This is a genomic window from Nocardia sp. NBC_00565, from assembly GCF_036345915.1.
Taxonomy (GTDB): domain Bacteria; phylum Actinomycetota; class Actinomycetes; order Mycobacteriales; family Mycobacteriaceae; genus Nocardia.
Map to the genome: position 1 here is coordinate 5,853,148 of NZ_CP107785.1, position 57,671 is coordinate 5,910,818.

The 57,671-nt window shown below is 66.3% G+C and carries 56 protein-coding genes and 2 pseudogenes (2 of these 58 only partly in view); 32 read left to right on the forward strand and 26 right to left on the reverse strand.

Annotated elements, in window-relative coordinates; translation table 11 throughout:
* The 6 genes from OG874_RS27090 to OG874_RS27115 form a co-directional block, all read left to right on the forward strand.
* Nucleotides 1–620 carry the 3' portion of a FadR/GntR family transcriptional regulator gene (locus tag OG874_RS27090; RefSeq protein ID WP_330249943.1) on the forward strand. 52 nt of this gene lie to the left of the window's left edge, so 620 of the gene's 672 nt are visible here — the last part of the coding sequence; its start codon lies beyond the left edge, outside the window; the stop codon is at nt 618–620.
* A 198-nt stretch (nt 621–818) separates the two neighbouring features.
* Nucleotides 819–2,303: an MFS transporter gene (locus OG874_RS27095; RefSeq protein WP_330249944.1), complete on the forward strand. Its 1,485-nt coding sequence runs from the start codon at nt 819–821 to the stop codon at nt 2,301–2,303.
* A gap of 448 nt (nt 2,304–2,751) precedes the next feature.
* Complete coding sequence (locus OG874_RS27100; protein ID WP_330249945.1) at nt 2,752–4,626, forward strand: SCO2524 family protein; 1,875 nt, start codon at nt 2,752–2,754, stop codon at nt 4,624–4,626.
* A gap of 9 nt (nt 4,627–4,635) precedes the next feature.
* A complete protein-coding gene (locus OG874_RS27105) occupies nt 4,636–5,550 on the forward strand; it encodes an SCO2523 family variant P-loop protein (protein ID WP_330249946.1) in 915 nt (304 codons plus the stop codon).
* Nucleotides 5,551–6,558: an SCO2522 family protein gene (locus OG874_RS27110; RefSeq protein ID WP_330249947.1), complete on the forward strand. Its 1,008-nt coding sequence runs from the start codon at nt 5,551–5,553 to the stop codon at nt 6,556–6,558.
* A 1-nt stretch (nt 6,559) separates the two neighbouring features.
* On the forward strand, nt 6,560–7,546 hold the full coding sequence (locus OG874_RS27115; protein WP_330249948.1) for an SCO2521 family protein: 987 nt from the start codon (nt 6,560–6,562) through the stop codon (nt 7,544–7,546).
* Between the two features lie 120 nt (nt 7,547–7,666).
* Here OG874_RS27115 and OG874_RS27120 read toward each other — a convergent pair whose 3' ends face one another.
* Nucleotides 7,667–8,191, reverse strand: coding sequence for a GNAT family N-acetyltransferase (locus tag OG874_RS27120; RefSeq protein WP_330249949.1), 525 nt, complete (start codon nt 8,189–8,191; stop codon nt 7,667–7,669).
* A 386-nt stretch (nt 8,192–8,577) separates the two neighbouring features.
* On the opposite strand from OG874_RS27120, the gene OG874_RS27125 reads away from it, so the two are divergent.
* On the forward strand, nt 8,578–9,435 hold the full coding sequence (locus tag OG874_RS27125; RefSeq protein ID WP_330249950.1) for a hypothetical protein: 858 nt from the start codon (nt 8,578–8,580) through the stop codon (nt 9,433–9,435).
* A 5-nt stretch (nt 9,436–9,440) separates the two neighbouring features.
* Here OG874_RS27125 and OG874_RS27130 read toward each other — a convergent pair whose 3' ends face one another.
* The 5 genes from OG874_RS27130 to OG874_RS27150 form a co-directional block, all read right to left on the reverse strand.
* Nucleotides 9,441–9,629 carry a hypothetical protein gene (locus OG874_RS27130; protein ID WP_330249951.1) on the reverse strand — a complete coding sequence of 63 codons (189 nt, stop codon included), beginning with the start codon at nt 9,627–9,629 and terminating at the stop codon, nt 9,441–9,443.
* Nucleotides 9,630–9,633: 4 nt separating this feature from the next.
* Nucleotides 9,634–11,487: an SCO2524 family protein gene (locus tag OG874_RS27135; protein WP_330249952.1), complete on the reverse strand. Its 1,854-nt coding sequence runs from the start codon at nt 11,485–11,487 to the stop codon at nt 9,634–9,636.
* A gap of 303 nt (nt 11,488–11,790) precedes the next feature.
* Nucleotides 11,791–12,642, reverse strand: a complete 852-nt coding sequence (locus OG874_RS27140; RefSeq protein WP_330249953.1) for a TIGR02569 family protein — start codon at nt 12,640–12,642, stop codon at nt 11,791–11,793.
* Between the two features lie 54 nt (nt 12,643–12,696).
* A complete protein-coding gene (gene moeZ, locus OG874_RS27145; protein ID WP_330249954.1) occupies nt 12,697–13,881 on the reverse strand; it encodes an adenylyltransferase/sulfurtransferase MoeZ in 1,185 nt (394 codons plus the stop codon).
* 142 nt (nt 13,882–14,023) lie between these two features.
* The gene (locus OG874_RS27150; protein WP_442943116.1) at nt 14,024–15,055 is read right to left on the reverse strand and encodes a DUF3152 domain-containing protein; all 1,032 of its coding nucleotides are present in this window, start codon (nt 15,053–15,055) and stop codon (nt 14,024–14,026) included.
* A gap of 304 nt (nt 15,056–15,359) precedes the next feature.
* Between OG874_RS27150 and OG874_RS27155 the strand changes: the two genes are divergently transcribed.
* A complete protein-coding gene (locus tag OG874_RS27155) occupies nt 15,360–16,025 on the forward strand; it encodes a TetR/AcrR family transcriptional regulator (RefSeq protein ID WP_330249955.1) in 666 nt (221 codons plus the stop codon).
* 72 nt (nt 16,026–16,097) lie between these two features.
* On the opposite strand, the gene OG874_RS27160 is transcribed toward OG874_RS27155, so the two are convergent.
* Nucleotides 16,098–16,325, reverse strand: coding sequence for a DUF3107 domain-containing protein (locus tag OG874_RS27160; protein ID WP_330249956.1), 228 nt, complete (start codon nt 16,323–16,325; stop codon nt 16,098–16,100).
* Nucleotides 16,326–16,426: 101 nt separating this feature from the next.
* A complete protein-coding gene (locus tag OG874_RS27165) occupies nt 16,427–16,975 on the reverse strand; it encodes a YceI family protein (RefSeq protein ID WP_330249957.1) in 549 nt (182 codons plus the stop codon).
* Nucleotides 16,976–17,077: 102 nt separating this feature from the next.
* Here OG874_RS27165 and OG874_RS27170 point away from each other — a divergent pair, with 102 nt between their 5' ends.
* Nucleotides 17,078–17,908 carry a helix-turn-helix transcriptional regulator gene (locus tag OG874_RS27170; protein WP_330249958.1) on the forward strand — a complete coding sequence of 277 codons (831 nt, stop codon included), beginning with the start codon at nt 17,078–17,080 and terminating at the stop codon, nt 17,906–17,908.
* Here OG874_RS27170 and OG874_RS27175 read toward each other — a convergent pair whose 3' ends face one another.
* From OG874_RS27175 to OG874_RS27185, 3 genes are all read right to left on the reverse strand, one after another.
* Nucleotides 17,909–18,601: a ferritin-like fold-containing protein gene (locus OG874_RS27175; protein WP_330249959.1), complete on the reverse strand. Its 693-nt coding sequence runs from the start codon at nt 18,599–18,601 to the stop codon at nt 17,909–17,911. It abuts the gene before it with no gap.
* 85 nt (nt 18,602–18,686) lie between these two features.
* Nucleotides 18,687–19,742, reverse strand: coding sequence for an alpha/beta hydrolase (locus OG874_RS27180; RefSeq protein WP_330249960.1), 1,056 nt, complete (start codon nt 19,740–19,742; stop codon nt 18,687–18,689).
* 23 nt (nt 19,743–19,765) lie between these two features.
* A complete protein-coding gene (locus OG874_RS27185) occupies nt 19,766–20,098 on the reverse strand; it encodes a helix-turn-helix domain-containing protein (protein ID WP_330249961.1) in 333 nt (110 codons plus the stop codon).
* A 563-nt stretch (nt 20,099–20,661) separates the two neighbouring features.
* Between OG874_RS27185 and OG874_RS27190 the strand changes: the two genes are divergently transcribed.
* The 5 genes from OG874_RS27190 (at nt 20,662) to OG874_RS27210 (ending at nt 25,684) form a co-directional block, all read left to right on the forward strand.
* On the forward strand, nt 20,662–22,371 hold the full coding sequence (locus tag OG874_RS27190) for a DEAD/DEAH box helicase (RefSeq protein WP_330257430.1): 1,710 nt from the start codon (nt 20,662–20,664) through the stop codon (nt 22,369–22,371).
* Between the two features lie 388 nt (nt 22,372–22,759).
* Nucleotides 22,760–23,986: an Rv3212 family protein gene (locus tag OG874_RS27195; protein ID WP_330249962.1), complete on the forward strand. Its 1,227-nt coding sequence runs from the start codon at nt 22,760–22,762 to the stop codon at nt 23,984–23,986.
* A 162-nt stretch (nt 23,987–24,148) separates the two neighbouring features.
* Nucleotides 24,149–24,760, forward strand: coding sequence for an acid phosphatase (locus OG874_RS27200; protein WP_330249963.1), 612 nt, complete (start codon nt 24,149–24,151; stop codon nt 24,758–24,760).
* The gene (locus OG874_RS27205; protein ID WP_330249964.1) at nt 24,757–25,248 is read left to right on the forward strand and encodes a GNAT family N-acetyltransferase; all 492 of its coding nucleotides are present in this window, start codon (nt 24,757–24,759) and stop codon (nt 25,246–25,248) included. The genes OG874_RS27200 and OG874_RS27205 overlap by 4 nt, the downstream gene beginning before the upstream one ends.
* A gap of 7 nt (nt 25,249–25,255) precedes the next feature.
* A complete protein-coding gene (locus tag OG874_RS27210) occupies nt 25,256–25,684 on the forward strand; it encodes an endonuclease V (RefSeq protein ID WP_330249965.1) in 429 nt (142 codons plus the stop codon).
* A gap of 9 nt (nt 25,685–25,693) precedes the next feature.
* On the opposite strand, the gene OG874_RS27215 is transcribed toward OG874_RS27210, so the two are convergent.
* A complete protein-coding gene (locus OG874_RS27215) occupies nt 25,694–26,134 on the reverse strand; it encodes a hypothetical protein (protein WP_330249966.1) in 441 nt (146 codons plus the stop codon).
* A 66-nt stretch (nt 26,135–26,200) separates the two neighbouring features.
* Here OG874_RS27215 and OG874_RS27220 point away from each other — a divergent pair, with 66 nt between their 5' ends.
* Complete coding sequence (locus tag OG874_RS27220) at nt 26,201–27,145, forward strand: diacylglycerol/lipid kinase family protein (RefSeq protein ID WP_330249967.1); 945 nt, start codon at nt 26,201–26,203, stop codon at nt 27,143–27,145.
* A gap of 250 nt (nt 27,146–27,395) precedes the next feature.
* Complete coding sequence (locus OG874_RS27225; protein WP_011211115.1) at nt 27,396–27,650, forward strand: WhiB family transcriptional regulator; 255 nt, start codon at nt 27,396–27,398, stop codon at nt 27,648–27,650.
* A 172-nt stretch (nt 27,651–27,822) separates the two neighbouring features.
* Here OG874_RS27225 and OG874_RS27230 read toward each other — a convergent pair whose 3' ends face one another.
* Both OG874_RS27230 and OG874_RS27235 read right to left on the reverse strand, forming a co-directional pair.
* Nucleotides 27,823–29,337: a sensor histidine kinase gene (locus OG874_RS27230; RefSeq protein ID WP_330249968.1), complete on the reverse strand. Its 1,515-nt coding sequence runs from the start codon at nt 29,335–29,337 to the stop codon at nt 27,823–27,825.
* Nucleotides 29,338–29,360: 23 nt separating this feature from the next.
* Nucleotides 29,361–29,576, reverse strand: coding sequence for a biotin/lipoyl-binding carrier protein (locus OG874_RS27235; RefSeq protein WP_330249969.1), 216 nt, complete (start codon nt 29,574–29,576; stop codon nt 29,361–29,363).
* 91 nt (nt 29,577–29,667) lie between these two features.
* Here OG874_RS27235 and OG874_RS44885 point away from each other — a divergent pair, with 91 nt between their 5' ends.
* Complete coding sequence (locus OG874_RS44885) at nt 29,668–29,742, forward strand: 50S ribosomal protein bL37 (protein WP_022597109.1); 75 nt, start codon at nt 29,668–29,670, stop codon at nt 29,740–29,742.
* Between the two features lie 162 nt (nt 29,743–29,904).
* Here the strand turns inward: OG874_RS44885 and rsrA are convergent, their stop codons facing one another.
* The gene (gene rsrA / locus OG874_RS27240; RefSeq protein WP_330249970.1) at nt 29,905–30,186 is read right to left on the reverse strand and encodes a mycothiol system anti-sigma-R factor; all 282 of its coding nucleotides are present in this window, start codon (nt 30,184–30,186) and stop codon (nt 29,905–29,907) included.
* 73 nt (nt 30,187–30,259) lie between these two features.
* Nucleotides 30,260–31,027, reverse strand: coding sequence for a sigma-70 family RNA polymerase sigma factor (locus OG874_RS27245; RefSeq protein WP_442943429.1), 768 nt, complete (start codon nt 31,025–31,027; stop codon nt 30,260–30,262).
* A 141-nt stretch (nt 31,028–31,168) separates the two neighbouring features.
* Between OG874_RS27245 and ybaK the strand changes: the two genes are divergently transcribed.
* Entirely contained in the window at nt 31,169–31,663 is a 495-nt protein-coding gene (gene ybaK, locus OG874_RS27250; RefSeq protein WP_330249971.1) for a Cys-tRNA(Pro) deacylase, read from the forward strand.
* Nucleotides 31,664–31,747: 84 nt separating this feature from the next.
* Nucleotides 31,748–32,104, forward strand: coding sequence for a hypothetical protein (locus OG874_RS27255; protein WP_330249972.1), 357 nt, complete (start codon nt 31,748–31,750; stop codon nt 32,102–32,104).
* Nucleotides 32,105–32,128: 24 nt separating this feature from the next.
* On the opposite strand, the gene OG874_RS27260 is transcribed toward OG874_RS27255, so the two are convergent.
* Nucleotides 32,129–32,926, reverse strand: a complete 798-nt coding sequence (locus OG874_RS27260; RefSeq protein WP_330249973.1) for an SOS response-associated peptidase — start codon at nt 32,924–32,926, stop codon at nt 32,129–32,131.
* Nucleotides 32,927–33,110: 184 nt separating this feature from the next.
* On the opposite strand from OG874_RS27260, the gene OG874_RS27265 reads away from it, so the two are divergent.
* From OG874_RS27265 to OG874_RS44890, 4 genes and pseudogenes are all read left to right on the forward strand, one after another.
* Entirely contained in the window at nt 33,111–34,610 is a 1,500-nt protein-coding gene (locus tag OG874_RS27265; RefSeq protein WP_442943430.1) for an aldehyde dehydrogenase family protein, read from the forward strand.
* A 106-nt stretch (nt 34,611–34,716) separates the two neighbouring features.
* On the forward strand, nt 34,717–36,027 hold the full coding sequence (gene aroA / locus OG874_RS27270) for a 3-phosphoshikimate 1-carboxyvinyltransferase (RefSeq protein WP_330249975.1): 1,311 nt from the start codon (nt 34,717–34,719) through the stop codon (nt 36,025–36,027).
* The gene (gene rsgA, locus OG874_RS27275) at nt 36,024–37,010 is read left to right on the forward strand and encodes a ribosome small subunit-dependent GTPase A (RefSeq protein ID WP_330257432.1); all 987 of its coding nucleotides are present in this window, start codon (nt 36,024–36,026) and stop codon (nt 37,008–37,010) included. The genes aroA and rsgA overlap by 4 nt, the downstream gene beginning before the upstream one ends.
* Nucleotides 37,011–37,062: 52 nt before the next feature.
* A pseudogene (locus OG874_RS44890) lies at nt 37,063–37,185 on the forward strand (type II toxin-antitoxin system RelE family toxin); the annotation flags it as partial.
* A gap of 69 nt (nt 37,186–37,254) precedes the next feature.
* On the opposite strand, the gene secA reads toward OG874_RS44890, so the two are convergent.
* Nucleotides 37,255–40,080: a preprotein translocase subunit SecA gene (gene secA, locus OG874_RS27280; RefSeq protein ID WP_330249976.1), complete on the reverse strand. Its 2,826-nt coding sequence runs from the start codon at nt 40,078–40,080 to the stop codon at nt 37,255–37,257.
* Nucleotides 40,081–40,697: 617 nt separating this feature from the next.
* On the opposite strand from secA, the gene OG874_RS27285 reads away from it, so the two are divergent.
* The 6 genes from OG874_RS27285 (at nt 40,698) to bluB (ending at nt 47,658) form a co-directional block, all read left to right on the forward strand.
* Entirely contained in the window at nt 40,698–42,110 is a 1,413-nt protein-coding gene (locus OG874_RS27285) for a WS/DGAT/MGAT family O-acyltransferase (RefSeq protein ID WP_330249977.1), read from the forward strand.
* A 40-nt stretch (nt 42,111–42,150) separates the two neighbouring features.
* Nucleotides 42,151–42,696: a DUF6912 family protein gene (locus tag OG874_RS27290; protein ID WP_330257433.1), complete on the forward strand. Its 546-nt coding sequence runs from the start codon at nt 42,151–42,153 to the stop codon at nt 42,694–42,696.
* 98 nt (nt 42,697–42,794) lie between these two features.
* Nucleotides 42,795–43,952 (forward strand): ferredoxin reductase, encoded by a 1,158-nt coding sequence (locus OG874_RS27295; RefSeq protein WP_330249978.1) that lies wholly within the window; start codon nt 42,795–42,797, stop codon nt 43,950–43,952.
* Between the two features lie 79 nt (nt 43,953–44,031).
* Nucleotides 44,032–45,444 (forward strand): fatty acid desaturase family protein, encoded by a 1,413-nt coding sequence (locus OG874_RS27300; RefSeq protein WP_330249979.1) that lies wholly within the window; start codon nt 44,032–44,034, stop codon nt 45,442–45,444.
* Nucleotides 45,445–45,543: 99 nt separating this feature from the next.
* The gene (locus OG874_RS27305; RefSeq protein ID WP_330249980.1) at nt 45,544–46,791 is read left to right on the forward strand and encodes a fatty acid desaturase family protein; all 1,248 of its coding nucleotides are present in this window, start codon (nt 45,544–45,546) and stop codon (nt 46,789–46,791) included.
* A gap of 231 nt (nt 46,792–47,022) precedes the next feature.
* The gene (gene bluB, locus OG874_RS27310) at nt 47,023–47,658 is read left to right on the forward strand and encodes a 5,6-dimethylbenzimidazole synthase (protein ID WP_330257434.1); all 636 of its coding nucleotides are present in this window, start codon (nt 47,023–47,025) and stop codon (nt 47,656–47,658) included.
* A 40-nt stretch (nt 47,659–47,698) separates the two neighbouring features.
* Here bluB and OG874_RS27315 read toward each other — a convergent pair.
* Nucleotides 47,699–47,953 (reverse strand): annotated as a pseudogene (locus OG874_RS27315) (hypothetical protein); the annotation flags it as partial.
* Between the two features lie 407 nt (nt 47,954–48,360).
* Here OG874_RS27315 and OG874_RS27320 point away from each other — a divergent pair.
* Genes OG874_RS27320 through OG874_RS27330 form a run of 3 tightly spaced genes read left to right on the forward strand, consistent with a single transcriptional unit; the run spans nt 48,361 to nt 50,129 of the window.
* Complete coding sequence (locus OG874_RS27320; RefSeq protein WP_330249981.1) at nt 48,361–49,077, forward strand: helix-turn-helix domain-containing protein; 717 nt, start codon at nt 48,361–48,363, stop codon at nt 49,075–49,077.
* A gap of 11 nt (nt 49,078–49,088) precedes the next feature.
* Complete coding sequence (locus OG874_RS27325) at nt 49,089–49,541, forward strand: hypothetical protein (protein WP_330249982.1); 453 nt, start codon at nt 49,089–49,091, stop codon at nt 49,539–49,541.
* A 60-nt stretch (nt 49,542–49,601) separates the two neighbouring features.
* The gene (locus OG874_RS27330) at nt 49,602–50,129 is read left to right on the forward strand and encodes a hypothetical protein (protein ID WP_330249983.1); all 528 of its coding nucleotides are present in this window, start codon (nt 49,602–49,604) and stop codon (nt 50,127–50,129) included.
* Nucleotides 50,130–50,298: 169 nt separating this feature from the next.
* On the opposite strand, the gene hpf is transcribed toward OG874_RS27330, so the two are convergent.
* From hpf to ahcY, 7 genes are all read right to left on the reverse strand, one after another.
* Nucleotides 50,299–51,006: a ribosome hibernation-promoting factor, HPF/YfiA family gene (gene hpf, locus OG874_RS27335; RefSeq protein ID WP_442943431.1), complete on the reverse strand. Its 708-nt coding sequence runs from the start codon at nt 51,004–51,006 to the stop codon at nt 50,299–50,301.
* A 248-nt stretch (nt 51,007–51,254) separates the two neighbouring features.
* Nucleotides 51,255–51,899, reverse strand: coding sequence for a ComF family protein (locus OG874_RS27340; RefSeq protein WP_330249984.1), 645 nt, complete (start codon nt 51,897–51,899; stop codon nt 51,255–51,257).
* A 70-nt stretch (nt 51,900–51,969) separates the two neighbouring features.
* Nucleotides 51,970–53,787: an MtrAB system accessory lipoprotein LpqB gene (gene lpqB / locus OG874_RS27345; RefSeq protein ID WP_330249985.1), complete on the reverse strand. Its 1,818-nt coding sequence runs from the start codon at nt 53,785–53,787 to the stop codon at nt 51,970–51,972.
* Nucleotides 53,788–53,789: 2 nt separating this feature from the next.
* On the reverse strand, nt 53,790–55,700 hold the full coding sequence (gene mtrB / locus OG874_RS27350; RefSeq protein ID WP_330257436.1) for an MtrAB system histidine kinase MtrB: 1,911 nt from the start codon (nt 55,698–55,700) through the stop codon (nt 53,790–53,792).
* A 187-nt stretch (nt 55,701–55,887) separates the two neighbouring features.
* On the reverse strand, nt 55,888–56,565 hold the full coding sequence (gene mtrA, locus OG874_RS27355) for an MtrAB system response regulator MtrA (RefSeq protein WP_433200345.1): 678 nt from the start codon (nt 56,563–56,565) through the stop codon (nt 55,888–55,890).
* A 78-nt stretch (nt 56,566–56,643) separates the two neighbouring features.
* Nucleotides 56,644–57,291 (reverse strand): dTMP kinase, encoded by a 648-nt coding sequence (locus OG874_RS27360; protein ID WP_330249986.1) that lies wholly within the window; start codon nt 57,289–57,291, stop codon nt 56,644–56,646.
* Between the two features lie 109 nt (nt 57,292–57,400).
* Nucleotides 57,401–57,671, reverse strand: the end of a protein-coding gene (gene ahcY, locus OG874_RS27365; protein WP_330249987.1) for an adenosylhomocysteinase. The gene runs 1,214 nt beyond the window's last position; only the last 271 of its 1,485 coding nucleotides appear in the window; the start codon falls outside the window, past its right edge; the stop codon is at nt 57,401–57,403.

The following is a 57,671-nucleotide window of genomic DNA, read 5'->3' on the forward strand; positions in this document are numbered from 1 at the left end:
GTGCCGAAATTCGTTCAGGCCGTTGGCCGATCGGCTCGCGCATCCCCACCGAACCGGAGCTCACCGAGCTGACCGGAACCGGTCGAAATACGGTTCGCGAGGCAGTCCAAGCCCTCGTCCACGCCGGGATGCTGGAACGTCGCCAAGGCTCGGGTACCTATGTCATCGCCGCCTCGGAGGTCGGCGGCACCCTCGCGAAGTACTTCGCCGACGCGGAGGAACGCGATGTGCTCGAGCTCCGAATGGCGTTGGACGCCACCGCCGCCGGACTCGCCGCGCGCCGCCGCGACGAGAGCGATATCGCGAACCTGCGCCGGCTGCTCGAGCAACGCAGTCAGCAGCCGTGGGACCAATCCAATATCGCGGCCATCGAGGCCGACGTCGAACTGCATCGCGCCATCGTGGTGGCCAGCCACAATGCGGTGTACCTCGAGTTCTACGATTCCCTGCTGCCCGCCATCGAGCAGGTGATCCGCGCACGGACCGCGAAGTCCGACGACGCCTACGACGCCGAGCACAACGAAATGGTGCAGGCCGTCATCGATGGCGACTCGGACCGGGCATCACAAGCCGCGCGATGCTTCCTCAGTTCGCTGATCGCGGAATATCCTGACAGATAGCGGAGTTACAGCCTCCGATTGTTCCGACCGGCCGCCGAGCCGAGCGCCAGGTAACCAACAGGTCACCAACCCTCGCCCGGCCGTGTGAGTCGGATTTGCCGGGAACGTCACGGAGCGCCATTCACTCGCAACAACCGACTTCTACCTTTGTCTCGACCGCAGCTCGGCAACCCACCGAGCCAGATCGAGAGGAAGCCGATGACTGCCGTAGCAGCTGCCACCGGCCAGCAGTCGGAACCCACAGCATTCGAGCATCGCAAGCGCGGACGCTGGTTGGATCATTGGGAGCCGGACAACACCGAATTCTGGGAATCCGGCGGCAAATTCACCGCCCGCAAGAATCTGATCTTCTCCGTCTTCGCCGAGAATCTCGGCTTCAGCATCTGGGTCATCTGGGGCACCGTGGTGACCAGCATGGGCCTGGCGGGTTTCGACTTTCTCGCCGGACTCGGCAAGGGCAACCCCACCGCGGTGAGCAACGCCCTGCTGCTGACCTCGACCCCGACCCTCGTCGGTGCCGCACTGCGCATTCCGTACACCTTCGCCATCCCGAAGTTCGGCGGGCGCGCCTTCACCGTGTTCAGCGCGGCGATGCTGCTCATCCCGACGCTGGGCCTGGCGTACTTCGTCAACCAGCCGGGCACGCCCATGTGGGTATTCATGGTCCTGGCCGCCCTCGCCGGTTTCGGCGGCGGTAACTTCTCGTCCTCGATGGCCAACATCTCGTTCTTCTTCCCGGAAGGGAAAAAGGGCGCGGCCCTCGGCATCAACGCCGCGGGTGGCAACCTCGGCGTCGCGCAGACCCAACTGGTGCTGCCGCTGCTGATCACCCTCGGCACCCACATCATGGCCAAGGATGCGGCGGGCTACCGCTTCGGCATCACCCTGTCGGTGCTGGTCTGGGTGCCGTTCATCCTGGTCGCGTGCTTCGGCGCGCTGCGGTACATGGACAGCATCAGCTCGGCCAAGGCCGACGGCAAGTCCTACAAACTGGCGCTGACCAATAAGCACACCTGGGTGATGTCGTTCCTCTACATCGGCACCTTCGGCTCGTTCATCGGGTTCTCCTTCGCCTTCCCGACCCTGATCAAGGCCAACTTCCCCGATCTGGCCAAGATCGGCTGGATCACCACGCTCGGCAACCTCGCCTTCCTCGGCGCGCTGGTCGGTTCGTTCAGCCGTCCGTTCGGCGGCTGGGTCTCCGATAAGGTCGGCGGCGCCAAGATCACGGTGTACGTCTTCGGCGGTATGGCGATCGCCTGCGTGCTGATCATGGCCGGACTGCAGGCCAAGAGCTTCCCGCTGTACCTGATCGCCTTCCTGCTGCTGTTCGTGCTGACCGGCATCGGCAACGGCTCGACCTACCGGATGATTCCGTCGATCTTCAACGCCGAAGCCAAGAAGTACGCCGCCGAGCACGGCCTCGACATCACCGACGCCGCCGCATCGGCCCGACGCCAAGCCGGCGCCGCGATCGGTGTCATCGGTGCGATCGGCGCCTCCGGCGGCTACCTGCTCCAGCAGGCACTTCGCTTGTCCAACATCAACTTCCACAGCATGAACCCCGCATTCTGGGGGTACTGCGGCGCTTTCCTCGTGATGGCCGCGGTCACCTGGTTCTTCTACCTGCGGTCCTCGTTCGCCGTCGCCCGCGTCTCCTCGCTGGCCTACGCCAACGTGTAACCGCCTGCGCTGCCTGCCATTCGGTCCGAACCCCCGAACGACAGGCCCGGCACGGTTGCCCCCGACCCCCCTCCGGGCAAGCAACCGCGCCACCCGATAAACCCGAATGCCGCGCTGGACGAGGTCCCCAGCGCGGCATTCGGCTGTCGCGCACCCGGCACCCGCACGGCGGAGCCGAGCCGATCCGAACCTCATCACCGCACAACCATTTACGCTGAAAGCCAGTCTCGCCCCAGGAGAGGTGAGCGGTGGACATCGGATGGGGCCGGGCTCACCGAGATCGAACGAACCGTTACCGCCTAATCGGAAGCGCTTGCTGCACAAGCTATTTCGCCGCAATCTTTCGACCTCGCTCATTCCGTGGACTGGCGAACCTTGCCGAGGCACACTTTGTGTACAACGACGTTCGGCGCCGGTGGCCGAACGCGGGGGCGAGGGCAGGGACAGTATGAGAATTCGGCCGCGGCAGCAGCTGCTCGACCTGTGGCGAGCCGTGCTCGCCTACTCCTATCGGGACGAGAAGTGGATCTGGGGCGGGCGCGACGGCGCCAACTCGATCAGCGACGCCGAACAGCTGCTGTGTCTGCTGTATCCGGCGACGGAGATCGATGCTTTCGCGCTGCACCAGCCCGACGAGATGGCCGCCGACGCGAAGACAGCCCTCGCCCTGTTCGGGGAGGAGACCCGTATCGGTCGGGTCCTGGTGGATCTGCTCGACGACTACCTCGATCGCTACGCGGGCGCCGACGGCCGGCCGATCTTCGCCGCAGGCAGCTACCTGCATTCCGTCGACGAAAAACCGCCCAGCGAAGCACAATTGGCGCTGGAAGTCGTCGACTCCTATTCGATGTCGCTGAGCCTGTGCATCGCATCGATGCGCTTCCTGCGCGGCTTCGACCGATTCGTCCGCGGTGAGGTGCGGATGGAGGCCAGGAAGCTGCGTGAGCGGATCCCCCTCGTGATCGACAAAGTCAGCACTCGGCTCACCGCCGCGATGGCGGGCCTGGTGCGCAGCTTCGTGATTCACACCCCGGAGTCGAAAATGGCTACGGGGCAGGAGATCCTGAACATGATCAATCAGAGCCGCGCACCGGCCGACGATGCCCTCGCGCGGCTGTCGGCTCGGCTGGAGCAGCTGCGGGTCAGGGCCGCCAGCGAGGTCAGGCTCGGTCAGCCTGCCGAGAGCGACATCGCCGACGACAAGCGGATCGACATCGCCGACGACAAGCGGCTGTTCGAATGCGGGTGGGGCTGGGGCATCGTCCACACCGCCGAGCCGATCGACTTCGTACCCGGCCACGTGGGCACTGCGACCGGCCTCGCGGAGCCCCGCCCCTACCTGTACTTCACCGCCGTGGCCCTGGACGGCATCATCGACCTGGCGTCTCAGCGCATCCGGGAACTGGACCTGCTCACCGACGAGCAGCGCAAGCTCGCCGACGCGTTGGCACTGCGTTTCGAACTCACCCGCAACTACTGGTCGACCGTGGCCCGCTTCGGCAGCGGCCGTTGGCCATTGGAGGACATCCCCTGGCGCACCTCCGACGGCGAGGAGTCGGACTACTTCAGCCTCGCGGTCAGCGCCATGCTCATTCAGGACCTGGTCTACCGCGACAGCACCGAGGATCTGGCACGCACGGTGGCGGTGTTCGATCAGCTGGCCCGCCGCGGCCGGATCACCAGTCGGCTCACCTCCGGCGACCCGGCCGCAACCCTGCACTATCCCGGCGTGCGGATGCGCTTGGCCGGTAGCGAGCACATCGGCGGTGGGCCCCAATTGGAGTGGTACGTACCGGATTTCGTGACGATGATGCTCAAGCGCTGTCTGCAGGCCGCACGCCTGCGCACCGAGGTCGACACCCGCGACCAGCTGATGGCGCTGGCCGAATCGGCCATGGACCACATCGACAGTCGCATGCTGCGAGACAGCCCCGCCCGGGGACTGTGGGACGACCCCGGCTGGCTGTTCGACACCGCGAAACCCATCGCCGAAGGCCCATCCTGGTTCGTCACCGAGCGGGTGATGGAATGCCTGGTAATCGCGCACGACACCTTCAGCAGACCACCGCTGGCACCGAAGTCCATGGTCTCCCGCGCGGTGGATCTACTCAGCGAGGCCGAACACCTGCTCAACCAGGAGGAGCTCGAGGTCGAAGGCGATGATGTGTCCCCGAGGCAAGTGGCGGTCAACCGGATTCGGCAATCACTCGACCGCGCCCGCCGTGTGCTGAACGAGCGCCCCGGAACCGCCTACGGCCTGGCCACTCAGGCACTGACCCAGCTCGACGAACTGGCGTACGCGCGCCATGACGCGACGCGGTAAGGCGGCATTGTGCTGGTGTTCTCCACCTCCGACAAGGGCGGCACCGGACGCTCGGTGACCAGCTGCAACATCGCGTACCGGCTGTGTCTTTCCGGGCACAATGTCGCCTATGTCGATTTCGATTTCGGCTCGCCTACCGCTGGCGCACTATTCGAAATCAGCGCTATGGAGCGCGGTACGTCGCTCGGCGGCACGCATTCCTATCTGCTCGGCGAGCAGGGCACCGTCGACCGTGTCGACATCGGCACGGCCACAGACCGGACCGAACTCAAGCGCGTCGGTCCCCGCTCCGGCCGACTGGTCCTGTTTCCCGGCGACGAGGGGGGCGCCGAATTCCTCACCTGTGACGACGAAATGGTGCAGCGCTGCGTGGAGTTACTGGCGACGCTGGAGCAGGAATTCCCAGTGGTGGTTGTCGATCTCAGCGCGGGTCGGTCGATCGCGCTCGAAATCACCCTGAAGGCAACGGCTCTGCCGCAATTGCGGCGGCACACCGCGCGCTGGCTGATCTTCCACCGCTGGACCCGCCAGCATATTCTGGCCGCCTCCGGATTGGTGTACGGCCAGAACGGGCTGCTGCAGAGCGGTACCTTGTACGGCCACGACCAAGACGAACTGCTCGGCTCGCTGCGCTATGTGCGCACGGCCGTACCCGACACCAACTCCCACCTCAGCGCCCAGCGTGCCGCCCAAGCGGCGTGGCTGCAGGAGCAGGACGCCGCGCTGCGGCGCCTTGCCACCGCCAACCGTCTCGGCACAACCGCGGTCCTCGGAGCCACCCCCATAGAGCCGGTGCTTCAGTGCCGCGAACAGCTCATTCTCGACAGCGACGTCAATGCCCACATCGCCAACAACGAGACCGCGCAGGCATACATCGAACTCGCCCGCAGCCTGGTCGACAACGCAACCTGGGAGAGACTCTAGATGCGTGGAACGCGAGGATACAGCGAGGCGACCGATCGGCCGCAGATCGCGCGGGTTCCATTGTCGCACTTGTCGATCGAGGTCGGGCACTTCTATCCCAACGACATCACCGGCGACATCGACCGGGTGAAGGCGGAGTTCCGCCGCATCGTCCCGCTGGTGTCGGCATTCGTCGAATCGGCGCGGGTACAGTTCGGCCCCGAAGCACGAGTCAGCACCTGCTACCTGATCGACGACTACTTCCAGCCCGACACAGACCCCGCCGAAATCCTCGGAAAGCTGCTGGCGGCTGCCGACGAAACCGGTTTGACCATCGACTATCTGGCGCGCGAGTCCGGCTGCTGGCAGACCTCACCGTTCGCCGACGGTGTGCCGTCGGGCGAGCCGATTCCGGTGGCGGAGATGGTGGCCGCACGCATCATCGCCGAGCCCGCGCCGCCGGACACCGGCCGCCGCCCACCCACGGCCCAATCGGGCTGGTTGTGCAACGGCCGCCGATCCTCGGAGCACGAATCTGCGCAGGCCATGCGCGGACGGCCCTACGAGCCGCCGGAGGAGTTCGGTCGCCGCGAACACTCCATCTTCCTCGATGTGCAACTGTGGCGCACGCGGATCGACGAGGGGGTCACCGAGACCAGATGGTCGTGCTCGTTCCTGGCCGCCGTCTGGCACCTGATGCGACTGGGGATGCTGCGCTATCACGGTGAGCCCGTGGTGGATCCGCAACCCTGGCGCGGCGAACCGTGGCCGCGTCGCTGGCACGAGGTACCGCCCGTGGTGCAGGTCAATCCGGCTGCCCAGCCGTTCGCGGCCTACCGGACGCTGTCGATGCTGCCCAAGCTCTACATCGGCATAGAGCACTCGGTCCGACTGGTGCTCGATCATCTGGATCTGGACGACGACGTGGTCAACCAGATCATCGACTGCGGGGCCAACGACCAAGTACCTGTGACGGTGTCACGCAAAATCAGCGACCGGTTGTCCCACCTGCTCCTCGACGGGTCTTGAGATGGCCGTCCCCTTAGTGATGCTCGGCGAGGTTCGTACCTGCCTGCTACCATCGGCGGCCGCACTCACCCGAGCAGAGGCCGGTGAGTTGCTGGCGCTGATGCCCGGCTGCGCGGTGCGCTGGCGGGAGCGGCCGGGCAAACTCGCCATTTCGCCCACCGTCGCGGTCGGCGTCGACTGCAACCTGCCGCTGGGCGAGCAGGTTGCGCATGTCGTCGGCACCGTGGCGACCAGCATCGTGCTGGCGGGTGGGCGTGTGCTGCAATCCTCGGCCAGCACCCGGGTGGTGCGGGCCTCCGAGAAGCGGCGGCAGACGTGGTCGCACTACGTCAGCCAGAAGGGCGTGACGGAGGTCATCAGCCGTATCCCCGAAAGAGCGACGGCCGGAATCGCTTTGGCCGAGGGGTACCTCACCGGCCCGGTCGGCGGCGACATCTTGGACCTGGCCTCGATCAGTGAGCGCCTGCTGTCGCGAATCCGCGCCGATGTCGGGCTGGACCATGATCCACCCGTGCGGGCGCGTACCACCCGGCTGCGCTGGACCGCGCGTATCGGCGGCACTGCCGGGCCCACAGCGGAGCTGCATCTCGACGACGACAGTGTCCGCTCGATCCGGCTGATCGTGCGCGCGGAGTCAGATCTCGATGCGGCGCAACGGTTCTGCGAGGATCTGGCCGCGCACGACTGGCTGCTGACCGTACTTGCCGACGCCCTCGACGAGGCGGACCGATTCCCTTCGCACAGCCGTGAGCGGATGAACACCCTTGCGCCGGCGCTCGAACACCTGACGGGATTGTGGATGCCGGGCGGACACACTCCCGCCGAGTTGCGTGCGCTATGGAAGGAGTTGCAGACCGAGCCAGGCTTCTCTCGCCAGTGGACGACGCTGGTCGCCAGGCTGCGGGACAATATCGCGGTGGCAACGCTGGCGGCCTTGCGGCACAAGGTTTTCGACTCCGATTCGCAGTCGGAACCAGTTTCGCACTAGCCGCGGTAAGCGCACCGACACCGATGAGAAATCGCTTCGACGTGGGTGGTGAACATTTCCGGCGGCGACTGTGCGGGGTGCGCCGCCGATCTACATCCGTAGCGGACTGTGCTGCGCGCCTTACGACCCGTTTCGAGCCGACGCAACGAACGAGGGAATCTCGTTCAGGATCGCGAGTTCAGTCTCCGGGAACAAGCGGTATTCGAGTACATCGCGTGGCTCACCCTCTCCGAAGTACCGATTATCTTGTTCGACGAGTTCGAACCCGGCCTGCTTGAACAGGTTGCTCGCCGCATGATTGTCCGGTCGCACGGTCAGGTACATCACTTTGGTGCCCAGTTCTCCGCACGCCCGCAGGGCGCGGTCCAATAGGCCCCGGCCATAGCCGCACCCCTGATACTGTTTGGCCACGGCAAAGGTGAACAGCAGGGCGCGGCCGGACTTCTCCAGCGTCAGCGCGTACCCGATCACCGCGCCGCCCAATTCGGCGACCAGCCACTCGGATCCGTGCAGCTCGAACAGCTGCCGCAGCATCAGGTACAGGTACGGCTCATCGAAGACATCGGCCTCGATGGCCGCGAGATCCTCGAGGTCGGCGAAGCAGGCCCGGCGATATTCCGGCTGCGGCGCCTCAGCGATGTCCATGTGCTCCCTAATGCCAGAGTATAAGCCGTCCATTTCCAGCCTAGAACTTTCTTTCGTCAACCGCGTCATTGTAGAGGTCCTGGAATGGTCCTGTGATACGACGGGGCGTTGGGCACTGAAAATACCAACCAGTCGGGCTATCGGGCGAAGTGTCCGGGCAAGAAGTCAACGCCCGAGTCGCCGGACACGACAACACTTATTTCAGCGCCGACGAGCCGCGCGATAACTTGTCGCGACAGATCGTATACCCCACCCAGACCATCCCCGATCCGAAACGACCTGCCCTTGATCAAGGGCCGTCGCCGACCCCGGCTGGTAGCCCAATCACATTGCTATGGTGGATATCACGCGTCCAGAATGCGTGGGCGATCCGGGGGAGATACGGGATGACCGAATACGAGGGACAGCTGGGGCTCTCCGACTTCGTCCGGTCCATGACCACACGCATCGACCGGCACGGCGAGGCGTACGCCGCGGAGGTCACGGAATTTCGCGAGGAACCGCATACCGGTCAGGATGATTCGGCCGAACGGGAGCTACTGGATTCCTTCAATATCCATGTGGAGAACGTGGTCGCCCACTACAACCCGCCGGAGACGCGACGGCGCGGAGACAGCCTGGTCTTCGCCCATATCTACGTGGCTGTGGGCCGCAGCGCCGACGAAGACGAGGGTGTCCGCAGGACCTTGCTGACCGCGCTGCTGGCCGCGGAGGTCGAATTGCGCGGGCCGCTGCGGCTCAGCCCGACCCAGAACATGCACTTGGCCGGGATCTACGAACGGATCGGCACCGATCTCACGGCGCACGGGCTGCCCGCGCACGCGGTACTCTCGCTGCGCCGCGCCGCAAGCCTGCACGGCCAGAACGAGGATGTCGACGCCCAGGACCGCTGCGGGTTGGCCATGGCGCGGGCCCGGCGGCAGGCGCGCTCTCCCGCTTGGCGCCGGATACCCGGTTGGGCCGCAGATCTGCTCTGCGGCTACGGCTATCGCCCGTTCCGGCTGCTGCCATGGATCGCGCTGCTCCTGGTGACGTTCACCATCGGGCTACGGGCGAGCGCCGAGGTGTCGATCACGACCGCGTTTCACATCTGCCTGGTCAACTTCCTGAACCCGATCGGTCTCGGCGACCTCGACCGCGTGCACCAGATCGGCCGCGGCCTGCTGATAATCGAATCCTACGTGGGGATCATCTCCACCTCGGTCTTCTTTGCGCTGCTGGTGCGGCGGTGGTTCCGGCTGTGAGGCGGCTACCAGTCCGTGCTGCTGATCTTGGTCTGGCGCAATGCCGCCAGGGTCGCGACGGTCATCCGATCACGTAGCTGACCGACCCGGGCGGTCCACTGCGCGGCGCCCGCTATGCACACCCGATAGGCGATATTGCAACTGGTCACCGAGCGGCCGGTGCCGCCCTTGTCCGAGGTAACGAAGACGATCATCCGATCACAACACCCTCGTTGCGTCGCGGCGGGCATGTGTCAGCTTGTTCAATTCGACTAACGCCACCGACGCGAGACTGAACGCGGTGCCGGGCTGCTCGTCCACCAGCTTCCTGGCACGGGTCAGGTACTCCTCGACGTCGGCGAGCATACGCCGGTTGTCAGAGATGTCCTCGACACTGACGCCCAGCATGCCCTGATTGAACAAATGATCTGCCTCGTTGAGCAATTCGACCGTCCGCACGACCATCGCGGATGCCCGCAACGGCTCCTCCCGGAAGGTACGGTCGGCGGCGACCAGACATTCGATTATCCGCTCGGTCAGGTACCAGGACGGCTCGATCTCGGGATCCGCGCCGTTACCGCCGAATACGCGCGTCGGATCGTCCCAGAGCCCGGCAGCGGGACCGACCCGCAGCATTCGTCGATCGAGATGCTCCATCGACAGTTCGGCCAATTGCATCAGCCGGTCGCGGGCCGCGACATTGCCGGACAGCCGGGCCGCCTGCAGGGTGCGCTCGAGCAATACCGCGGCGAAATCCGATACCTGCCACTCCAATCGCGGTCCCCGGTCCACCTCCTCGGTACCGACCAGCATGAGCCGCACGCCGGGGGTGTGCAGACGCACCGCCGGGTCGTCCCTGGCGGGTCTGCGGGTGATCCGGCCGCGCCGCGCCAGCTCGTCGAAAATGGCTACGGCCCTGGTCAAGTCGTCGTCGGAGGCAGTCCGGCTGACCAGATCCTGAATCAGCACCGCGGAGACGATGAGACTGTAGTAGTCCGACTCGTCGCCGTCGGAGGTGCGCCAGGGAATATCCTCCAGCGGCCATGCGGCGGGTCCGAAGCGGGCGATGGTCGACCAATAGCGCTGGGTCAGGTCCCAGCGGATTCGCAATGCCTCGGCCAGGCGATACTGCTGTTCGCTGAGCAGGTCCAGTTCGCGGGTGCGTTGCGATATGAGGTCATTGATGCCGTCGAGCGCGACGACGGTGAAGTACAGATACGGTCGGGGATCGGCGATTCCGGGCTGTTCCGCGATGGCGGCGTCGACGAATCCAACGGCGGCGGCATCCTTGGCCACACCCCAGGTCCAGCCGCATTCGAAGAGCAACCCGTCGTCGTCGAGCTGAGTATCCGGGGTCTGGCCGAGCGTGATGTCGTTGCGCAGCCGGGCCCGGACGCGTTCGAGGGCGTCGCACACCTCGCGCAGCACCGTCTCCTCGCGCCGGTCGCCCTGATTGAGTATGCTCAAAATCACCTGTCCCGCAGGCGATTTCGGTGCCACCGTATTGACGACGAAACTGCGCACCAGACCCGTCATCGCGGCGGTTAGCCGGTCGCTGAGCTTGGCGGCGAGGGTATCGATCCGGTCGACGGGTTCGCGATGCGCCTTGCTGCGCAGCGAACCCTTGTACCCCCTCAGGAAGCGCATTCCGGCGAGGCATACGGTCAGCGACATCGAGTATGCGGCGACGACCTCGATATCGCGCTGTTCGGCGGTGGGTTTCCGGTGATCCGAGGATCGCAAGTAGCTGCCCGCAGCGAAGTTCGGCCGGCCTTCCGCGCCCGTGTTCCGCTCGATGTACTGCTCCAGCAAGCACACTACGAAGCCGCCGATCTGCATCGGACCCCTGAGCGGCTCTAGGGCCGCAATGACGTCGTCCTCCATGCGATCCGGGACATCCAGCGCGAAGATATCGATCTCGGTGGCCGGATACAGCAGGCATAGAATCTGCTCGGAATCGCTGATGGAGTTGGCGCCCCCTTTCCCGCCCCAGCGCCAGTCTCGACCATCCCAGCATGTGGTCATCATCGCGCGCCACACATCCAGAATCTGTTGCCTAGGTCGGATTCTCACCAGCCGCCGTCCTCACCCCATACCGCAGAAGATGCTCATCGACACCACAGCCCGCGAACATCAAATTTAGCACGACGCAGCACACTCACACCGAGCCGCGGGCGGGGCCGAAGCTTCCCTTCCGTCATCCCCAGAGCAGACCGCAGAGTCGTTGGAACACGGCCCACCGCACAGCATTCGACAGCCGTGGAACCGAATAGCGTAACCACCACAGCGCGCGGCGATCGTCGGGCATGAGGTCGACTACAACGGCGCTCTCGCTCTATCGGGACCGTGCCCGCTGTCGGCAGCGGAAAGGGTATCTCAGAGCATGAGTCGGACCATGTCCGCCGTACGCGCCAAGCCGGGGAAAGCTTCGGGCGTCGACCGCGGATGCAATGCGTGCACAGCAAGCCGAAACATGACCGCGCGCAACAACATTTGCGGCCACTCGGGAAGGTCGGACCAGCGCACGAGCAGACCGTCGTCGGCCCCACCCCACGCGAGTGCGTCGATGACGATAACGCCGGCCGCCCATGGCGCGGGACGCCAATAGGGTGTGATATCGGTGAGGCCGGGTGTAAAGACCCCTTCGAAAAGTACTGTGCCGAACAGATCTCCATGCACCAATTGCGCTGGTGTTTGGACCGGTTTGCGAAGAGTGGCCAGTTGGCCGATCAATTCCATGCTGCGCACACCGTCCGGCGAGGTGGTCGGCGGTGTCCCACCCGCGCGCAGACTGCGCAGCGGCACTGCCTCCCACGCGGCGCGGTCGGCGGCGACGAAGACGTCGACATCCACCCATGGCGCGACGGGCGGCTGCACGAGGAATCGCGGTCGTTCGAGGTGTGTGGTCGCCTGATGTAGTCGAAGCGATACCGAAACCACCTCGTCGTGGCGTGGTTCCGGAACCCCCTCCAGGAAAGTGTCCGCGCGCCAACCGGATACGACGTAGCGGCCGTCGGTGGCCCGCACCGGGCGGGCCAAACGTAGGCCGTCGACCTTGAGTGTCTCGCGAACCTTCGCCGACCATGCCGCCCTGGCATGGTCGGCGACCGGGCTCAGCACCACATCACCGAGACGCCAACCGCCGTCCCAATCTCCCAGCGAAACCGGGGTCACTTCGCGCAGACCGAACGTGGCGCGCACGTGCTCGGGGGGTTCCACAGAAGTCACGGCCGTACCGTACTCCCGGGATCCGGCAGGGTTGAGGATGCCGCGCCGTGGGCGTCAGTACACCGGCAGCGACTTGTCGACCTGGTTTGCCCAGGCGACGATGCCGCCCTGGACGTGCGTCGCGTCGGCGAAACCGGCGTTCTTGAGCACGGCCAAGACCTCGGCCGAGCGGATGCCGGTCTTGCAGTGCAACACGATCGGACGGTTCTGCGGCAGCTGCGACAGCGCCTCACCGGAGAGGAAGCGATCCTTCGGGATCAGCTTCGCACCCTCGATGTGCACGATGTCCCATTCGACCGGTTCGCGGACATCGATCAGCTCGATCTCCTTGCCCGCGTCGATCAGCTCCTTGAGCTCGCGCGCGGTGATCGTGGAACCGGCCGCGGCGGCTTGCCCCTCATCGGAGACCACACCGCAGAAAGCCTCGTAATCGATCAGTTCGGTGATCGGCTGACGCTCCGGATCGCGGCGCAGCTTGATGGTCCGGTAGTTCATGTCCAGTGCGTCGTACACCATCAGACGGCCGAGCAGCGGTTCACCGATGCCGGTGATCAGCTTGATCGCCTCGGTGACCATGACCGAACCGATCGAGGCGCACAGCACGCCGAGCACGCCGCCCTCGGCGCAGGAGGGCACCATGCCGGGCGGCGGGGCCTCCGGGTACAGATCGCGGTAGTTGATGCCGCGACCGTCGGGCGCGTCCTCCCAGAAGACCGAGACCTGGCCCTCGAAGCGATAGATGGAGCCCCACACGTACGGCTTGCCCGCCAGCACCGCCGCGTCGTTGACCAGGTAGCGGGTGGCGAAGTTGTCGGTGCCGTCGACGATCAGGTCGTATTCGGCGAACAGTTCGACCGCGTTCTCCGGCTCCAACCGGATCTTGTGCAGCCCGACATTGATTCCGGAATTGATCTCCAGGATCGAATCGCGCGCGCTGTCGGCCTTCGGGCGGCCGATATCGGATTCACCGTGGATGATCTGGCGCTGCAGGTTGGACGCGTCGACCTCATCGAATTCGACGATGCCGAGCGTGCCGACACCGGCGGCCGCCAGATACAGCAGTGCGGGCGAACCGAGCCCACCGGCGCCGATCACCAGCACCTTGGCGTTCTTCAGCCGTTTCTGCCCGTCCACACCCAGGTCGGGGATGATCAGATGACGGCTGTAGCGGGCGATCTCGTCCTTGGTCAGCTCCGCGGCCGGTTCGACCAGCGGCGGCAGGGACTTCGGTGATGACACGTCCAGGGCTCCTCGAATCAATTGGCCGATCGCTATGCGGTGGCTCAGCGCCTAATAGGTAAACACCGACAACCGGGCCGTTCTTCCCGTCCATATTCTCGCACCCGGCGTTCGCCGAATCGACGGGGTCGCGGGGGTGTACTCATCCGCGTGGATAAGGCCAGGGATTGAAGCGACAGCGCTTGCCGTCCATCGGGACCACCCCGTCCGGATCGAGCGCGGCGATGTCGTTGTTCCTGGTGCCGAAGGTCTGCTGCATCATCACCGGCGCGAGTCCGCCGTCGGTCTCACACGGCTGATGCTGGTGGTAGCCGATCGCATGGCCGACCTCGTGGTTGACCTGGTACTGCCGGTAGGAGCCGATATCGCCCTCGAAGGCCAGCGCGCCGCGCACCCAGCGCACCTCGGAGAGCACCACCCGGCGTAGGTCGGCGTTGAAGCAGGAGGAGTCGATCGGAATATCGAAACCGCATGCCTTGCGCGAGGATTCGCGGGAGGCGAGGGAGATGCGGAAGTCGGGCTCCCCCTTGTCGATGCGCCGGAAGGCGAATTTGGTGTCGTGCGCCCAGCTCTTGGGATTGCCCAACGTGCTGTCGACCAGCTTGGCCACGGATTCGTCCCCGCCGAATCCGGAAGTGTCGACGCCGTCCTCGATTTCGACGGTGTACTTGAAATGGAACTCCGCACCGGTGCCCACCGGTCCGGTGGTCCCGGGCACCACATGCCATGTGCCCGTACCGGTTTCGGTGAACAGTCCGCCGTCGGGCAGCGCGCCGGTCGGCAGATTCGTCGGGAAGTGACCGTCGCCGGGCGGTGCGCCGATGATGCCCGCGGACGCCGCGCGCGGACTCAGTCGCCCGAATCCCGGCGCCCCGCCGGCCATCTTCGCGGGATCGGTGCCACTGCGCACCGCGTCCACGATCACCAGCACGGTGATCACGAACAGCACGGGTAAGGCGTAGGCGCGCCAACCATAGGTCGAGACGAAGCGACCGATCGCACTCTGTTTCTTGGCCTCGCGCTCGGGTCTCGGTGCGCGCGAATGATTCTCATCGACGGCGGTGGGATCCCACTGGGCCCGCAACGGCTGATAGGAGCGATCCACCGGTGGTTCGTACAGGCCGAGTGGGTCATAGAGCTCGAGGCCGTTCTTATCCAGCTGCGGCCCTTCCACAGAGCCCGAGACTACGGAACCGGACGCGGTGGAGCCAGCGGTCCGGCGCGCTTCTCGCCCGCCGGACGCGTTCGGTGGGCCGGAATCGTGTGCCTGAGGCCCGTTCGCGCGCAGGTTCACGCCAACCAGAGTCTCACAGCACGCAATACCCTCGAACCGAGAACGGGGCCGGTCAGCTGCGAGATATCTCACCGAGTGGGCTTGATCTCCGGCCCCGATCCGCAAGTGAGCGGCAACCGGGTATCGTTCATGGGATACCCGGTGTACACCCCATTTTGCCGGGGCATCGACTGGGAGAGCCGAAATGACTGACCTCGTGGACCGGATGACGTCCCGCAGATCGTCGTCCGATGCCGTGGCGCCGACCAAGCGCGGTACCAGGCTTCCGCGCGACGAGCGTCGTCAACAACTACTCGCGGCGGCCAGCGAGATATTCGTGCAGCGTGGCTACCACGCCGCGGGGATGGACGAGATCTCGCAATGTGCCGGCGTCAGCAAGCCGGTGCTCTATCAACACTTCGCCAGCAAGCTCGAGCTGTACCTGGCGGTACTGCAGAACTACGTCGACATGCTGGTGTCGAGCGTGCGCCAGGCGCTGCGCTCGACAACCGACAACCGACAGCGCGTGCGCGCCGCCGTGCAGGCCTATTTCGACTTCGTCGACAACGAAATGCAGGGCTTCCGACTGGTTTTCGAATCCGACCTGATCAGTGAGCCGCAGGTGCAGCGCCGGGTCGAGCAGGCCACCGAGGCCTGTGTGGACGCGGTCTTCGACCTGGTCGCGCACGACTCCGGTTTGGACCCCTACCGCGCCAGGATCCTCGCGGTCGGGTTGGTCGGCACCAGCCAGTTCACCGCGCGCTACTGGCTCGAGGCGGATCGGCCGATTCCGAAGGAGGAGGCGGTCGATACGACCGTCTCGTTGGCGTGGGGCGGTCTGTCGCACGTGCCGCTGCACCCCATCAACTGAAATAGCTTCGAACGGCAGAGCCCCCGCACTCGATCGAGTGCGGGGGCTCTCGTCTGGGTGACGAGGTTCGGCTCAGACCGCGGCGAAGCCGACGCGACCGCCGGTGGCGGCGCCGATCTCGACGTAGGCGACCTTCGAGGCCTGGATCAGGAACTTGCGGCCCTTCTCGTCGGTGAGCGCGACGACGCCGCCCTCGCCGCTCAGCGCACCGGACACCAGCGCCTCGACCTCTTCCGGGGTCTGCCCGCTGTTGATCACGAGCTCGCGCGGGCTATCCGAAATACCGATCTTGACCTCCACGGCCAACCTCCGAACCTAGAGTCCTGTGTGCTGTCGAATCAAGGCTAATGCAGCACCCCGACGCCAGTACCATGCCCACCTGCGCTCAGAGCGAACAAATGCTACTTGGGCTCGATCAGCTGGATTTCGAGCTCGACCTTGACCGTATCGCTGAGCATGCCGGGCAGCGGGCCGCCGACGCCGAAGTCGGTGCGCTTGATGCTGCCGGTCGCGGAGAAGCCCGCGTGCCGGTCGCCGGTCCCGGCGAAGACCTGGACACCGCCCCACTCCACGTCGAGGGTCACCGGCTTGGTGATCCCGCCTAGCGTGGCCTCGCCCTCGACCTCGAACGATTCGGTGACCTGGACCGGCTCGACGGCACGGAAGGACAGGGTGGGCCGGTTGGCGACATCGAGGAAGTCGGCGGTGCGGACGTGGTTGTCCCGATCCGGATTGCCGGTATCGAAGGAATCGAGGTAGATGGTGGCGCCGAGGGTGGCGAGTCCGGCGTCGTCGACGACGAATTCGGTCTCGAACTTGTTGAAGCGACCCCGGACCTTGGAGATACCGAGGTGGCGAACCGTGAACTCGACCTGCGAGTGCGCGGCATCGAGTGCCCAGGAACCCGGGGTAAGTGACGTAGCGGTGGTGGACTCAGCAGAAGATGTCATGCCATAGACCATGACCGGACCGTGGTCCGTTAACCAGACCGCCGTTATCCTGGACTCGACAGGGCGGGGATAACCATCCCAGGACAGGGCACGATGAAACGCATGGCACCGAACCCCTTTGCGGAATACCTCGTCGCACGCCGCGCCCAACTGCGGCCCGCCGACGTCGGTCTGCCCGAGGGCGGCCGCCGCCGGACCCCGGGTCTGCGCCGCGAAGAGGTCGCCGTGCGTGCCGGCGTGAGCGCCGACTATCTGGCCCGGCTGGAGCAGGGCCGCGACACCAACCCGTCAGCGGCGGTCATCGACGCGCTCGCGCAGGCACTGCTGATCGAGGGCAAGGACCGCAACCACTTCGGCTGGCTCGCCGTCACCACGACCAACGAATCTCGCTGCCCCACCACCGAATCCGTCGAGGAGCACCCGACGCCCGCGATCGAGACCATCCTGCGCGCACTGCATCCCACCCCGGCGTTCGTGATCGGGCGACGACTGAATGTGCTCGGCTGGAATCCAGCGTGGGCGGATATCGTGAAACCCCTTGGGCTGCTCGATAATCCGGAGGCGGTGAATCTGGCCTGGTTCACCTTCACACATCCGCGCGCCACCCAGGTGCTGCGCAATTGGGACGAGATGGCCAACAGCTTCTCGGCCGCACTGCGCAGCGCGACCATGCGCTGGCCGGGCGAGGACCGACTACTCGAACTGATCGCCGCGCTGCGCGAACACCCCGAGTTCGAAAGCCGTTGGCAGCCACAGCATATCGACGAGCTCGTCGCTGGCACGATGCGGTTGGACCACCCCGAGCACGGCCATCTCGATATCCCGTTCGAAACCCTGAACGCCGACCGCGATCAGGGCATCGTCGTCTGGCTCACCGAGCAGGCGCAGGCACAGTCCCCAGGCCTGCGACTGGTCCGCGCCGTCAACGAGTGATCAGATACCGAGCACGGCCATGCGCTCGGCATGGCTGGCCTGCATGCGCTCGAACAGCGCGGCGATGCCGTTCAGGTCACCGGTCGCGGTGAGCACCAGATCGGTGAGTTCGTCGCGCTGGGCCATCACGTACTGCGCCTGGGTGATCGCCTCACCGAGCAGCCGCCGCCCCCAGAGGGTGAGCCGGTCACGCTCGGAGCGGCTGGTCGCGACCGCCCGGCGCACTTCCTCCACCACGAATTCCGAGTGGCTGGTCTCGGCGAGCACATCCCGGACCACGGCGGTGACTTCGGGAGTCAGCGCACCCGCGATCTCGGTGTAGAAATCGGCGGCGATGCCGTCGCCGACGTAGAACTTCACCATCGACTCGAGCCAGGTCGAGGGGTCGGTGGAATCGTGGTAGGCATCCAGGGCGCGCACGAACGGTGCCATCGCATCGAAGATGTCCACACCGCGTTCGGCGAGCGCGGACTCCAGGGTTTCGAAGTGCCGCATCTCGGCGGCGGCCATCTTCGCGACAGCCACCCTGCCGCGCAGCGTCGGGGACAGCTTCGCCTCCTCGGCCAGCCGGTAGAACGCGGAGATCTCACCGTAGGCGAGCACCGCGAACAGGTCGGTCACGCCGGAATCCTCGGCGGCGAACCGCGAGTCGGTCGTCGAAACTCCTAGTGCTGCGGATGACTGTGCTCCCATACCGAGACAGCGTAGTCCCGGTCCGTTACGCGGCACCGTCATCCCGTTACATGTCGGCGTCATCCCGGCGAACGCTGGTATGGACTCAGGCCAACTCGGACAGGAACTTGTCGAGATAGGTCCACGTGGTGTCCCTGGCGGTGTCGCCGGTGAGTATGCCGAGGTGGCTGCCGGGGGCGGTTTCGTAACGCACCGACCGCGCGCCGGTGAGGGTGCCGATGCCCGCCTCGACGGCGGCGGCCGGCGTGATGACATCGGTGGGCCCGCCGACCAGCAGCACCGGCGCGGTCACCTCGGCCAGCTCGATCCGGCGCCTGCCCAGTTGGACGACGCCGCGGCCGATGTCGTTGTTCAGGATCAGCCGGCCCCACAGCTGGCCGTAGAAACGGCCGGGATAGCCGGGCATCTCGGCCATGAAACGGTCGATGGACTCCATCTTGGCCAGGCTTTCGGTGCGGGCGATATTGCTCGCGACGAACCAGGGGCGGGTGAGTTCGCGGTCCCATGCGGTGACCCGGTAGGCGATCCTGGTCAGCGGCGCCGGAATGCCGCCCGCCGCGCGCACCGCGGTCGAGGTCGCGATGCCGCCGGTCAGCTTGGCGACCGCGCGCACCTGCGGGATGCCGGTCATCTTGTCGTAGTCCAGCGGCGAGCCGACCGCGGTGATGGAGCGGATCGGCAGTTCAGCGTGCGCGGCCGCGGTCAGCAGCGCCAAGGTACCGCCGATGGACCAGCCGACCAGATCGACGGGCCGACCGTCACGATCGGCGCAGGTGCGCAGGATCGCCTCGGGCAGGATGTCGTCGATCCAGGTCTCGAAACCCATCCGCCGGTCGGCGAAGGTGATCTCGCCGTAGTCGACGACATAGGGCGAGCGGCCCGTCTCGAGCAGAAACCGGGCCAGGCTCTGGTCCGGCCGCAGGTCGAAGCAGCTGGTCGGCGCGGCCAGCGGCGGCACCAGCAGTACCGCCGAATCCATTGCGGCGTCGGCGGATTCGGCGCCCTCGAAGCGGCGCAGCTGCCGATGCGGTTCGTCCCAGAGCACCGTCGACGGGGCGGGATCCGGTGTCTCGACGCCTTGGCCGAAGGTCAGCGCCCAGGCATTGCGCGCGGCGGTGGTGACGGTGTCGGTGAAACTCACAGCACAGAATCTCTCATATCTCGTTACCGACGGTAACAGGCAACTCCGGTTCGGACCGATCGGACACGGCTCAGCTCTGCCCCATGCCGACCGGGTTGATCGGCGGCACCACGCTCTCCTGCACCCGTTTCACCAACCGCCTTGCCTACCGTCGCGGGGTGGAATCCGGCGAAGGTCGCCGACACGGTGCCCGCGCTCACCGCGCCCATCGGAGCGGCCCGGAACGCGAAGTAGGTCTGCCAGAATCCGCGCAGTCCGAGCGCCACTCCGGCCTCCTTGACACCCGCGCCGAAATACACCACATCATGCAGCGGTTCGAGGGTGGTCCAGATTCGACGCGCCAGATGAATTGCCATGTGGCGCAGCGTACGTCGAGGGGCCGACCCGGAGAAACCAGACTTTTGTCCCGAAATTACGGCTGACCTTTTCGAGCGACCTGCAAGCAGTCGCAAGCTGACCCTTTCGAGCGACCTGCAAGCAGTCGCAAGCTGACCCTTTCGAGCGACCTGCAAGCAGTCGCAAGCTGACCTTTTCGAGCGACCTGCAAGCAGTCGCAAGCGGTGCTAATTCGAGCCGTGCACAATATCACGCTACAATCACTGCGGACAACGAAAATTTTCGTCCCATCGAGTCGCCGGATCGTACGGTCGCCCGGGTTGCGGGAGGCGAGATTTTCGAAGTTCAGGAATATGTGCGCGCACCAGATCCGCATCACCCTTGCGCCGCGCCGATGTCTCCCGAGGTGGCCGTCGAAACGACGAGCTCCCGCCGACATCGCCGACAGTGGCCGAGGTGAGTATCACAGGCGGATACGTGGTCGTCGCGGGCCGACCGGTCCGCCCCACGCCTCGTGCGCGCGTGACGCGATAACGAGGAAGGCACGAACCTGAGCAAGATCACTATCGATCAGGAACCGGGGCTGGCGGATACGCTGCTGACCGCCGAACTGGACGAAACCCACACCGCGCCGACATTCGCCGAATTGGGGGTTCGCGACGAAATCGTGCGAGCGCTCGGCGAGATCGGAATCGAACGCACTTTCGCAATTCAGGAACTGACCCTGCCGTTGGCACTCGCCGGTGAAGACCTCATCGGTCAGGCCCGTACGGGTATGGGAAAGACCTTCGGATTCGGCGTGCCGCTGCTGCACCGAATCGCCACCGCCGACACCGGGACCACTCCGCTGGACGGCACCCCGCGGGCACTGATCATCGTGCCGACCCGTGAACTCTGCATCCAGGTCACCCAGGATCTGGAGAACGCGGCCAAGCACCTGAAGAACCACCAGGGTCCGCTGCGCGTGCTCTCGATCTACGGTGGTCGCCCCTACGAGTCCCAGATCGCCGCGCTGCGCTCCGGCGTGGACGTTGTGGTCGGCACCCCCGGCCGACTGATGGACCTGGCCGATCAGGGCCACCTGATTCTCGGCAAGATCGGCGTGCTGGTCCTGGACGAGGCCGACGAAATGCTGGATCTGGGCTTCCTACCCGATATCGAGCGCATCCTCGGCATGGTCCCCACGCAGCGCCAGACCATGCTGTTCTCGGCCACCATGCCGGGCCCGATCATCACCCTGGCCCGCACGTTCCTGACCCAGCCGACGCATATCCGCGCCGAGGAGCCGCACGACTCCGCCATACACGACCGCACCGCGCAGTTCGTCTACCGGGCGCACGCGCTGGACAAGAGCGAACTGGTCGCCAAGGTGCTGCAGGCCGAAAGCCGCGGCGCCACCATGATCTTCACCCGAACCAAGCGCACCGCGCAGAAGGTCGCCGACGATCTGGCCGAGCGCGGATTCTCGGTCGGGGCCGTGCACGGCGACCTCGGGCAGATCGCCAGGGAGAAGGCACTCGGCAAGTTCCGCAAGGGCGCCATCGATGTGCTGGTGGCGACCGACGTCGCGGCACGCGGCATCGATATCGACGACGTCACCCACGTCATCAACTACCAGTGCCCCGAGGACGAGAAGACCTACGTGCACCGGATCGGGCGCACCGGTCGGGCCGGGCGTACCGGTGTCGCGGTGACGCTGATCGACTGGGACGAGCTGAACCGCTGGGCTGGTATCGACAAGGCACTGAGCCTCGGCATCCCGGAACCGGTCGAGACGTATTCGCGTTCCCCGCACCTGTTCTCGGATCTCGGCATCCCCGAGGGCGTCACCGGCACGGTCCGCAAGGCCAAGCCGGCGCGCGACGAGGACGCCGAAGTGGTCGAACGCCCCGCCCGCGCCCCCCGCAAGCGCAGCCGCAGGCGCACCCGCGCCGGTCAGCCGATGGATGGCGAGCTCAACGGCACCGAAACGGCCGACGGTACCGAAACCGATACCGCCACAGCCCCACTCGACCCCGTCACCAACGGCGACACCGACGAGACCGGCGACAAGCCGGCCCGCCGACGCCGCCGCAGGCGCAAGCCCGCCGGTGACATCGAGGGTGCCGCCGACAACGGCACCGAGCCGAACGGCAACGGGGACAACGGCAACGGCGCGGCCCAGCCGACCTCGGCGGACAACGACGTCGCCGACGCCGACGACCAGCCCGCCCGCCGTCGCCGCCGCCGTCGCAAGCCCGCGGGCGAGACGGCCGCCGAAACCGCCCCCGAGGCGGCCACCGCATCGGTGTAATAACCGCGAACGCGGCCAGTCCGCGACGGAAGGAAGCATCAGCGAACCTTCGTCGCGGACTGGCCGCTGGTTCGTGCCGACATGCCACAGGGTGGCCGGTGGAATGCTGCCGGGGCTGTGCGGCACAGATGGTTGCAGTTCTGCTCGGCCCCCACGGCTGAGCAGCAAATCCTGCCGTCATGCCACGCCCGCGCCGCACGATTCGTATTCGATCATTGCGCCGATGGGGCCGATGGGAAGGCGCTGACCCGCATATCCGTGCGGGTGAAACCGTCCCGCACGACACGGAAACCAACACTCACGCTGCATCGGCGTGAGTCCAGGACGCCCGAGAACGGCGGTGTCTCCCGATCTCACCGCAGCGGAGACACGTTGTAGTCTCGCAAGCGTGCTCGTACCAGAGCGGCGAACGCGCGCCGACATCATCTCCGCAGTCGCGATCGCTGTGCTCGTAGTGGTCGCGGGGGTCGTGGTGTGGGCGCGCAGTGATGCGAAGAGCACGGAGTCGGTGACGGCGGAACATCCGTTGTCGACGCCGTCGGCGGCGGATCAGGTGCCCGCGAATCTGCTTGAACTCTGGCATGCGCCGGATCCCGCGTCGAATCGCGCGCTGGTGGCCGCGGGCTCGGTGGTCACCGGAGACGGTGGCACGGTCACCGGTCACGATCCGCGTACCGGTGCGGATCTGTGGCATTACCGGCGCGATCTACCCCTATGCGGCGTGGAGTCGCAGTTCGGCACGGTGGTGGCGGCGTACAAGGATCAGCGCGGCTGCAGTCAGGCCACGCTGCTGGCCGGTGAGGACGGTTCCCGGCGGACCGCGCGCAGCAGCTATATGGATCCGACCGTGCAGCTATCCGTCGACGGCACCTATGTGCTGGCCCAGGGGCCGCGGCGGCTGGAGATGTGGCGCTCGGATCTGGTGCGCACGCTCGAGTACGGCTACGTGGACGCACCGGTGAACGTGAAGACCCAGCCGCGCAAGGGGTGCAAGCTGCTCTCGTCGAGTTCGAGCTCCACCCGGCTCGCCGTACTGGAACGCTGCCCCGAGGACACCACCGATCGGCTGACCGTCCTCAATCCGGCGCCGAAGGACAATACGGTGCCCGAGGAGTACGGCTCGCGTGTGCTCACCGGCCCCGGCGCGGACTCCCCCGACGCGCGCGTCATCGCGGTCTCCGATAACCGAATCGTGCTGTACCTGCCCGGTGTGGCGGGGACCGAAGCGACCTCGCCGCGACTCGAGGTCTACGACGGCAGCGGCAACGCCCTTGTGGTGCACCAGCTCTCGGCACCGCTGAGCGATAGGACGACCACCACCCGGATCAGCTCGCTGCTCCTGGTGTTCACCGGCAACAGCCTGATCGCGTTGAACGCCAGCACCTTCGATCCGATCTGGGCCGCCCCCGCAGCCCTCGGCAGCCCGGCCTTCATGGCGGGCCGACTACTCATGCCGGTGGACGGCGCGATCGCCGTCCTCGACCCCACCTCGGGCGCCGAACTGTCCCGCATTCCGGTCGCCCGCCCAGGCTACGACGGCTCGCCCATCTCGCTCGCGGTCCTCGGGACGACAGTCCTCGAAAAGCGCGGCACCGAGATGTTCGCCCTCGGCTAGGCGACTGATTTCGCAAGCACATGGGTAACTCGTCGGGTACGCCCAGAGATCTGCCGCATCCAGACCGTCGGCCCGCGACGCGACTATCGAGGCACCGACGACCGGCAAAAGATTCGGGGAGGCGGGGGAGCGCTGTCGGACCCGTGCTCCATGATGGAAGTCATGTCCGCACTCGACGACGCCCGGCTGGTCCTACTCCGGCACGGTGAAACCACCTGGTCGAACCAGCGGCGCCACACCGGCCGCACCGACGTGCCGCTCACCGAGCGCGGCCAGGAGCAGGCCCGCGCCGCGGGCGGTCTGCTGAGCGAGCTGAAGCTGCGCGACCCGCTGGTACTCACCAGTCCGCGCGAGCGAGCGGTACGCACCGCGGCGCTCGCCGGGCTGACCGACACCATCGTCGACGACGATCTGGCCGAGTGGGACTACGGCGAATACGAGGGCCTGACCTCGGTCGAGATCCGCGAAAACGCTCCGGGCTGGACCATCTGGACCGGCGCGGTACCGGGCGGCGAGACCGCCGCACAGGTCCGCGCCCGCGCCGATCGGGTGTTGGCTTCGGTCGAACCCGCGCTGCCCGACCGGGATATCGTGCTGGTCGGGCACGGTCACTTCTCCCGGGCGCTGATCGCCCGCTGGGCCGAGCTCGACATCACCGAGGGGCGTCGCTTCACCATGTCGACTGCCGCGATCACGGTGCTCGGTTTCGAGCACGAGGACCGAACCATCCTGGCGCACAACCTAGTTCCCACCGATCATGGAGCCGCACTATGACTCGCCCCGGCCAGATCCGCCGCGCCACCCCCGCCGACGTACCCGCGCTGGTCGGCCTGGTCGAAGACCTCGCCGAGTACGAGCGGGCCCGCGAGGAGTGCACGCTCACCGCCGAGCAACTGCACGCCGCCCTGTTCGCACCCGCGCCCGCGGTCTTCGCCCACGTCGTCGAGGACGAGAACGGTGTGGTCGGCTGCGCGATCTGGTTCCTGAACTACTCCACTTGGACCGGCACGCACGGCATCTACCTGGAGGACCTGTACGTCAAACCGGAGACGCGCGGTAGGGGCTATGGCAAAGCGCTGCTCGCCGCACTCGCCGCCGAGGCCGCCGCGAACGGCTACAGCCGGGTCGACTGGTCCGTGCTGACCTGGAATACGCCCTCCATCGAGTTCTACAAGTCCATCGGCGCCAACCCGCAGGACGAATGGGTCGGCTACCGCCTCACCGGCGAGGCCATCGACAAGCTGGCCGCCCAAGCCTGGTGAGCGCCGCGTGGCCGACCACCGCGGACGAGGCCGTGGCGGTCCAGGATCCGTTGCGTCCGTTGGTAATCGCGGCCATCTGCTGATCTGCGACGGACAGGGACTGGCCCACCCGCGCCGTTTCGGGTTGGCCTGCCATCTCGGAATCCTCAGCGGCACACCGACGATCGGCGTCGCCAAGACTCCATGGGGCGATTATCCGGAGCCGGGCCCGGAACGCGGTGCGGCCAGCGACATCACGATGGCGGGCGAGGTCGTCGGGCGCGCCCTGCGCACTCGGCGCGGCATCAAACCGGTGTTCGTCTCGGTCGGGCATCTCATCGACCTCGACACCGCATGCGCCCAGGTGCTCGCACTCACTCCGCGCTACCGGCAGCCCGAGACCACCAGGCAGGCGGATCACCTGTGCCGTCAGGCGTTGCGCGCCGCGACCTCCTGAACCAGGGGACTACTTCGATTCGGGCGCGTCCGAGTCGATCCCGTACAACTCGGCCATCCAGCGATTCGACGCGGGCGCGAACAACAGCACCAGCGCGGCGATCACGACCACACCCAGCAGCCCCCCGAGCACCGGCTGATGCGAATCGGTCAACAGCGACCAGGTCACCGGAAGCAGCAGCACCTGCGCGATCACCGCGATGGCCCGCCCCCACCGATGCCCGAGGAACAGCCCGATCCCGGCCGCCAGCACCGCCCCACCGAGAATGCCGAACCACGCGGCGGTGCCGTATCCGCTGGCGGCACTCTGATCGTGCCCGAGCAGTCCGCGCACGATCAACACGATCGCCACGCCCACCGCGACCGCACCCTCCAGTGCGACCAACCCGCCCGCGCCCCGCACCGTCGCGGGCACACCCGCCGAAACCTCGTCTTTGCCGCTGTCCGCCACGGGGCAAGCCTAGAACGCACTCGGCGGCTTTTCGGACCGGGCTGTACGCCGATTAGGCTTCCCAACGTGCGGACGCTGCTGATCGTGAATCCGAATGCCACCTCCACCACGCCGGCGACCCGGGATCTGCTGGCGCACGCGTTGGAGAGTCGGACTCAGCTGACCGTCGCGCATACCCAGCATCGCGGCCACGCGGCGGAACTGGCGCAGTGGGCTTCGACCAACGAGATGGATCTGATCGTGGTGCACGGTGGCGATGGGACGGTCAACGAGACCGTCAACGGCTTCCTGCCGCTGCCTCAGGTGAACGATGGGCAGGCCTGGCTGCCGCGCCTCGGCGTGATCCCCGGCGGCTCGGCGAATGTGTTCGCGCGCGCACTGGGCATCTCCCCGGATCCGGTCACCGCGACCAACCAACTGATCGACCTGCTCACCCTCGACCGAGACCGCAAGATCGGGCTCGGCCTGGCCGATGATCGCTGGTTCGGCTTCAGCGCGGGCGTCGGCCTGGACGCCGATGTCTGCGAGGCGATCGACAACAGCCGCGCCGATGGCCATGCCGCCACTCCGGGACGCTATGTTCGAACAACTGTGCGACAATTCTTCAAGGTCAAAGGCAAGGAGCCGAGCGTCCGGATCCAGATCCCGGGACACGAGCCAGTCGGTGAGGTCCATTACGCATTCGTAACGAACACCAGTCCCTGGACCTACCTGAACTCGACTCCGGTGCACACCAACCCGGGGACGGCCTTCGAAACGGGTCTCGGTGTGTTTGCCGTGCGGTCGATGTCGGTGGTCTCCACGCTGCTACTGGCCCGCCAGCTGCTCGCCGCCAACGGAAATCCCAAGTCCCGCAATCTATTTCGTGAGGACGATGTGCCGTCGGTGCGGATCGAGTCGGCCGAGCCGATCGGGCTGCAAATCGATGGCGACTTTATCGGAAAACGCAACATGGTGGATTTCACAGCCGTGCCGAACGTGCTCGATGTCGTGGCTCCGCGCCCCGAGTAGGCGCGAAACGCGCGAAGAATCTCGGTGTTGCGCTGCGAAAACCGGGTAGAGCGAGTACAAAGGACCGGGCAGGTTCCCCATGGGGGACCTTGACAGCGTGAGCTTCCCCACGGTGCACCAGATGCCTATTGACATCTACGGTGTTCGTGAAAGCATTCACAAGCAACCGTGCGGAAACATTCAGGTCGCACAAGTAAACGATCCACAAACCATAGGCGCCCTTTGCGGCGCGCAGCAAAGGAGCAGAGGAATGGACTGGCGCCACAAGGCCATCTGTCGCGATGAGGACCCCGAGCTGTTCTTCCCGGTGGGTAACAGTGGTCCTGCGCTCGCGCAGATTGCCGATGCCAAGCTGGTCTGCGCTCGCTGCCCCGTCACCGCCGATTGCCTGTCCTGGGCCCTGAAGTCCGGACAGGATGCGGGCGTGTGGGGTGGAATGAGTGAGGACGAGCGTCGGGCGCTCAAACGCCGCAACGCTCGTACGCGGACCCGCACTGTCGTCTAACCAGACGACTGGCGTTACCGGACCTATCAGCCCGGCCCGGTAACGCAGTTAAGGCCCGGCACTTAGGTGCCGGGCTATTTTGTGCCCGTATCTATTTGCCTACTCGATCTCGCTTCGCTCGAAAGTCGTTGATTACCAATGGGATCAGCAGGGATGTGACCTCGCGAGCCAACTATCGACCAGAGCGACGTCCCAGCGGCACCCGCAACACCGCATCCGTGCCGATATCGGCACCTGGGTGTAAACCGATCGAGCCGCCCAGTTCCGCCGTCACCAGGGTGCGCACGATCTGCAGGCCGAGGCGGTCGGAGGATTCCAGGCTGAAACCCGGCGGCAGGCCGCGACCATCGTCGCTGATGATCACGTCCAGCCAGCGCGCCGAGCGCTCGGAACGGATTGTCACCGTGCCGTTTTCGCCGGAATCGAAGGCGTGCTCGATGGCGTTCTGCACCAGTTCGGTCAGCACCATCACCAGCGGGGTGGCGCGTTCGGCGGAGAAGACGCCGAGCGAACCGGCCCGGCGGACTTTGATTCTGGCGGTGTGCACGGTCGCGACATCGGCCATGATCGGCAGCAGCCGGTCCACCACCTCGTCGAGATCGACCTCTTCGTCCACCGACATGGACAGCATTTCGTGCACCGAGGCGATGGAGGTGACCCGGCGCACCGATTCGGTCAGCGCGACCTGCGCCTCCTCGTTCTCGGTGCGGCGCGCCTGTAACCGCAGCAGCGCGGCCACCGTCTGCAGATTGTTCTTCACCCGGTGGTGGATCTCCCGGATGGTCGCGTCCTTGCTGAGCAGCGCGCGGTCGCGGCGCTTGACCTCGGTGACATCGCGGACCAGCACCGCCGCCCCGGCCAGTTCGCCGTGTGGCCGCAGCACCAGGGTGCGCAGCAGCACGGTGGCACCGCGTGCCTCGACCTCCATGCGCCGCCCGGTGCGACCGGCCAGCGCGGCCTGGATATCCCCGACGACTTCCTGGGCGTCGAACGGGTCGGTGATCAGCGACCGGGTGGTGACGGCCAGATCCTGGCCGGCCAGATCAGCCTGCAGACCCATCCGGTGATATGCCGACAGCGCGTTCGGGCTGGCGTAGACGACGATGCCCTCGGTATCGAGCCGGATGAAACCATCGCCCGCGCGCGGGCTGGAGTGCGTCGCGGCGCGGTCTTCGGTGGTCGGGAAGGTGCCGTCGGCGATCATCTGGCACAGATCGTCGGCACAGGCGACGTAGGCGATCTCCAGCGTGCTGCGCACCCGCGAACGCTGCAGATCGGTATCGCGACTGAGCACCGCGATGACATCATCGCCGCAGCGCACCGGTATGGCCTCGCGGACCGCGTGCACCGGATGCGGGTGGTAGACGCCCTCGGCCTCGATATCGCTGTCCGCGCGCACGATCTTGCCGGTCATCAGCGCGTCGAAGACCTGCGGGTAATCGGCATGCGAAGCCGCACCGCTCACCCGATCCTCCGGATGCACGGTGGGCGCGGTCGTCGGGCGGCATTGCGCGACACAGACGATATCCGCGCCGTCGGTGATCGGTCCCGCACCGACCCACAGCAGCAGATCCGCGAAGGACAGATCGGCGAGTAGCTGCCAATCGCCGACAACCCGCTGCAGATGGTCCACGGCGACGCCGGGGAGGTCGGTGTGTTCGGCCAGTAGCTCGCTCAGTGTCGCCATATTCGGTCTACCCGTTTCAAAAACTAAGAGATGACGGCGATTAGATGCCCGGCCTTGATCGCATCGCCCTCTTTGACGCCGATCGAGCTCACTGTGCCCGCACTCTCGGCCAGCACCGGAATCTCCATCTTCATGGACTCGAGAATCACCAGCGTGTCGCCCTCGTGCACCTCGTCCCCCTCGGCGACAACGACCTGCTGCACGACCGACACCAGCTCCGAGAGCACTTCCTCAGCCATGACACCCCATTCACTCGTTCGGCCCGTATCCGCTGAAGCTACAGCCAACCACACATGAAACAATGGCCTTCAATCAGAAGGGAGACTACCTATGGGTAAGCGTGGTCGTAAGAAGCGCAGCCGCAAGGGAAACGCGGCCAACCACGGCAAGCGTCCTAACGCCTGAGCCGTAACGTAGCGACTGCTTGCAGGTCGCTCGAAAGGATCAGCGTAGCGACTGCTTGCAGGTCGCTCGAAAAGATCAGCGAGACGAAAAACACCGAGGGCCAACAACAGTGCCGCTCGGTGTTTTTCTTTGTTCAGTGGTCCCGACCTGCGCCGGGACGGATTACTCGGAGGTCTCGACCCGGGTGACCGTGACCGACCGCCGGATCTCCAGGCTCAGCCGGTCGCGCAGCGAATCCGGCGCCCGGTCGCCGCCGCATTTGCGGCTCAGCAGACCCTTGATCTTCTCCTCGATGCCGAAGGCCTCGATACACGGCGAGCAGTGGTCCATGTGGTGCTGCAGCCGTTCGCGAGTGGCCTGGTCACACTCGTTGTCGAGCAGCAGCCAGACATCGGCGATGACAGCCGTGCAGTCCAGCTCCATATCAGGGTCACGCTCGGTCACGACTGCACCTCGCTGGCGCTCGGTTCCGTCGCACCGGAAGGTGCCGCACCTTCGATTCGCTCGCTGCGCTCGCTCATGCCTGCTTGACCTCCTGGCGTTCCGCGCCGTTGCGGTTGAAACCTCGTTCGCGCGCCACGTCGGCGAGCAATCCCTTCAGCTGCTTGCGACCGCGATGCAGCCGGGACATAACGGTACCGATCGGAGTGCCCATGATGTCGGCGATTTCCTTGTACGGGAAGCCCTCGACATCGGCGTAGTAGACCGCCATCCGGAACTCCTCCGGCAGCTCCTGCAGCGCGGCCTTGATGTCGTCGTCCGGCAGTGCGTCCAGCGCCTCGACCTCGGCCGAACGCAGACCGGTCGAGGTGTGCTCGGCGGTGGCCGCGAGCTGCCAGTCGGTGATCTCGTCGGTCGGGTACTGCGCGGGCTGGCGCTGCTTCTTGCGGTAGGAGTTGATGTAGGTGTTGGTCAGGATCCGGTAGAGCCAGGCACGCAGATTGGTGCCCTCCTTGAAGGATTTGAAGCCCTGGAACGCCTTGATGTAGGTCTCCTGCACCAGGTCCTCGGCATCGGCCGGATTCCGGGTCATGCGCAGCGCGGCACCGTAGAGCTGGTCGAGCAGCGGGAGCGCATCGCGCTCGAACCGCCGCGCCAGCTCGGTATCGTCGACCGCGGCGCCGACCGCACCGTCGGTCACCACGTGATCGTCGCTCGTCACACCAATCCCTTCGATCGCCGTACCTGCCAAATCTACAGGCGTGGTCAGATCGAGTGGGAACCGAGACTCCGTCGGACGTTCTTCGAGCAGAACGGGCACCGACCTCTCCTTCACGTCGTACAGCGGTGGAGCTTTCTGTATTCGCATGCAACATGTCCGCGCCCGACTGTGTTCCCACAGCGAATTCTCCGCACCGAAAGCGGCGGCCGCGCAGGTGAGAAATCCAGTGCCGACCGGGGGTCTACCGCCATTAAGGTGGCCCGCATGGCAGGAGCCTCGACACCGGCGATCCGCGCACTGGCCAAGGCCGGGGTGGCCCATCGCGTGCACGCCTATAAACACGATCCGCGCGCCGACTCCTACGGCGCCGAGGCCGTCGACGCGCTCGCCGCCGAGGTCGGCGTGACGGCGGCGCAGATCTTCAAGACGCTGGTGATCGAATTGTCGAGCGGTGTGCTCGCGGTCGCGGTACTACCGGTGCCGAATACCTTGTCGCTCAAGGCCGCCGCTGCGGCACTCGGCGCGCCCAAGGCGGTGATGGCCGATAAGGCGAAGGCCGAGCGAATCACCGGTTACGTACTCGGCGGCATCTCACCGCTCGGCCAGCGCAGGCTGCTGCCGACCGTGGTGGACGCCTCGGCGCTGGCCTGGGATCGGCTGTTGTGCAGCGCGGGACGGCGTGGGCTGGAAATCGAATTGGCGCCCGCAGACCTCGTCCGACTCACCGAAGCGGTTACCGCCGAGGTGGCATCCGGGTAATTTCACACGATTTCAGCAACATCTGTGCGTTACTGGACAAGATCAAGATCGCCCGATTGGTCCGACTCGAGGATGTGATGCGAAATGTCCACGCGCCAGCGTTTGCGCACCATGATCGTCGCCCTGCTCGGAGTTCTCCTGCTCGCCCTCGCCCCCGTGGCGCTGCTCGCGCCGACGGCAGCCGCCAACCCGGGCGGACCGGGGGTGACCGAAGTCGGCGACTTCCCGTTCGACGGGCAGCCCATCGACGACGCACCGAAGCAGAACGGCACCCCGAAGAAGGATGAAAGGGCCGATAAGGCCGAGAAGTTGGGCGGCGGTGTCGCGGGCAAGGTCATCGACCTGGGCGGCGGCGTCGCGCGCAAGGTCATCGACCTGGGCGGCAGTATCGCCAAGTGCGCGCTCAATATCGTGACACCCAGCGTGAAGTGCCAGCTCTGAGTCGACCAACGGCGGGCCGGGCGATCAGAGCAAGCTGATCTGCCCGGCCTTTTCCGTATCCGACTGGATGTCCAACGGCGCCAATAGCTCCGGGCCGTTATTGCGCACGCTGTTGACCAGCGACGAGACCGGCCGCGCCACGATGCCCGCCACGGACTCGGCGCTCGGGGTTTCCAAGAGGGTGGCCGGAGCCGGATGATCCGGGTCCAGCCACGCGTCCCAGTGCTCGCGCGGCATCGGCAGCGGCATCCGGTCGTGGATGCGGGTGAGATCGCCGACGGCGTCGGTGGTCAGGATGGTGCAGGACAGCAGCGGCTCGCTCTCCTGTTGCGAACGGTCCCGCCATACCGACCACAATCCGGCCATGTACAGCCGCGATCGGTCGGCATTCGCCATGAAGTACGGATGTTTGGCCACCTTGCCCTTGACCCCGGCCACCGCATCTGGTTCGACCAGCCACTCGTACCAGCCGTCCATCGGCACCAAGCAGCGGCGGTACTTCACCGCATCGCGGAATGATGGCGTGGTCGCGGCCTTATCGGCGCGCGCGTTGAACAGCGGCTTGCCCTTCGCCGGCACACCGGGTTCGGCGGCCTTGGTCCAGACCGGGATCAGTCCCCAGCGCATCCGCCGGATGCGCAGCTCGGGGTCGTCGTCCGGATGGCCGTGCTCGTGTCGCTCCACCACGGTGAGCACCTGGGTGGTCGGCGCGACGTTGTAGTTGGTGAACCCGCCGTTGCCAGCGGCCGGGGTCTCGTCGATGGCGTCCAGCTCGACGGCGAGCCGACCGGGATCGGTAGTTGTCGCATATCTGCCACACATATCTCGATACTTCCACTAGGCGCCGACGGACTCGGGAAGAATTGATAGTAGGTGGTGACCCGGTGAGAGTTTTGGCATAGCATCATCTCAGGGAATGACGGTTAACTTATATCGCGATCCATCCCGCACATGCGCACCGACCGGCCATCGCAGACGGCAAGAGGAGATACCCACCGTGACAACCATCGAGACCACCCCAGCGGCGCCGGAAACGGCGCTGCAATCGGTCGACCCGGCCACCGGAGAGGTCATCGCCACCCACGCCATCGCCGATGCGGACGCGGTGCGCGCTGCCGTGGCCAAGGCCCGCACCGCCGCCCCCGTCTGGGGCGGACTCGGCTTCGACGAGCGGCGCAAACATCTGCTGCGCTGGTCGAGCCAGCTGGTCGCGGACGCCGATGAGTTCACCGCGCTGATCCACCAGGAGAACGGCAAGCCGCTCGACGACGCGTTCCTGGAGTTGATGCTCGCGCTCGAACACATCGCCTGGGCCGCCAAGCACGCCAAGAAGATCCTGTCGCCGAAGAAGATCTTCCCCGGGGCGCTGATGTCGAACTTCTCCGCGCGCCTCGAGCAGCGCCCGCTCGGCGTCATCGGCGTGATCGGACCGTGGAACTACCCGGTCTATACCCCGAACGGCTCCATCGCCTACGCGCTGGCCGCCGGCAACGTCGTGGTCTTCAAGCCGAGCGAATACTCCACCAGCATCGGCAATTTCCTCGCCACGGCGTTCAAGAAGGCCAATCCGGAACTGCCGGAAGGGGTCTTCGAGACCATCAACGGCTATGGCGCGACGGGTGCCGCGCTGGTCGACTCCGGCGTGGACAAGATCGCGTTCACCGGTTCCACCGCGACCGGCAAGCGGATCATGGCCGCGGCCGCCGACTCGCTGACCCCAGTGCTGCTGGAATGCGGCGGTAAGGATGCGGTGATCGTCGCGGGCGACGCCGATATCAAGGCCGCCGCCGACGCGGTCGCCTGGGGCGCGACCGCCAACAGCGGCCAGACCTGCGCCGGTGTGGAGCGGGTGTACGTGGACCGCTCGGTGCGTGACGAATTCGTCGCCGAGGTCAAGCGCATCCTGAAGGACATCAAACCGGGCTCGGGCGCCGGCGCGGCCTACGGTCCGATGACCATGCCCAGCCAGATCGATATCGTGCGCCGCCACATCGACGACGCGCTGAAGAACGGCGGCACCGCGGTGCTCGGCGGTCCGGAGTCGGTGAAGGGCCCGTTCATCGAGCCGGTCGTGCTGGTCGATGTGGACGAGAACTCCGAGGCCGTCGCCGAGGAGACCTTCGGCCCGACCGTCACCATCCGCACGGTGAACGGTGTGGACGAGGCCGTGGAACTGGCCAATAAGTCCAAGTACGGCCTGTCCTCGGCGGTCTACTCGAAGAAGAACGGCCTGGAGATCGCGCGTCGGCTGCGCGTCGGCGCCACCTCGGTGAATTCGGTGCTGGCCTTCGCCGCCATCGCGGGCCTGCCCTTCGGCGGTGTCGGCGAGTCCGGTATCGGCCGCATCCACGGCGAGCCCGGCCTGCGCGAATTCTCCCGCCCGCATTCGATTGCGATGCAGCGCTTCACGATTCCCGGCATGGCGCTGCTCAGCTACTCGCGCACCCAGTCCACGATGAAGCTGCTCCGCCGCCTGGTCCCGATCCTGCACGGACGCCACAAGTAAACCGCCGGACGCCGCATCGGTCGCCGCGACCGGTGCGGCGGCTGTGGCCCGTGGTACGGACGATTTTGCTGAGAGTTCGGCAACCGCCCGTGTGTCCGGGTTGGCGATGGGCGAAGATAGACAGGTGAGTTTCTGGCCAGCGCCCCATGTCGATGTACCCGTGCACGCGACCGTGACCCTGCCCGGATCGAAATCGATCACGAACCGGGCATTGATTCTGGCCGCGTTGGCCGACGGCCCGTCGACCCTCTCCGGCGCGCTGCGCAGCCGCGATACCGACCTGATGATCAATGCCCTGCGCGCGCTCGGTGCGCGGATCGAGGGCGACGGTGACACGCTGACCGTGACGCCCGCCCCGCTGCACGGCGGCACCGTCGACTGCGGACTGGCGGGCACCGTGATGCGCTTCCTGCCGCCGGTCGCGACCCTGGCCACCGGTGCTGTCGCCTTCGATGGCGACGAACAGGCCAGGGTCCGCCCGCTCGGCACCATCCTGGACGCACTGCGCCGCATAGGCGCCGATATCGACGGCGACGGTCTGCCGTTCACCGTGCACGGCAAGGGCGCGCTGCGCGGCGGCGCGGTCACCATCGATGCCTCCGGTTCCTCCCAGTTCGTCTCCGGTCTGCTGCTGTCGGCGGCCCGCTTCGACGAGGGTGTGGTGGTGCACCACAGCGGTAAGGCACTGCCCTCGATGCCGCATATCGAGATGACGGTGGAGATGCTGCGGCGAGCCGATGTCGCGGTCGAGGCCCCCTCCGACAGTCGCAAGGCCCAGACCTGGACCGTGGCGCCGGGCCCGATCCGCGCGGTGGACTGGGATGTGGAGCCCGACCTGTCCAATGCCACGCCGTTCCTGGCCGCCGCCGCCATCACCGGCGGTGAGGTCCGCATCCCGCACTGGCCACAGATCACCACGCAACCCGGCGATGTGATCCGGGAGATCCTGGTGCGCATGGGCGCCGAGGTGCGCCGCTTCGACGGTGTGCTGACCGTGCGCGGCCCCGAGCGACTCGCCGGTATCGATATCGATCTGCACGATGTGGGCGAGCTGACCCCGACCGTGGCCGCCCTTGCGGCGCTCGCGGATTCGCCGTCCTGGCTGCGCGGCATCGCGCATCTGCGCGGACACGAGACCGACCGGCTCGCGGCGCTGTCCACCGAGATCAACCGGCTCGGCGGCAATGTCACCGAGACCGAGGACGGGCTGGAGATCACTCCCGCCCCGCTGCACGGTGGCACCTGGCATTCCTACGCCGACCACCGAATGGCAACGGCCGGTACGATTCTCGGACTGAAGGTGCCGGGCGTGTCGATCGAGGACATCGGGACCACGGCCAAGACATTGCCCGGATTCGTCGGTTTGTGGCAGCGAATGCTGGATCCCACGCTCTCGGATCAAGGAGCGGCGCGCTGAGGAAGCGCGAGTACGACGAGTCGGATGTCCGGGTGCGCCCGGGCAAGTCGTCTCGTCCGCGCACGAAAACCCGTCCGCAGCACAATGACGCGGAGTCGGCCATGGTCGTTTCGGTGGACCGCGGCCGCTGGGGTTGTGTGCTCGGTGGCGATCCGGACAGGTTGATCGTCGCCATGCGGGCCAGGGAACTCGGCCGCACGCCGATCGTGGTCGGCGATCAGGTCGACGTGGTCGGCGACACCTCCGGAAAAACCGACACCCTCGCCCGCATCGTCCGCGTCGCCGAACGCCGGACAGTGTTGCGCCGCACGGCCGATGACACCGACCCCTTCGAACGGATCGTGGTCGGCAACGCCGAACAACTGTTCATCGTGGTCGCGCTCGCCGACCCGCCGCCGCGTACCGGATTCGTCGAACGCTGCATGGTCGCCGCGTATGCCGGTGGGCTGCAACCGATTCTGTGCCTGACCAAACACGATCTGGCCGCCGAATCCGAATTCGCCGCCGCCTTCGATGATCTCGAGCTCACCATCATCTACGGCGGCATCGACGACTCCTTCGAACCGGTCCTCGAACTACTCACCGATCGCCTCACCGCCTTCATCGGCCACTCCGGTGTCGGCAAGTCGACATTGGTGAATCGCCTTGTGCCGGACGCGGATCGAGCCGTCGGCGAGGTCTCCGGCGTCGGCAAGGGCAAACACACCTCCACCCAATCCGTCGCCCTGCCCCTGCCCGACGGCGGCTGGGTCATCGACACCCCCGGCGTTCGGTCCTTCGGCCTGGCGCACATCACCCCCGACGATGTCATCGCCGCCTTCACCGACCTGGCCGCTGCCATCGAGGACTGTCCGCGCGGCTGTACCCATCTCGGTCCGCCCGCCGACCCCGAATGCGCCCTGGATACGTTGCCCGGCAAGGAACGTCGCGTCGCCGCCATCCGCCTGCTGCTAGCAGCCCTGAGCTCTAACGATCCCTGGTAATTGAGCGTCGACTGCCGCATACCGACGCGACGGGGTAGACGTCAAGGCTCTTGCCGGCCGCCCAGGATTCCGACTACGCGTCGGCAACTACCGCCTGGTTTACGAAGTCGATGACGGCAAGCTGATCATCCTCGTCATTACCGCCGGGCACCGTCGCGATTTTTACGAGCGCTAGACACCTGAGCCAGAGACGACGAAGGCGCCCTTGGACTCCGAGCCCAAGTGCGCCTTCGTGGTTCGAGCGTCAGTGCCGACGACGCGTCTTCGGCGCCCGCTTCGGCTTGGCCTGCGCGCGGGCCGCCTCGCGGCGCTCGCGGCGGGTGGAGCCGTCGCCGTACTCCTCGACGTCGCTATGGGTCGCGGCGTGGCCGCCCTCGTCCGGCCCCGAGTAGCTGAAGCCGTTATTCGGGCGGGTGTCGCCGATGCCCTTGGCGCGCAGGGCCGCCGGCGCGCCATTGACGACCGGGGCCTCCTGGGTCGGCAGCGGACGCGGGGCCGCACCGACCGGGGAACGCAGGCCCGGATCGATCGCGACGCCCTCGGGCTCCGGCTGCTGCACCTCGACCTGCAGGTTGAACAGGAAGCCGACCGACTCCTCCTTCAGGCCCTCGAGCATCGCGGCGAACATGTCGAAGCCCTCGCGCTGGTACTCGACCAGCGGATCACGCTGCGCCATGGCACGCAGGCCGATGCCCTCCTTGAGGTAGTCCATCTCGTAGAGGTGTTCGCGCCACTTGCGGTCCAGCACCGAAAGCAGCACCTGGCGTTCGAGATTGCGCATCGAGCCGTCACCGGCCAGACCGTCGATCTGCTGCTCGCGCTTGTCGTAGGCGTCGTGTGCGTCATCGAGCAGCGCCTCGACCAGCTCTTCCTTGGTCAGGTCGCCCGCTTCGCCGACACCGGTCTCGCCGGTCAGCTCCTTGTCGTCCACGTTCACCGGGTACAGCGTCTTCAGCGCGGTCCACAGCTTGTCCAGATCCCAGTCCTCGACGTAGCCCTCCGCGGTGGCGCCGTTGACATAGGCGATGACCACGTCGGTGATCATCTCCTGGACCTGGCCCTCCATATCCTCGCCGCGCAGGATCCGGTTGCGCTCGCCGTAGATGACGGTGCGCTGCTGGTTCATCACCTCGTCGTACTTGAGCACGTTCTTGCGGATCTCGAAGTTCTGCTGCTCGACCTGGGTCTGCGCGCTCTTGATGGCCTTGGAGACCATCTTCGCCTCGATCGGCACATCATCGGGCAGGTTCAGCCTGGTCATGATGGCCTCGAGCGCCGCACCATTGAAGCGCCGCATCAGCTCGTCGCCCAGCGACAGGTAGAACCGGGACTCACCGGGGTCACCCTGGCGACCGGAACGACCGCGCAGCTGGTTGTCGATACGCCGCGACTCGTGCCGCTCGGTGCCGAGTACGTACAGACCGCCCGCCTCGCGCACCAGATCGGCGTCCTCGGCGGTCTGCTCCTTGACCCGCTCCAGCGTCGGCAACCATGCGGCCTGGTACTCGTCCGGCGTCTCCACCGGATCCAGACCCTCCTTGCGCAGGATGATGTCGGTGATGATGTCCGGGTTGCCGCCGAGTACGACGTCGGTACCACGACCGGCCATATTCGTCGCGACCGTGACCGCGCCGGGCCGACCGGCCTCGGCGATGATCTCGGCTTCCTTCTCGTGGAACTTCGCGTTGAGCACGTTGTGCGCTATGCCGCGCTTGGTGAACTGCTTGGACAGATACTCCGAGCGCTCGACGCTGGTGGTACCGATCAGCACCGGCTGTCCCTTTTCGTGCCGCTCGGTGACGTCGTCGACCACGGCCGCGAACTTGGCCTCTTCGGTCTTGTAGATCAGGTCCGACTGATCCGCGCGGACCATCGGCCTGTTCGTCGGGATCGGGACCACGCCGAGGGCATAGATCTGGTGCAGTTCGGCGGCCTCGGTCTCGGCGGTACCGGTCATACCGGAGAGCTTCTCGTAGAGGCGGAAGTAGTTCTGCAACGTGATCGTGGCCAGGGTCTGGTTCTCCGGCTGGATCTCCACCCCCTCCTTGGCCTCGATGGCCTGGTGCATGCCCTCGTTGTAGCGGCGTCCGACCAGAATGCGACCGGTGAACTCGTCGACGATGATGACCTCGCCGTCGCGGACGATGTAGTCCTTGTCCCGGTTGTAGAGCTCCTTGGCCTTGATGGCGTTGTTCAGGTAGCTGACCAGCGGCGAATTGGCGGCCTCGTAGAGGTTGTCGATGCCGAGCTGATCCTCGACGTACTCCACGCCCGCCTCGTGCACGCCGATGGTGCGCTTCTTGATATCGACCTCGTAGTGCAGGTCCTTCTTCAGCAGCGGTGCGATGCGCGCGAATTCGGCGTACCACTTGCTCGAGGCGTCCGCGGGACCGGAGATGATCAGCGGGGTGCGGGCCTCGTCGATGAGGATCGAGTCGACCTCGTCGACGATGGCGAAGTTGTGCCCACGCTGGACCAGATCGTCCAGCGAGTGGGTCATGTTGTCGCGCAAGTAGTCGAAGCCGAATTCGTTGTTCGTGCCGTAGGTGATGTCGGAGTTGTAGGACACGCGACGCTCGGCCGGCGTCATGCCGGACAGGATCACACCGACGGTGAGGCCGAGGAAGCGGTGTACGCGACCCATCCACTCCGAGTCGCGCTTGGCGAGGTAGTCGTTGGTGGTGACGATATGCACGCCGTCGCCGCTGATCGCATTCAGGTAGGCGGCGAGCACCGAGGTGAGCGTCTTGCCCTCACCGGTCTTCATCTCGGAGATATTGCCGAGGTGCAGCGAGGCACCGCCCATCACCTGCACCTTGTAGGGCTTCTGGTTCAGCACCCGCCAGGACGCCTCGCGGGCCACCGCGAACGCCTCGAGCAGCAGATCGTCCAGCGATTCGCCGTCCGCGTAGCGGTCCTTGAACTCGTCGGTCTTGGCACGCAGTTCGGCGTCGGTGTACTCCTCGATCTCGGGCCCGAGCGCGAGGACCTCGTCCGCGAGGTGGGCGAGCCGCTTGACCGTGCGTCCCTCACCAATCCGTAGCAACCTCGTCAGTGTCAGCGCAGGCACGGGTCTCGTCAGTCCTCTGGTCGGTGTGTCAAATGTTCGGCCGTCACCCGGTCGGGCAGTGTGCACGCGGGCCCCCGCCGAGCATGGCGGAATCCGCGGCACAGTTCATGGTAATGCGGCGCCCATGGTAGTCCGTAGCGACTGCATGCAGGTCGCTCGAAACGGTCGGCGCCGTGGACCAGCGACATAGCGCAGTACCCGCCACCACCTAGGCGGCAGCCGTTTCTTCTCACCGTACCCGTGTGTCGCACACGACCCGACGAGAACTTCGGGCCAATCGAATTGGAGTCGAACCCGCCGCACTGTCGGTGTCATACGATGTAAGTCGTCCGCTGTACCGGCCGCGACAATCTCATCTGCTGAGGTCGGATGGCATGCGATGACATAAAGGGCAGCGCGGCCTTGGGCATGTCCCGCACGGTACCTCGTTCGCTGTGATCGAATCGAGTTCCCCGGAACCGAGCCGATGAAACCTCCCACGGATCCTGGGTCCGGGTAAAGGGGTGTGCGGATATCGCTAGAAATGCCACAGGGGGCAGGACGAACCGTTGTGGGCGACCACAATGGGCGTGGGAACGGCTCGGGTGGGAGCCACACCGAAAGGAGCACCTGGCAGCGTGATCACGAGATTGACGCCGCAGGACACATCGTTCTATCGGCTCGAGTCGAGTAGCAATCCGATCCATATCGGCTCTCTCGCGATCGTCCGAGGCAACGACACCGCGCAGGGGGAACCGGCGCTGGACTACGACCGGCTGGTCGATCTGGTGGAGAGCAGGCTCTCCCTGGTCCCCCGCTATCGCAGGAAGGTGCGCGAAATCCCGTTCGCGCTCGGCCGCCCGGTCTGGGTCGAGGACAGCCACTTCGACATCACCTATCACATCCGCCGCTCCGCGCTGCCCGCTCCGGGCACCGACTGCCAGCTGCACGATCTGGTGGCCAGGCTGGCATCGCGACCGCTCGATCAGAGCCGGCCGCTGTGGGAGATGTATCTGATCGAGGGACTCGCGGAGGGTCGGTCCGCGATTTTCACCAAATCGCATTCGGCGCTGGTCGACGGGGATACCGCGCTCGAGATCGGGCACGTCATCCTCGACACCAGCGCCTCGCCGCGCGATATCGCCGACGACGCCTGGATCGCACCGCGCGAACCCAACGAGATGGAGCTGCTGGTCGGCGCGCTCGCCCAGCTGGCAGCCCAGCCGCGTGGGGCGCTCGAGGTCGCCCGCGATGCGAGCGCGCACGCGTTCTCGGTGGTCGCCACCACGGGCAAGGCGGTGGACTCGGTGGTCTCGGCCGTGCGCGCGGCCACCATCGGCGCACCGGACAGTCCGTTGAACGCCAAGACCTCGCGTAACCGGCGCTTCGATGTGGTGCGCACGGATCTGGAGGACTACCGCAAGATCCGCAAGCGCTTCGACTGCTCGATCAACGACGTGATCCTGGCCGTGGTCACCGGCGCGCTGCGCAACTGGCTGCTCTCCCGGGGTGAGGCGCTCACCGAATCGACCGTGCTGCGCGCGGTGGTGCCGATGTCGGTCTATGTCGAGGGCATCGATGACCAGCTCAAACCGGCCAGCGAGGTGTCCTCGTTCCTCATCGATCTCCCGGTGGGCGAACCGAATCCGGTGATGCGGATATCGCACATCTCCCATGCCACCGAGGCCAACAGCAAGCACCAGCGCGGTGTCCGCGCGCGCACCCTGGTGCACCTGGCCGGATTCGCTCCGGCCAGCCTGCACGCGATGAGCGTGCGGGCGGCGAGTACGTTCGCAGAGCACACGTTCAATCTGGTGATCACCAACGCACCGGGTCCGCAGACCCCGATGTACATCGGCGGCGCGCGGATGCTGGAGATGTATCCGGTGTCGCCGCTGCTGCGCAACCAGGCCTCGAGCATCGGGATCACGTCCTATGACGGACGCGTCTTCTACGGACTCAACGCCGACCGCGACGCGATGGCCGATATCGATGTGCTGGCCGCGTCGGTGCACGAGTCCATGGAGGAGATGCTCGGTGCCTGCGTCTGATCAGAACACCCTGCGGGTGTATGTCCCCACCACCGTGCCGATGCTGCGTGAGCTCGTCGCGAACCGGGAATTGCTCCCGGTCGGCGGCACCGCCTTCGCGGTCACGCCGACGCTGCGCGAGGCCTACGCCTCCGGCGATGACGAGGAGTTGGCCGAGGTGGCGATGGCCGAGGCCGCGCGGGCCTCGCTGCGACTGCTGGCCGCCGAGCGCGAGGACGCCGCCGAGGCGGCCGATGACGCCGATGACGCCGAATCGGCGGACGCCGACAGCCCCGCACCGGCCGCGACCTACCACAGCCCGGTCTACCGGCGCGCGGTCATCGCGGCCGATGTGACCGGCGCGAAGTTGCGCCCTGACCTGGACGACGCGGTGGTTCGCCTGGCCGGACCGATCACCTACGACCGAATCGCCTCGGTGCACGTCGACCTGGCCGAGGCCGAACCAGAGGTGGCCAAGGCGGTCGATGTCGTCGACGCCGCCGATCTCGGCGACACCGACGCCGAATTCGTGCTCGGCGATGCCGAGGACCATCAGCTCGCCTGGTATGCCGCGCAGGAACTGCCATTTCTGCTCGAACTTCTGTGACGAACAACCTCGACACTCCGCGCTAACCTACGATGCCGTAACCTGGCTGCGAGGCGGGCCCACTGGTGGCCGCTACGACAGGGAGACGAACGGCGGCAATGGTCTTGAGAAAAGCGGCATCCTCGGTGCGGACGGTCAAGGAATGGCTGGAGGCTCCGGCGGCCGAGGTCGCCGAGCGCGGCGGACGGCTGAACGTGCTGCGCGGAGCCGTCGCGCGCGTCACCACCCCGCTGCTGCCCGACGACTATCTGCACCTGGCGAATCCGCTGTGGTCCGCCCGGGAGCTGCGCGGCCGAATTGTCGAGGTGCGCAAGGAGACCGCGGACTCGGCCACCCTGGTCATCAAGCCGGGCTGGGGCTTCGACTGGAAATACGAGCCTGGTCAGTACATCGGCATCGGCATCCTGGTCGAGGGCCGCTGGCACTGGCGTTCGTACTCGCTGACCTGCCCGCCGAACTGGACCGATCCGGAACATCGCGGTAAGCGGCTCATCTCCATCGCGGTGAAGGCGATGCCCGAGGGCTTTCTGTCCAGTCATCTGGTCAGCGGTGTCGCCGCGGGCACCGTGGTCCGGCTGGCCGCACCGCAGGGCGGTTTCGTACTGCCCTCGCCACCGCCGGAGAAGGTGCTGTTCCTCACCGCGGGCAGCGGCATCACCCCGGTCATGGCCATGCTGCGCGCGTTGGACCGCCGCGATGTGGTCACCGATGTGGTGCACGTGCACTCCGCACGAACCCTCGACGACGTGATGTTCGGCGCCGAACTGCGTGATCTGCACGATCGCCGCCCCAGCTTCTCCTCGCACCTGCACCTCACCGACGAGCACGGCCGCTTCTCGCTGACCGCGCTGGACGAGCACTTCCCGGACTGGCGGGAGCGCCAGACCTGGGCTTGCGGCCCGGCCGCCATGCTCGACGAGATCGAGCACCACTGGCGCGATGCGGGCATCAGCGATCGCGTGAACGTGGAGCGATTCGAGATCGAGCGTTCTGCCGTCGGTGAGGGCGGCACCGTCACCTTCGGCAAGACCGGGCGCACCGCGGAAGTCGACGGCGCGACCAGCCTGCTGGAGGCGGGCGAGACCGTCGGTGTGCAGATGCCGTTCGGCTGCCGGATGGGTATCTGCCAGACCTGTGTCGTGACATTGACTTCCGGGCATACCCGCGATCTGCGCAACGGTGACGAGCGCCGCGAGGGCGACAAGGTGCAGACCTGCATCTCGGCCGCGGCGGGCGACTGCACGCTCGACGTCTGAGACAGCACACACGCAGCCGCACCGTCGGGAGGATCCGACAGGTACCCTCGAGGTACATCCAGTCAGGGAAAGGACCCCGGTGGCCATCACCGATATCAAGGCGTTCGCCCATCTCACGGCGGCCGACATCGAAACACTGGGCCAGGAACTCGATTCCATTCGACGCTCCGTCGAATTGTCCCGCGGCGAACGTGACGCGAAGTACATCCGGCGCACCATCGCCGCGCAGCGCGGCCTCGAAGTCGTCGCGCGCGCAGTGCTGTTCGGCAGCCGCAACCGCTGGGCCTGGCTGACCGGAACGGCATTGCTGTCGGTCGCCAAGATCATCGAGAATATGGAACTCGGGCACAACATCAGCCACGGGCAATGGGACTGGATGAACGATCCCGAGATCCACTCCAGCTCATGGGAATGGGATATGACCGGGCCTTCGTCGCAGTGGCGGCGGGCGCACAACTACTCCCACCACACCTATACCAATGTGCTCGGCAAGGACGAGGACCTCGGGTTCGGCATCCTGCGGATGACCCGCGACGAGGAGTGGCGGCCGGTCCACCTGGTCCAGCCGTTCGCGAACATCCTGCTCGCCGCGACCTTCGAATGGGGTATCGCGCTGCACGACTGGGATATCGAGAAGGAAATGTCCGGCGCGCCCAAGCAGCTGACGTCGGAGCCGAACAAGGAGTTCGCCCGCAAGATCACCCGCCAGGTGGCGAAGGACTTCCTGTTCTACCCGGCGCTCACCGGACCGGCCTTCATGTCGACACTCAAGGCGAACGCGACCGCCAACCTGGTGCGCAACCTGTGGGCGTACGCGGTGATCTTCTGCGGCCACTTCCCCGACGGCGCCGAGAAATTCACCATCGAGCAGCTCGAGGGCGAGACCAGCGGCGAGTGGTACCTGCGCCAGATGCTCGGCAGCGCCAACTTCAAGGCCGGACCCGCGATGGCCTTCATGAGCGGCAACCTCTGCTACCAGATCGAACATCACCTGTTCCCCGACCTGCCGAGCAACCGGTATCCGGAGATCGCCGAGCGGGTCCGCGAACTGTGCGATAAGTACGACCTGCCCTACACCACCGGCTCGCTCGGCAAGCAGTATCTGCTGGCCTTCCGGACCATCCACAAGCTCGCGCTGCCGGACCGCTTCCTCAAGCGCACCGCGGACGACGCGCCGGAGACCTCCTCGGAGCGCAAGTTCGCGGGGGTCTCGTTGCCCGCCATGCCCTCGATGCCGACGGCCGAGCAGTTGGCCGACAAGTGGAACGAGACGCACTGGCTGCCCATCGACCCCGAGACCGGTAAGCGCCGCGGTCTGCGTTCGGCGCTGAACGAGGCCAAGGTGGTGTTGCGGGAGAAGGCCAGGCACGAGAAGGAAGTGCTGCGCGAGGCCAAGCTGGCGCTGCAGGAGAAGGCGCGTCAGGAAAAGACCACGTTGCAGCGCAAAGCCATGCGGGAGCGGGCGATCCGGCGCATTCGACGCCGCAAGTGATATAGCATCCCGAGGACACATTCGCAATAGGGGATTTACCACATTTAGGTGACGCTCCTCATAACCTACGGTCTCGTAACCTACGGTACTGTAACCACCATGGCGATCTCGGATGTCAAGGAATACGCGCACCTCACCGAAGCTGACGTGGAGGCACTCGGCGCGGAATTCGACGCGATCCGCCGGGATATCGAGGACTCGCGTGGTGAGCGGGACGCACGGTACATCCGCAATGTCATCCGGTTGCAGCGGGCGCTCGAGATCAGCGGGCGCGCGGTGCTCTTCGCCAGCTTCCTGCCGCCCGCCTGGTTCGCGGGCGTCGCCCTGCTCAGCACCGCCAAGATCATCGAGAACATGGAGATCGGGCACAACGTCATGCACGGGCAGTGGGACTGGATGAACGATCCCGAGGTCCACTCCAGCTCGTGGGAATGGGATAACACCGGCCCGTCCAAGCACTGGAAGCACACGCACAACTACCTGCACCACAAGTACACCAACGTGCTCGGCATGGACGACGACATCGGCTACGGCCTGCTGCGCGTCACCCGGGACCAGCGCTGGAAGCCGTTCAATATCGGCAATCCGGTCTACAACCTGGTGTTGCAGCTGTTCTTCGAATACGGCGTCGCGATCCAGCATCTGGAGCTCGGTAAGATCGGCCGTTTGAAGGAAGGCTCGCCCGAGCGGGCCGAGTTCGAGGTCAAGCGCCGCGAGGTGCTGGTCAAGATCGGCAAGCAGGTCGGCAAGGATTACCTGCTGTTCCCGCTGCTGACCGGGCCCGCGTTCGTCTCGACGCTCACCGCGAACCTGGCCGCCAATATGATCCGCAATGTCTGGACCAACGCGGTGATCTTCTGCGGCCACTTCCCCGACGGCGCGGAGAAGTTCACCAAGGCCGATATCGAAGGTGAATCCAAGGGCCAGTGGTACCTGCGCCAGATGCTGGGCAGCGCCAATATCTCCGGTGGTCCGATCACGCACTTCATGTCCGGCAACCTGAGCCACCAGATCGAGCACCACCTCTTCCCGGATCTGCCGAGCAATCGCTACGCCGAGATCGCGGTGCGCGTGCGCGCCCTGGCCGAGAAGTACGACCTGCCCTACACCACAGGCTCGCTCCCGGTGCAGTACTACAAGTCCTGGCGCACCATCCTCAAGCTGGCGCTGCCGAACAAGTACCTGCGCGCGACCGCCGACGATGCCCCCGAGACCGCCTCGGAGCGCAAGTTCGAAGGCAATGCCGTGCCGAGCTTCGACCCGGTCACCGGCAAGCGCCGCGGCCTGCGCACCGCCCTCGCCGATGGGCGCCGCCGCTTCGCCAAGCGTGCCCTGCCCATCGGCTGAGACCTGCTCTCGGAAAACGAAGGCGCCCACCAAAATTGGCGGGCGCCTTCGCCGTCCCCGATCCCGTCCGGAACGGTCCGCACTGTTAGGAGACGAGTGTGCGGCCCGTCCGTCCGGTGACGGTCATCTGGTACGCGCGCAGCCACCGGGCACGCAGCCGGCGGCGGGCGTTGACCTGCGTCGAGGGTGGTCATTCGCTGGTGGTTGACTGGGCAGGTGGGTGTTGCGGACATCAGTGTTTACGAGGCCATTCGGTTGCGGCGCGATGTGCGTGCGGAGTTCACCGGGGACCTCGTCGACGATGCGACGATGTGGCGGATTTTGGATGCCGCGCATCGGGCGCCCAGTGTTGGCAACTCGCAACCGTGGGACTTCGTGGTGGTGCGCGAGGCGGCGACGCTACGGAAGTTCGCCGATCATGTCGCCGAGAAGCGGATCGAATTCCGCGACGCACTGCCGCCGGAGCGGGCGGCGACCTTCGAGCCGATCAAGATCGAGGGCATCACCGAGAGCGGTACCGGCATCGTGGTCACCTATGACCACGACCGCGGCGGCCCGCAGGTGCTCGGCCGCGCCACCGTCCCCGAAACCGGCATCTATTCAGCGGTTCTCGCGATCCAGAACCTCTGGCTGGCCGCGACCGCCGAACAGGTCGGCGTCGGATGGGTCTCGTTCTACGACGCGGAATTCCTGGCCGACCTGGTCGGCCTCCCCGACGGCATCCGCACCGTCGCCTGGCTCTGCGTCGGCCCGGTTCACGAATTCCAGCAGATCCCCGACCTGGAACGTTTCGGCTGGCGCACCGGCCGCCCCCTGACCGACGCCATCCACCACGAAACCTACTCGCCCGCCCCTCCGCCCCCTTAGGCCGTACCAGCACTCACACTGATCGCTCCCACGGCAATCAGAGCCCGTCGCGCGTGATGTCCGCGCCCTCGGGCGTGCGCACCCGCAACACCTCGCCATCGAAACGCCCCGAATCGATGGCCGCGGCGGCCCGGTGATGCGAGCGCACCGCGAACTCGTCCTGATCCGCCCGGCTGATCCCATGCACGCGAGCCATCTTCTCGGCCGATTCCCCCATCACCTCGCCGGTGGTGCGCTCGGCGCACGCCCTCGTCACCGTGTACCCCTCACACCCGGCGTCGAGACCGAGATCCAAGCCTCTAGCCGACACCCGACGGCACCCGGCTCAGCGATCCCCTCCATTCGGCCGCTGAGCCGGGCCACTGTCCCGCAGGACCGACCTGCCGCGCGCCAACCGAGTCCACAAGCCATGGACAACTCACCGGATCACGCCCTGAACGGATCCGACGGCTTATCGCCTTGCCCACGACGCAAATCCCCGAGCACCCACGACCGGCGAGGTCCGCGGAGGCGGCGGAGTCCGGCCTACCGCGCGCCATTGCGCAGCAGACCGGATGCGCCCGTCCCGGCGAACGCCCCTGCTCGTCCCGGAACGCAAGGCCGACGTCGACACCTTTCAGCGCGAACGAACAGTAGCAATCTTTCTATTAGTTTTTCAAACCTTTTCTATGAAGTTGTCTTTTCGCCCAAAAGAGCTCTAGCATGAGGCTCACTATGCAAAGCCCTTCGGAGCTGTCGCGACAGAAGCGCTTCGGCCGCATCATCAAGGAACGCCGGGACGAACTCGGCCTCACACAGATGCAGATCGGCGATCTGGGCGGGCCCTCCGCGCCGACGATCCGGAAAATCGAAGACGGCGATGCGACGATCAGCACGCACACCCTGAACAAACTCGACGCGCCACTGCGCTGGCTGCCCGGCAGTGCGGCACGCACCTACGCGGGCGGCGAACCGACCGCGGGCGAAACCGCGGCACACACCGCGAGCACCGGCGAGTCGATCGTCTCCGGCCCCGACTCGATCCGCTTCGAGCTCGCGGATCTGACCGGCCTACTCGCCGCCGCCGGTCGGCTCAATGACGCGGTCGAGCGCGGTCGGACCACCGAACCCCATCTGGTGTCGGCGATTTCGGATCTCAACGGGGTCGTCTCCCGGCTGTCCGCGCGCTACGCCACCGCGATGCTGGAACGCAACGGCGGTCCGGGGCGGCCGCTGCGCCCCTTGGTCGCGATGGCGTTCTCCCATCTGCTCGATGTCCCCGCGGCGTCGAGCGATCCCGCCGAACTGGCGGAACGTCGGTATCGTCGCTGGCTGGCCGGGCGCGCCGAGGACGTGGACACCGCGACCGAGGCCCGATTCCGGGCACGCTGGCTGGCGGCCGATCCCGGCGCGGCATCGATTCGAAACGGTAAGCAGTAGAGGGCGAGTAGATGACCGACGATGCGACGGGCCGAGCGCGAATGACGCTCAGCCACAAGGTGAATCGACTATTCGCCACCGTGCACCCGCGTTCGCAGCCCGAGCGCACGACGGCCTCGGTGGCCGAACAGGTCGGCGCGCAGCTGGGCCGCGACGTCCCGGTGAGCCGGATCGACCGTTTGCGCCGCGGCGAATTCGACGCCGCACCAGTCGGATCCGACCTGCTGATCGCGATCGCGCACTGCTTCGGCGTGAGCCCCGACTACCTGACCAGCTCCGGACCCGCGGCGGCCGCAATCGATCGCGAACTCGAACTCCTGGCCACCATGCGCGACGCCAATGTCGCCAGCATCGCGCTGCGCGGCTCCGATGTCGATCTCACGACGCTGACCGCGCTCATCGCGAGCACGGATCAACCAGTGCCGGACCGACCACAGATCGAACGGTTTCCGAACACTCGGTAGCATCGTCTCCTACACGGGGCCGGACCCGCAACGCTGTAGGAGATTCATCGAATGCCCGGTATGCAGAACCGATTTCGGGAAGTGTCCCGGGACGTACCGATACCGTCGCCCTGGGATCTGACCGACTACCTCGACGCCGTCGCCGACCATCGCGGTCGCACCATCACCCTGCAACCCGTCGACACCGCATTGCTGGCCGGCACCGGCTGCGGCACCGGCAGCGGTCTGTGGATTGCCAAGTACGACAGCGACATCATCGTCTACGGCGCCGACACCACCGAATGGCATGCCGAGCACATCATCGTGCACGAACTGGGTCATATGCTGCTCGGCCACGGACCGGAATCGGCCACCGCACAACCCACACCGCCGCCCCGGCCGCTGACCGCCATCGCCGAACTGCTGCCCTCGATCTCGCCGGAGTCCATCGCGTATGTGCTCGGACGCAGTGACTACGAATCGGCTCGGGAACGCGATGCGGAGACCTTCGCCGATCTGGTGATGGTGCAGGCGATGCGCCCGCGACGCCGAGATTCCTTGCTGCACAGAACCTTTTTCCGAGAGCTCCCCCGCCACCCCGGACCTTAGGCCGGTCGTAAGTACCACGACCGTGTCGTCGCGAGCCGCCGGTCCAGCACCCGGCTGAATTCTGGACGTACCCGACGAGTTCCCCATGTGCGTACCAAATCAGTGGCACCTGAACGCAAAATCTCCGGGCACCCAACCCGTCGGCTGAATACCCGGAGATACGGAGAACCTACGCTAGCCGGATCAGGCCGTAGTCGAACGCGTGCCGACGATAGACAACCGACGGTCGGTCGGTCTCTTTGTCTTGGAAGAGGAAGAAGTCGTGACCGACGAGCTCCATTTGATAGAGGGCGTCGTCGACGGACATCGGGGTCGCGGTGTGGACCTTGGTTCGAACGATATGGCCGGGACCGGCCGCGTAATCCGGAGATTCCGGTTCGGCGGACCGTCGGCCCTCGACCTCGGGATGGTCGTGCGCCGCGGTCGTTGTCCCGTGCTCCGGCGCGAACAGAGACTCATCGACCAGATCGGCGGTGGCCTCGGCGACCGACACGGGAGTCTTGTCCCCGTAGTGCACCCGGCGCCGATCCTTCGTCCGGCGCAATCGGCTTTCCAGCTTCGCGGTCACCGATTCGAGCGCCGCGTAGAAGCTGTCCGCGCAGGCCTCGGCCCGGACGATCGGCCCCTTGCCGCGCGCGGTGATCTCGACGCGCTGGCAGCTCTTGCGCTGACGACGGTTGCGCTCGTGGAACAACTCCACATCGAAGAGGAAAATGGACGGATCGAAGCGTTCGAGACGGGAGATTTTCTCCGCGACATAAATTCGGTAATGGTCAGGAACCTCGACATTGCGGCCCTTCACCACGACATCGGCGCGAGGCGCTCGAGGTCGGTCCGCTGTGGGTTCATCTGTTGCTTCCAGGGTGCCGTCATCCAGCACCGATGACTGAGCCTCTTTAACAGAGGGGGCAACTTTCACTGAAGGTCGTGAAGAAGTCGTCACGCGTACCTCCCGGATATGGCCACACAAACCAACGTACGTGCGGCGGGATTAGCCGTGCCGATCGACAATCTCTCGGCACTTGATGTCCGAGGCGCCACCTCCAAACTCCCGGTTCGGGTGTGTGATCGCGACGCTAGTACGACAACGGGCGGTACGCCAGTGTTCACGCAAATTTTCCGGAGTCAAGCCGAACACGTCACCAACACGGCACAAACCGGCACTTCGATCCGGCTGAGCGCACGGACCGATTCGCGCGCGGTCGCACCGGTCGTCAGCACGTCGTCGACCAGCACAACCTCGGTATTCGCCGAAATCCGCGGCCCGGCTCCTGGACCGGGCCGGGCCACTACTCGACCGCGGATATTGTGTTGTCGCTCATTGGTTGTCAAGCCCACCGAATCACGCACACCCCACCACACCCGCAACATCGGTACCACCCGGCAATCCGGCAGCCACCCGGCCGCTGCGTGCGCCATGCGCGATACCGGATCCCCGCCGCGACGCCGCGCCGCCGCCCGCCGACTCGGCGCGGGCACCAACACCAGTGGTCGCTCGCCATCGCGCAGCCGCCCCAGCCCGTGCGCGAGCGCCAGTCCCAGCGGCTCGCCCAGATCGCGTCGTCCGCGTTCCTTCGCCGCGAGCACCGCCCGTCGCGCCGGACCGGCATATGGCCCGAGCGTCCAGCACGGCACGCCCGGATCGGTGCGCGGCCGCACCCGCACCGGTGGCCCGGCGACGGTCGCCGCACACTCCGCACACCAGCCGACCCCGGCCGTCCCGCATCCGGCACAGGCCGCGGGCAGGATCAGGTCCAGCAGTGTCCGCATCGCCGTAGTCTGCGCCCGCCCACCGACAGGTTCGCATCGGCCGAATGCCGGTGGCGCGGTACTCGTTTGGTCAGCCGGGTAGTACTGGAACCGAGTTGTCGCCGTTGAGACCCGGCACCTCGCGCCAGAAGCGGTCGGTGCTCTGCTCGCTGTACTGGAGTTGGAGTACGGCGCGGGAGTCCCCGACGTACTCGGCATCCGGGGAGGCGCTGACCACCCGGACGGGTGCGGTCAGATTCTGGCTGATCTGCGGATTCGGCTGAGATCCGTCGATCGAAACAGTCGACAGCGGATCGACATTGCCCTCCCTGGCAATGACGATGGTGTCCGCGGTGAGCCAACTCAACGACACCGCGCGGGTGCTGAGCGTCAGCGCGAGTGGCAGCGGCGAGGTGAGCGCGTACTTGCCGTCCGGGCGTCGCTCGACCACCGCGAGATAGACCCTGCCGTCGGCGATCAGCGCCGCCCGCACCCCGGTGCGGGAGATCCGCAACTCGGTGATGGGCAGCCGCAACGCGGACCCCTGGGGCGAGGTCGTCAGCGCTGAGGTGTCGACCTCCTGGACCGAGACCGTCGCGGTGGCGCGATCGTTGACCGCGCGGATGACCCGTTCACCATCGATGACGGCCCAGGCGGCGGTGCCGTCGGCGTTCCAGGACGGCCTGCTGATGGTCGAGCCCGCGGCGACCGGAAAGGCATTGCCGCCATAGCTGCCGACCATCAAGGTGCGCGGCGGCTCCGGCGGCGGACGACCGGCGTCGGCCACGGCGGCGACCAGTTGACCGTCCGGTGACAGTGCGACCGACTGCAGATTGTTCACCGCGCCGAAATAGCCGGGCGGGGTGATCATGCCGCTATCGGTGACCTGCACCAGCGAGCCGTTGCGCAAGGCGTGCAGCCCGATCTGGTTGCGCGCGTAGACGGCCGGGCTCAGCTGTTCGACATCGGCGACCGACCAGCCGTTGGCGGCGAAGCGATCGTCGAACGGTTTACCGTCGGCCAACAGCATGTACGGACCGAGGATTTCGGCGCCCGCCAGCGTGAGCACCACCTGTCCGGCCAAGAGCTCCCTATCGCGCGGCGACAGCGCGGAGGCACCGGCGAAATCGATGCGCACGCCGCCGAGTCCGACGCCGACGTCGGTATCGTCGTTATTGGGCTTGGTGATCGGGCCGCGCACGGTCACCGGCGGCGCGAGTTCATTGCGCACCACCGAGGCGAGCGCGGGCTGGGTGCCCTCGGAGAGCAGGCTGAGCAGCCGCTGGGTCAGCTGGTTCTTGGCCACCGAGATCCAGCGCAGATCCGGTACGACGGTGGTGCCGGAGGGGTCGATGAAGTACAGCACGTAGCGGCGATAGGACTTGGCGAACGCGGTCTGTTCCATCACCACGCCGTCGGGCAGCTCATCGATGCGCCATTCGCCGTCGACCTTGGTCATCTCGATCTTGTTTTCCAGGGGCGCGTCGATGGCTCGATACGCGCCGTCGGCAGCGAGTTCGCCGACCTTGTGCGCCCGGATCACGTAGGTCGCCTTATCGCCGGAGCGCGACTCGCGCAGCGTATCGGCCTTGTCCACGATCAGGGTGCCCGCCGTGTCGTCCCACTGCGCCGACGCCGACTGTGTCATGTACTGGCGTGCGGCCAGGTGCCGGTTCGCCGGATCCGCGGTGGCCTGCAGGAAGTCGCGCAGCAACAGGTCCGGATCGCGGCCGGCGATGGGTGGCGGCGGACCGTCGGAGGTGGGTTCGCGATTGATGGTGCCGAGCGCCTGCGGCGCCGAGGACTCCGGCAGGCTCGCGCATCCGGTGAGCACCAGCAATGTCGCGACGGCGACCGCGCCGAGCACGGACGGCCGCAGCGATACGCGCTTCGGGAACCAGCTACGCACCCTCATGACTGTACGTCCCCGGTGTCACCGGACGCGCCGCGCCCGGCCTGCTCTGGTTCGACGATGTCGCCGTCGGTGGCGGCATCCGGATCGGCCGCCGCCACCGTGCCATTGGTGGGTGCGGACCCGATCGAGCCGACGCCGTTCGAGTCGGCGTCGGTGGCATCCGCGTCCGTCGCATCGACGGCACTCGGCTCGGTTTCGATCCGCGGGACCGGGGTCGACTCGGCGCCGTTCAGCTCGATGCGAACCACCGCCAACTCCGTGACCTTCGCCTCGAGGGCCGGGTCCGTGTCGACCGGTGGCGCGGGCAACGCCCTGCGCAGCACCGGTTCCAGCGGCAGCGGGCTCGCGCCCAACTTCTTGCCGCGCACCAGCGGCAGGGTCAGCCGGAAGCTCGCGCCGATACCGATTTCACCCCACGCCTCGAGCTTGCCCTCGTGCAGATTCGCGTCCTCGACGCTGATCGATAGACCGAGGCCGGTACCGCCGGAACGCCGCATCCGCGACGGATCCGAACGCCAGAACCGGTTGAAGACCAGTTTCTCCTCACCGGGCCGCAGGCCGACGCCCTGGTCGCGCACGATCACCGCGACCGCATTGGCCTCGACATCGCCGCGCATCCGGATCAGCACCGGCTTGCCCTCGCTGTGGTCGATGGCGTTGGCGAGCAGATTGCGCAGCACCCGCTCCACCCGCCGCGGATCGACCTCGGCGACCAGCGGATCCTCCGGCATATCGATGACGACCTCGACACCGGATTCCTTGGCCAGATGCCGCACGGTGGAGATCGCCGCCCGCGCGCACATCCGCACGTCGAGCGATTCGACCTGCAGTTCGGCCACACCGGCGTCGTGGCGGCTGATCTCGAGCAGATCGTTGAGCAGACCCTCGAACCGGTCAAGTTCGGTGACCAGCAGTTCGGAGCTGCGCGCCAGCGCCGGATCCAGATCGTCGCTGCTGCCGTGGATCAGGTCCGCGGCCATTCGGACGGTGGTCAGCGGGGTCCGCAGCTCATGGCTGACATCGGAGGTGAAGCGGCGCTGCAGATTCCCGAACTCCGCCAACTCACTGATCTGGTTGGACAGACTCTCGGCCATCTCGTTGAAGGCCTGGGCCAGCCGCGCCATATCGTCCTCGCCGCGCACCAGCATGCGTTCCTTGAGCCGCCCGTCGGCGAAGCGACCCGCGATCCGCGCGGCGGAGCGGATCGGCAACACCACCTGCCGGGTGACCAGCGCGGTGATCGCGGCCAACAGCACCAGCAGCACGATGCCGCCGATCATCATGGTGCCGCGCATCAGCGACAGGCTGCGCTCCTCATTGGCCAGCGGGAAGATCAGGTAGATCTGCAGCGTCGGGATCTCCGCGCTCGGGCTGCCGACGATCAGCGAGCGGCCGTGGTAGCCGTCCGGATCGGCAACCGTCGCGAACTGGTAGCTGACCTGATTGCGCGCTACGAACCGGCGCAGTTCCTCGGGCACCTCCTGGATCGGCCCGGTCGAGATCTGCTGCTGCGGAGTACCGCCGACCAGGCTCAGCGCCGAGTCGAAACTGCCTGCGACGCCGGTGGATTGGCCGGAGCCGCCGCGGTTGGACAGCGCATTGCGCGCATCGATGAGACGCTGCTGCTGGGTGCCGATGTCGTGCACGCCGGCGAGCTGACTCTCCACCGTATTGCGGGCGCGATCCATCTCCTCGACCGCGCCGTTGATCTTCGCGTCGATCAACCGGTCGGTGATCTGACTGGTCAGCACCACACCGAGAATCGTGATGACGATCAGCGACAGGGTGAGTGTGGACACGATGACGCGCAATTGCAGCGAACGCCGCCAAACGTGGCCGAGTGCGCTGCCGACCTCCCTGAGCCAAGCCGCCACCGGCGCGAGGGATCGTTCGAGACGCTGCACCATTGCGGGCGATGCGGTCGAACGATCCGCGTCGCCTCCGATCACGGCTTCGCCTCGCTGGCGCTCGGCTGCGCCGTTCTCGCGAACGCTGTGTCCTCGGTTCGCTCGCTCATGCCTACGCCTCGCTGGCGCTCGGCTCCGACATGACCGAGCAACTCGGCTGTGTCCTCGGTTCGCTCGCTGCGCTCGCTCACGGTGGTCCGGCCTTGTAACCAACCCCGCGGACGGTCAGCACGATCTCCGGGTTCTCGGGATCCTTCTCCACCTTCGCGCGCAGCCGCTGCACGTGCACGTTCACCAGCCGGGTGTCGGCCGCGTGCCGATAGCCCCAGACCTGCTCGAGCAGCACCTCACGGGTGAAGACCTGGCGCGGCTTGCGGGCCAGCGCGACCAGCAGATCGAACTCCAGCGGCGTCAGCGAGATCTGCGCGCCACCGCGGGTCACCTTGTGCGCGGGCACATCGATGACGATATCGGCGATGGAGAGCAGCTCCGCCGGCTCCTCCTCGGTGCGGCGCAGGCGGGCACGCACCCGGGCGACGAGTTCCTTCGGCTTGAAGGGCTTGACGATGTAATCGTCGGCCCCGGACTCCAGACCGAGCACGACGTCGACCGTATCGGTCTTCGCCGTCAGCATGACGATCGGAACTCCGGAGTCGGCCCGCAGCACCCGGCATACGTCGATACCGTTCATACCGGGCAGCATCAGGTCCAGCAACACCAGATCGGGGCGGAGCTCACGAACCGCCGCTAGCGCCTGCGTGCCGTCGCCGACCACATGCGGGTCGAACCCTTCCCCGCGCAAGACGATCGTGAGCATCTCAGCGAGTGCCATATCGTCGTCGACGACCAGAATCTTCGGCTTCATAAGTACTATGTTGTCATCTCTCTGGCCAGGAACGGGCCGCCACGCCATTAATGCTGCGAACCCGCCGCACATCCAACCTTATCGGGCAACAATTTCGGCAATTCGCGCGGCCAACGATGCTGGATCGTCATCGGATCGGAATACCCACCACGGGCTGCGCCAGTCCCGTTCGGCCAGCTCACGGTACACCGCCGCGGTCCGATTCTGCAGTCCGCCATCACGTTCGTAGGCGTCAAGTGCCCGGCTCGCGTCCAACTCGCCGCGCTTGCGCGCGCGCTCGGCCGCGACCTCTGTCGGCACATCCAGCAACACCTGCAGGGCGGGCACCGGCACGGCGAACCGATCGAACTCCAATTCGCCTACCCAGTCGACGATTTCGCCGTCCGCGGCCTGACTCGACCGGGCCGCGCTGTAGGCCGCGTTGGAGGCGACGTAGCGGTCCAGGATGACGATGTCGTTGTCCGCCAACAACTTCGACAGCCCGTCTCGGGCATCGGCCCGATCGAGCGCGAACAGCAACGCCATCGCGCTCACCGAGGCGGCCAGATCGCCGTGTGCGCCGCGCAATGCCTCGGCGGCCAGATCGGCATGCACCGACCGGTCGTAGCGTGGAAAGGCGAGTGTGTCCACCCGCAGCCCCCGGGCGCGCAGGTCCGCGACGACGCCGTCGATCAGCGTCCGCTTCCCGGCACCGTCGAGCCCTTCGACCGCAATCAACACGCTCATGGCGAGCAGGCTACCGCCCGACCTCTAGTTCTCCGAGGTCAGGGGGCCGAACTGACGGTGCCCCGCCGACCGGGGAGGTCGGCGGGGCACCCGGCATTCAGACCGCGGATCAGTAGCGGTAGTGGTCGGGCTTGTACGGGCCCTCGACGTCGACGCCGATGTACTCGGCCTGATCCTTGGTGAGCTTGGTCAGGGTGCCGCCGAGCGCCTCGACGTGGATGCGAGCAACCTTCTCGTCCAAATGCTTCGGCAGGCGGTAGACCTCGTTGTCGTACTCGTCCGGCTTGGTCCACAGTTCGATCTGCGCGATCACCTGGTTGGAGAAGCTGTTCGACATCACGAACGACGGATGTCCGGTCGCATTGCCGAGATTGAGCAGC

Excerpts from the sequence above, each read along its gene's own strand:
- OG874_RS27255 (WP_330249972.1), top strand. The coding sequence starts at position 31,748 with ATGTCCACGCGCCAGCGTTTGCGCACCATGATCGTCGCCCTGCTCGGA.
- OG874_RS27125 (WP_330249950.1), top strand. The coding sequence starts at position 8,578 with ATGACCGAATACGAGGGACAGCTGGGGCTCTCCGACTTCGTCCGGTCC.
- OG874_RS27235 (WP_330249969.1), bottom strand. The coding sequence starts at position 29,576 with ATGGCTGAGGAAGTGCTCTCGGAGCTGGTGTCGGTCGTGCAGCAGGTC.
- OG874_RS27295 (WP_330249978.1), top strand. The coding sequence starts at position 42,795 with ATGGTCTTGAGAAAAGCGGCATCCTCGGTGCGGACGGTCAAGGAATGG.
- OG874_RS27205 (WP_330249964.1), top strand. The coding sequence starts at position 24,757 with ATGACTCGCCCCGGCCAGATCCGCCGCGCCACCCCCGCCGACGTACCC.
- OG874_RS27170 (WP_330249958.1), top strand. The coding sequence starts at position 17,078 with ATGGCACCGAACCCCTTTGCGGAATACCTCGTCGCACGCCGCGCCCAA.
- OG874_RS27305 (WP_330249980.1), top strand. The coding sequence starts at position 45,544 with ATGGCGATCTCGGATGTCAAGGAATACGCGCACCTCACCGAAGCTGAC.
- OG874_RS27230 (WP_330249968.1), bottom strand. The coding sequence starts at position 29,337 with ATGGCGACACTGAGCGAGCTACTGGCCGAACACACCGACCTCCCCGGC.
- OG874_RS27110 (WP_330249947.1), top strand. The coding sequence starts at position 5,551 with ATGCGTGGAACGCGAGGATACAGCGAGGCGACCGATCGGCCGCAGATC.
- OG874_RS27340 (WP_330249984.1), bottom strand. The coding sequence starts at position 51,899 with ATGCGGACACTGCTGGACCTGATCCTGCCCGCGGCCTGTGCCGGATGC.
- OG874_RS27260 (WP_330249973.1), bottom strand. The coding sequence starts at position 32,926 with ATGTGTGGCAGATATGCGACAACTACCGATCCCGGTCGGCTCGCCGTC.
- mtrB (WP_330257436.1), bottom strand. The coding sequence starts at position 55,700 with ATGGTGCAGCGTCTCGAACGATCCCTCGCGCCGGTGGCGGCTTGGCTC.
- OG874_RS27175 (WP_330249959.1), bottom strand. The coding sequence starts at position 18,601 with ATGGGAGCACAGTCATCCGCAGCACTAGGAGTTTCGACGACCGACTCG.
- OG874_RS27095 (WP_330249944.1), top strand. The coding sequence starts at position 819 with ATGACTGCCGTAGCAGCTGCCACCGGCCAGCAGTCGGAACCCACAGCA.
- OG874_RS27360 (WP_330249986.1), bottom strand. The coding sequence starts at position 57,291 with ATGAGCGTGTTGATTGCGGTCGAAGGGCTCGACGGTGCCGGGAAGCGG.
- OG874_RS27225 (WP_011211115.1), top strand. The coding sequence starts at position 27,396 with ATGGACTGGCGCCACAAGGCCATCTGTCGCGATGAGGACCCCGAGCTG.
- OG874_RS27185 (WP_330249961.1), bottom strand. The coding sequence starts at position 20,098 with ATGGCAATTCATCTGGCGCGTCGAATCTGGACCACCCTCGAACCGCTG.
- OG874_RS27320 (WP_330249981.1), top strand. The coding sequence starts at position 48,361 with ATGAGGCTCACTATGCAAAGCCCTTCGGAGCTGTCGCGACAGAAGCGC.
- mtrA (WP_433200345.1), bottom strand. The coding sequence starts at position 56,565 with ATGAAGCCGAAGATTCTGGTCGTCGACGACGATATGGCACTCGCTGAG.
- OG874_RS27290 (WP_330257433.1), top strand. The coding sequence starts at position 42,151 with ATGCTGCGTGAGCTCGTCGCGAACCGGGAATTGCTCCCGGTCGGCGGC.
- OG874_RS27100 (WP_330249945.1), top strand. The coding sequence starts at position 2,752 with ATGAGAATTCGGCCGCGGCAGCAGCTGCTCGACCTGTGGCGAGCCGTG.
- ybaK (WP_330249971.1), top strand. The coding sequence starts at position 31,169 with ATGGCAGGAGCCTCGACACCGGCGATCCGCGCACTGGCCAAGGCCGGG.
- OG874_RS27325 (WP_330249982.1), top strand. The coding sequence starts at position 49,089 with ATGACCGACGATGCGACGGGCCGAGCGCGAATGACGCTCAGCCACAAG.
- OG874_RS27165 (WP_330249957.1), bottom strand. The coding sequence starts at position 16,975 with ATGACATCTTCTGCTGAGTCCACCACCGCTACGTCACTTACCCCGGGT.
- aroA (WP_330249975.1), top strand. The coding sequence starts at position 34,717 with ATGGGCGAAGATAGACAGGTGAGTTTCTGGCCAGCGCCCCATGTCGAT.
- OG874_RS27120 (WP_330249949.1), bottom strand. The coding sequence starts at position 8,191 with ATGGACATCGCTGAGGCGCCGCAGCCGGAATATCGCCGGGCCTGCTTC.
- OG874_RS27155 (WP_330249955.1), top strand. The coding sequence starts at position 15,360 with ATGACTGACCTCGTGGACCGGATGACGTCCCGCAGATCGTCGTCCGAT.
- OG874_RS27330 (WP_330249983.1), top strand. The coding sequence starts at position 49,602 with ATGCAGAACCGATTTCGGGAAGTGTCCCGGGACGTACCGATACCGTCG.
- OG874_RS27130 (WP_330249951.1), bottom strand. The coding sequence starts at position 9,629 with ATGATCGTCTTCGTTACCTCGGACAAGGGCGGCACCGGCCGCTCGGTG.
- OG874_RS27115 (WP_330249948.1), top strand. The coding sequence starts at position 6,560 with ATGGCCGTCCCCTTAGTGATGCTCGGCGAGGTTCGTACCTGCCTGCTA.
- OG874_RS27200 (WP_330249963.1), top strand. The coding sequence starts at position 24,149 with ATGTCCGCACTCGACGACGCCCGGCTGGTCCTACTCCGGCACGGTGAA.